Genomic DNA, 57671 nt, shown 5'->3' with positions numbered 1-57671 from the left:
CGCCTTCTTTATTAAATCCTTTGTTTTTTGAGCGGTATGACCGATATATTCGCCAACGAGATCACTCCGGTCAGCCTCAATAAAATGTCCTTTTTCTAATACTTCCATTTCTTGAAACAAAGTAGCAACCATTCGAGCAATCGTCGTCTTCCCCGTACCAGGGTTACCTTTAAAGATCATGTGTAACACTTGACCATTTGACTTCAAGCCTAAATCTTTTCTTTTTTGAGCAATGAGTACTTGAGCATAGATCTCTTTCACACGAACTTTCAATTCCTGCATCCCTATAATCGGGTTAAAGTATTGGTCAATTTTACGGAAAGGCGCCATATGCTTCCCTTTGGCAGAAGGAGAATTTACGGCATCAGCCTTCCCTTTTGCTTCGTTTAATACAATGTTAATCGTTCCTGGGCGCGCCGCTTTTGCTTGTGGATACACATCGATCCCTCCTCATTTCCAAGTATCATACGCGAAAACAAAAGAATCTGTGACATCCGCCTATAAAGAAAAACAGAAGCGCCCGTATTTCCCCATGAAAAAACGAGCGCGAATCCCGCGCTCGTCACCACTCTCTATTCTTTATCAAGAGCAATATTTTTCGCAGGTGCGAAAGTTGAAATTGCATGCTTGAAAATTAGTTGTTGTTTACCGTCTGTTTCAAATAGAACAGTAAAATTATCAAAGGCCTTTACTACGCCCCGCAACTGAAAGCCATTTAGTAAAAAGACCGTTATTTGCATACGTTCTTTTCTTAATTGATTTAAATAATTGTCTTGAATGTTTACGGACTGAGCCATGAATCTTCCTCCTCTTTTCTATCTATATTATTATCATTCTAGCTTTTTTCCAGCATTCCTGCTAAATCATGTAATATTTTTTCGAATTTATTCTCATAGTTCTCTGGATGAATAGTGTACCAATGAACATTCAGCTTATTCTTGAAATATGTGTATTGTCGCTTAGCGTAACGTCTAGAATTACGTTTTAACAGTTCAACAGCACGATCGAGCTCATATTCCCCCTTAAAGTAAGGAATGAATTCTTTATAGCCAATCGCACTCATCGATTGATACCCTTCCAGCCCCCGTTCATATAAGCTTCGGACTTCACTTACTAAACCGTCTTCGATCATTTGATCAACGCGGCTATTAATCCTTATATAAAGCAGCTCCCTATCCATTTCAAGCCCAATAAAAATAGGCTGAAAAGGAGAAACGGAACTTTGCAGAGATTGATACTCACTCATCGTTTGTCCTGTAGATTCATATACTTCAAGGGCCCTTAGCACCCGCCGTTCATTATTCGGATGAATCTTTTCTGCTTGAACAGGGTCAATACGCACCAACCGATCATACATCGCTTGAATCCCCTGCTCCCTCGCTTGCTGTTCAAGACCCTTCATAATCCGTTCGTCTTTTTCCTCTGATGAAAAATTGTAATCAAATAGTGTCGCTTGTATGTACAACCCCGTGCCTCCCACTAAAACAGGTACCTTCCCGCGCTCATAAATAGCGACAATAAGTGATTGCACTTTTTTTTGAAACTCAGCCACAGAAAATGATTGACCAGCATCCTTTACATCAATCATATGGTGAACAACGCCTTCCATCTCGTTCGTCGTCACTTTCGCCGTCCCGATATTCATGTCGCGATAAATCTGCATCGAATCTCCACTGATAACTTCCCCGTTGAAGCGTTTAGCAGTTTCGACACCAAGTTTTGACTTACCAACCGCTGTAGGGCCGACAATACTAATCACCTTAGGTTTCAAAAAATCACCCTCCTTTCTTACATCAATTATTATACACGAATCGCTCTAGGTTCCTATATAATTCAACTAAATAACGGAATCCGTTACCTATATTAACGCATTCCTTTAGCGCAAATAAAGGATTCCGTTACTTAACCTATCGACTTTCGTTAGTTTTGTGGTATAATAAGTGAAGGAGGTGTCTGACGTGGTTTATCAACGTATTCGGTCATTAAGAAAAGAGAGACGTTTAACTCAAACGATGTTAGCAGAAAAGGTAGGCGTTTCCGCACAAGTTGTATCGAATTGGGAACGTCATTACACCTCACCAGACCTTGATGATCTTTCGAAAATTGCTTATGCATTGAATACAACTGCTGATTACCTATTAGGGCTAAGTGATGAAAAGGAAGATGAAATGAGGGAAATCAAACTATTTTTGCAGAATAAAGGCTATGAGAAGCCGGTTATTTTTGATAAAGAGGCATGGCTCAATGTGCAGCCTGAAGAAATAAATCAAATCGAGAACTACTTTCGTTTTCTACTACAGCAAAAGCATCCATCATAATTTCCTTGAAATGTATTATGTAAACCATTCGGTGTTAAAAGAAGCTGAACTTCCCGACGAAGGGACTTCAGCTTCTTTTTATCGTTTACGATTAAACACTTTGGGTTCCGGAAGTGACAGCCATTATTATACTATCAAACATTATTGTACCTTTAATTTGCATTAGATTCTCGACATGGAACTCCCATTTCAACTAGAACTGGGAGTCCTTTATCAATGCCTTTTTATTTTTTTACCCCTGTTTGAGTAAGAACAGGTTCTACCTCAACAGTAATATTGATAGAGGGATAACTTTCCTCCCATTGCTTGTAACGAAATTCCCTTTGCCTACTCCTCACTTGCTCCCCAAGTCCAATTGGGTCAATATTTTCCTCCTGAAATCGTTTAACCAATTCGTTAGCTTTTTGTTCTAGTTTCTCTTTTAATTGCTCGGTTACCTGATCCATGTTATTAGCCAAATTATTGCCCGTGTATTCTTTTATTACCCCTTCAAAAACTACCGAAATTTTAATATCCTCCCCTGACTTATCTACTTCATATTTTCTAGAAGAGGATACATTTTGAATAGCAGCATTGAACTCGTCTGTCTTAAGCATATACTCCCCTTCTCCTACATCCTCCGTTAACATTTTAAAAATTAGGCCCTCTTTTAAGGAGATTCTATAGACATATTTATCCTCCTTAAAAAATGCAATTCCACTAACTTTCGCTTTATCATTTTTTAGTTTCAACATAGGTAAGTAAGCGTCACTTGTCTGATTTAAATAATGAAAGCCAAATTCTTTTAAATTCGTTGTCGGAAGATTTCCCATGTGATCAAGCAAATCTGTTATAAAAACTCCGGACTCTTTCTTTCTCTCTTTTATAATCTTCATAAATTCTAAAGTAGAACCTTCTACGATAGCTAACTGGAGTTTAGCTCCTATATTCGGCTCACGTGACAGATAATCCGTATATTTAGCAAGCCCTCTACGTGCAAGTTCTTCATTGAATAATACAACTTCCAATTTCCCATTAAATAATTCTCCAGAAGCCTCTGTATTTAATTGGGCAAGGTTTTCATAAATCATAGACGCCGTTCCCGTATAGAGGAAATTATTGACCTTCCCTCTTTAGAGTATTTAGATGAGAGAACGGTACCACGGATTTGCTCGTCTTCCATTGCATCATAGCCTGCAGCGGTAACGAGCTGAATCTGGTCAACAATTTTTTTAGGCATCGTATAATTTACTAGTAATCCGATTGAAATGAGCAGCAAAAATACGACACTTTTATTTAGTCGCATGTTTTTTCACCTTTTCCATAATAAAATAGGACAAAACCAAAATCGGAACATAGACGTATAATATGCCGATCCCCACATAGGAAATCCCGAGGAAAAGCTCATTATCTGTTCCCAAGTGTCTAGTAATAAACAGAAGACAAAAATAACGAGAAGGAAAAAGATCGATATACGCTCTTGAGAGATGGTGGTAATCCTTTTTACAATTCTGCTTCCACCCCAAAGGTATAAGGAAATATTCGGTAAAATTATATAAAACCAAGTAGCAATTCCAATGTATTCGAATCGATCCATAAAAGGAAGTTCAATGATTTTCCATAACATAAGGGTTGGCCAAATTAATTCCTTTAATTGCTCATGTGTAAAATATGCAAACGTTACTAGACTAACAACCGTGTATACTGCCGTGGAGAATACATTTCCAAGATGGGCCCATACTTGTGACTTTCGTGCTTCACTTATAAATGGATAATAGACCAATAATACTCCCGTACCCAATAAATTAAAAACTGCTATAGGCGCCGAAGAGATTAGTTCCATTAAGGAATGATCAAATATTGGTAAAATTTTTGTCGCATGCGAGTAAGGTAAAGGAAAAAATAAAGTGAATATAAGAAAAGAAGGAATAGCTACACCAAAGAAACACACTCCGACGATTGTACGAAAGCCTCCGGAGATAATGTAATAAACGAGTGGGAGAATAGCCAGTAACAAACCCCAAATATTAACAAAAGGGAACATCCACACTTGAATGACCTCAATAAAGATACGCAGAATCAAAGCTGCTAAAAATATTAAATAGAGGGAAAACACCATACTTAACAAACTGCCTATCCACTTTCCATACACTTTACAATTGATAGCTACAAGGTCAGTCTTTTCCTTATTCATTATTTGATACATCATCCAGATGACAATATTCATGGTAATTCCCGCCAGAATGATGGACATCCATGCATCGTGACCGGCATATTTAGCAATTTCACTCTGAAAACTAAGAACCCCCACTCCGAGCTGAGCGGATACAACTATGAAGAAAACCATGAAGGGGGAGACCTGGTCTTGTTTTTTAATCATGAATTGCCTCCTCGTTGAACTCATCGCTTTGAGTTTTCTTCCTCAAAACGTGTAGGCTGATTAGTCCTGACTTCAAGCGGCCGCTTCTTCTGATAACGGAAGGGGAGCCTGATAAATGCATCTTTTAAATCTTTGAATCGGAAAGGAAAAACAGGTTCTAAAAAAGGTCTTCCCAAAGAAGTTAACCGCAATAAATGGACCATTACATAGCACATACAGATCGTTATTCCTACTAAACCCCACACGTGAGCAAATAGTAAAAAAGGAAAACGCATGAGGCGAATCGTATTACTCATTTTGTAAACAGGTGTAGTAAATGAACCCAATGCTCCAAGTGCTACAATGATTAAGAGCACGTTACTGGTTAATCCTGCTTCAACAGAAGCTGTTCCAATAACAATACCTCCAACGATACCGATCGTCTGCCCAACTTTTGTGGGCAGTCTTGCCCCGGCCTCACGTAATAATTCAATCGTTAGCTCTAAAATAAGTGCTTCTAAAATCGGCGGAAATGGGACCTGAGCTCGTGAACTGATTAAGGTTGCCAAAAGTGACTCTGGAATGATATCAAAATGATGCGTTAAAATAGCGACATAAAAAGGAGTAACTAAAATAGAAAAGGTGACGGCAAATAGGCGAATCATCCTGAAGATCGATGCAACTATCCAATTTAAAAAGTAATCCTCAAAAGCCGAAAAGAATTCAACCAGGGTGGTTGGCCCAATCAGAACATGTGGAGAACCATCGACCAAAATGGCTACTTTTCCTTCTGTCAGCACAGAAGCAATACGATCAGGTCTCTCTGTATCAAGTAACTGAGGGAAAGGTGAATTCGTATCATCGGAAATCAATTGTTGAATAAATGAGCTATCAACGATTTGATCAATATCTATATCTTTAATGCGTTGTATCACAGTTTTTACATTTTCGGCGTCCGCAAAGTCTTCAATGTATGCCACAGCAACGGTTGTCTTTGTTACACTGCCTACATTCATCTCTTTTATCATTAAATGAGAAACCGGGATTCTCTTTCGTATTAAATTTAGATTGGTTTCAATGTCTTCAATAAAAGCTTCTTTGGGGCCGACTACGCTAAACTCCACTTCTGGAATTGATACTTGGCGCTTCTCATTTAGTGGTGTCGCAACTAATAGACATTCTGTAGATTCTTCCATGAAGATGGCGATTTTCCCATTTAATAGTTCTTGTTCAATCTCTTTTTTATCCTCCGTTATTTGAATCTGGTTTGAAGGAAGAATGGAACTCAATTCCTCAAGATCAGTAAAGGTAGCCTGTTTCATATAGGACATAACCAATTCCTGAAAAACTTTTTTATCGATGATAGAGTTAAAATATCCTATGTAAAAAGAAGCCTCTTCCTTATTCACCTGACTGCTTTTAAAATCATCATTTTGTTTGAGCTGCTCAAGGAAGTTATTCAGTTCTTCGTTCTGTTGGTTTTCGCGATTTCCCATGGGTTACATCCTTTAAGTTCTATTTTTCAATAGGTGTTGAGCCCGCTTAGTATGGTTATAGAAGGAACTAATTATGTAGTAACGAAGTTTAAAATATATAACATCCACCTCGCTACTGTGCAATCTTCTTAAATAATTGAGCTAGCTTTGTGATGTTCAAACCGTTCTAATAAACCTGAAAATCCCAAATAGTCACATACAAAACAAGCGCCAACCCCTAATAAATCAAGGATTGGCGCTTTAAGTTTCTTACATCACTCGTTTAAATACACTACTTCACGAACGTACATTTTCTTTCATATTACTGACAAAACCAATAAATCACCTTTCAATACCTATGGCAATTTCGCACATTTTCATAACCTTTTAGGCAATTCGTGATCAATTATGTGGTCACCCTCTTTTTTGTGGTCAGATGGTTGACCCATGTTTTAAAAGGCTGTTGAACATCACAGGGTTACCTAAAGTGATCTATGAAGGAAACCTTATAATCAAGGATGGATAAACTGAAATGAAAAAAATCCAACATGATGAAACCAGCACGAATTCTGTGACTTTCATAAATCCACGAAAAATAATCTTATTTTGTTTCGAATAACGCTTTGTTATATGCCTAAAAACTAATATTGGTGTCATTCATATGCGTCGTCTACGGTAGTTTTTTTATCCACTTTTTTTACTCTTTATGAACCGCATAACTCCTAAATTACTTTTTTAAGCAAAGTGATCATGATAGTCTCTTTTGATGTCTATTTCCCAATTCGTGATCATTTATATGATCATGTGACCAATCTAATAATTTATGTCACCTAATTCCCCCCACTTACGATAACAGAGTAGGGGTTTTTTGTAGTTGACGCAAAAGGGTGATTAAAGCTTCAAAAGAGCATCCGCATGATTGTGGTATGATTTAAAATATGAAAACAACGTTTGATCACAACACCATGTGATCACCGGCCTCTGTCATATCAAGGTTTATGGGGGGCAACTTACATCATGCCGCCCATTCCCTGAAGTTAATAAATACTTAATGATAAGAGTTAAAAACTCTATATAGTAGGATACCCAACGTGACGGTACTAGTTTGTGGTTAATTAAGTTATCAAAATTCATGAACAACATCCAGTCAATATCAAGTCATAAATAGTGGATTTTTAATCAACATTAACTTAAGCGAATTCCACTAAAACATATAGGCCTGTCTTTAGAGATGATACTAATAGATTGGAGGTATTTAATGACCCTTGCAGTATCAAATTACTGTTCTTTTAATACTTCCTTCAACCCCGATTCTTTATTAAGCTCTACGCCAAATCCCGGTGTATCGTCTACCTTCAATTTACCATTTTCCGGTATAGGTTCATCTTTTATTAATGGATAAAACTGAGGTGCTAGGTGATCTGCCTCAGGGCTCATAACAAGTATTCAGTAAAGGGGCTGTTTATTTTGGTAGTTACATAATGATGCTGTAAACTCCACTTCCATGAGGTATGACTAGCTTTCCAAAGCTTTCTGCTAGATTCCCTATTTTAATGAGTTCTGTCAATCCCCCACACCAGCCAACGTCTGGTTGAATAATATCCAAATCACACATCTCCAACAAAGTTTAAATCCATATCGGGTCGCCTCGTGCTCTCCACCCGTTACCATGATATTATATGGCAGAATGGGCTAGGAGATATGAAGGAGAGATAATAGAAAGTGATCAGCCTAATGAACAAATCCCAGACTTTGAAGCTAGTAATTGGAAGGTATTTTCATAGGGATATAAAGATGATGTATAGGGTTTATGGGGATTTATGGGTGATAGAAGCAGATCAAATTAACCCTATCCCAAGCGCTTTACTGAGGAAGGCCGCCCGTCCTGATTTAGCAAAAGAAATGGGTTTTATAGGAGGGAAAATGCCTTTGAAATATAGTCCAGCTGATGGGGAAGAAGGATTAAGGAAAAATATAGAGCAAGTAAAAAAATGCGTAACCTTGTAGGGGAAGATCATTGGTTGATGTGGGATTGTTGGATGTCTTTAGACCTTCCCTATGCTCAAAAGTTAATGCAAAAATCGGATGAATTAGGCTTCAAATGGATAGAAGAATGTTTTAATCCAGATGATTACTGGCCTTATCGGGATTTAAAGAAACGAGCTGGAAGGGTTATGATTATAACTGATGAGTGATCTCTTTAGAAGCACTGGTCACTTCTTTTTGACTTGATTGATATAGGCTGCAGCCTACACTTATAGCAACTGCTCCATTATCCAGCCATTCGTGTACATTAGCTACACTTACCCCGCCGGAAGGCATAAGATTTGCTTGAGGAAGCGGTCCTTTCATTGCCTTTAGGCCGCCTGGTGTGATGATATTTCCAGGAAATAACTTAACGATATCTGCGCCAGCCTCCATAGCCGCAATGACTTCTTTAGCGGTTTGGCAGCCAGGTATATAAACAATCTGATATCGGTTGCACAGTTTGGCTACCTCAGGAACGAAGTTTGGACCTACAATAAATTGGGCTCCTGCTTCAATCGCCATTCGCGCTGTAACTTCGTCAAGGACGGTACCAGCTCCAATGATCCAGCTTTTGTCTTTTTGCTGGGAGAGCCTTTCAATTACTTACGTAGCTCCAGGAACGGTATAGGTAAGCTCCATAATCGTTATGCCGCCTGAATAGGACCCTTCTGTTATCATTTCAGCCTCTTCCTGTGTATCTCCTCGAATTACCGCAATCAATTTTTCCTGATGAATCATCTGTAAAGTATGCAGTTTATTCATTCGTCACATTCCTTTCTATCGGTCGATGACTTTTTTCTCCTACACTTCCTGAACTTCTTCATAATAAGGAAGCCCTTCGCTATCACCTTTAACTCCGACGACCATGGAACCGATCTTATTTCCAAAATGCAGCACCTTCTTTAATGGCCACCCTTGAAGAATCCCGTAGAGCACTCCTGCGTTAAACCCATCGCCCGCTCCAACGGTATCTACAACTTTAGCTGCAGGTACAGGTTCTGCCGTTGCTTCTTCAAAAGGATCATAACCGATGGAACCAAGCTCTCCACGTTTTAATGCAACGAAGGGGATACCTAAGGCACGTGTCCGGGCGATTATTTTTTCCGGCTCCTTTTCTCCCAGAAGAATATCCACTTCGGCCAGCAGCGGGGCAAGCGTTTCTCGTGCCTTTGTTTTATTCCATAATTTCAATCGAATATTAGGATCAAACGAAACCTTCACACCATTTTTCTTGGCGAGCCGGACGGCTTCTTTTAACACCGGAATGTTACTGTCATCAATTGCAGGGAAAATTCCTGTAATATGTAAAATGTCAGCCTGTTTAATGTAGGTTTCATCTAAGTCTTCCGGTATCATCGACAAGGTAGGCGAGTTCTCCCTGTAATAAAAGGTGCGCACACTGCCGTCCTCCATCATTTCCTTAAAGCCGAGGGAAGTGGGTGTCCCATCTTGAAGCTGGACTTATGACGTATCCACGCCTTCACCTCTGGCAAAATTTCTGATCGATCGCCCGAATTCATCACGACCCAGTCTGCTGATCCACCCCATCTTGAGTCTCAGCCTTGAGCCTCCAATCAAAACATTTAACCTGCACCTCCCACCTTTTTTTCGAACTGATGAGCGAATCTCATCGGCCCTTTCGTGAAAGGTTCAAAAACAGCCAGGGCATCCCCAATCGTAACGATATTCATTCAATTCCCTCCTTTGATAATACGGTTTCCTACGAAAATGTCGGTGGCCATGTTTATAAATAAGCCGTTTTCCACTACACCGGCAATTTGATTAATTTGAGCATGCAGCTTTGCGGGATCAGAAATGCTTGTGAAGTGACAATCCACAATATAATTGCCATTATCTGATAAAAAGATTTCGTTTTGCTGCGTTCGTAATTGGACACGGCAGCCCAGGGACTCTAGGACAGCCGCTGTCATCTGCCATCCAAAGGGAACAACTTCTACAGGAAGTGGAAAAGCCCCAAGCTGTGGTACAACCTTAGTTGAATCTGCAATGATTATGAGTCGACCAGCATAAGCATCGATAATTTTCTCCCGGACGAGCGATCCACCTCCGCCTTTTACCAGTTGACCTTCAGCTATTTCATCTGCACCGTCTATAGCGACATCGATACAGGTGTTTTCATTTATTGGTGTTAATGGAATACCAAGGGTACGCCCCAGCCGTTCGGTTTTCTTCGATGTTGGAACTCCTTGAATATTCATTCCTTCCTTTACACGTTTACCGAGTACCTCAAGCATGATTGTAACCGTACTTCCTGAGCCGAGACCCACTTACCGTCGTCGATTAACTGAACTGCCTGCTGCGCAGCAAGCGCCTTTTCTTCATCATTATTCACCCTCTCCCTCCTCTAAATGAAGTAAGCCTCTAAAAAGAGGCTTACAGCAATCCTATTTAATTCGTTCCATGTCGACATGGTCCATATCTGTAAATGTATAGTTCTCTCCGGCCATTGCCCAAATAAACGTATAATTGTTTGTCCCTACGCCTGAGTGAATCGACCAGGGAGGGGAGAGAACGGCCTGCTGGTTTTTCACTACGATTTTTCTAGTATTGTCTGGCTCTCCCATAAAATGAAACACTTTAGAATTCTCATCCATATCAAAATATAGATACGCTTCCATTCGACGATCGTGCACGTGAGGAGGCATTGTATTCCACATATTGTTTGGTGCAAGGAACGTCATACCAAGCATTAATTGGCAGCTTTTTATGCCGTCCTCATAAATATATTTGCAGATGTGGCGTTTGTTGGACTCGCTGTCTGATCCTAAATGTGTCTGAACGGTATCTTTTAAAGCCAGTTTCTGCACTGGTATTCTTTATGAGCCGTTGCAGATACTAAATAGAAAGAAGCCGGGGAAGCAGGGTCCGTACTTTCAAGCGTTACTTCCTCTTTTCCCTTCCCTATGTATAAACAATCCCGCTCCTGTAATTCGTAGGTTTCGTTATCCACAGTGACTCTTCCAGACACAGAAGAAATATTTACAACGCCTATCTCCCTTCTCTCAAGGAAAAAGTTTGTTTTTAATGTGTCTTGGTCTTCGAGGGTAAGCGGCTCCGCTACCGGAACAGCCCCTCCTATAATTAATCGGTCATAATGGGAGTAGACCATCGAGATCTCTCCTTGTTTAAATAGTCCTGTACAAGAAAATCCTGACGAATTCTTTCATTATCATAGTGATTAAAATCAGCTGGGTTCGCTGAGTACCTTATTTCCATTCTTTTCATACTTCCTATTATTTATCGACCTAAATATCCTCCATCAACGGCTAGTGTAAATCCGTGAATGTAATCCGAAGCAGGCGAAGCCAGGAAAACAGCGGCTCCGCGAAGGTCTTTAGGTTCTCCCCATCTCTTAGCAGGGATGCGGTTTAAAATTTCCTTATTCCTTGTTTCATCATCTATCAATGCTGTATTCATTTCTGTGGCCATATATCCAGGAGCAATGGCATTTACGTTAACACCTTGTTCCGCCCACTCATTGGCCAGAGATTTCGTAAATTGCATAACTGCTCCTTTACTCGCCGCATAAGCGGGAACTGTAAACCCTCCATGGAACGACAGCATGGAAGCCATATTGATAATTTTTCCGCTGCCTTGCTGAATCATCCTGCGTCCAAACTTCTGACAGAGCAGAAAGACAGCATTAGTATTAATGTTCATGACAAAGTCCCAGTCTTCTTTTGGAAAATCCACACTAGGGTGACGTTTCTGTACGCCTGCATTGTTAACGAGAATGTCCACTTTCCCAAATTCTTCAATAATTTGAGAAACCAAATCATCAAATTGTTCAGTGTGCTGAAGATCGAAATTAATCCCTTTAGCATTAACTCCATAACGATGAAGCTCTTTAACGACTTCAGGCTTTACGTTTCTTGCCACCACAACTACATCTGCTCCTGATTCCGCCAGACCCGCCGCTATATCCTTGCCTAGTCCTCGATTTCCTCCGGTAACGACAGCGACCTTTCCGGTTAAGTCAAATAGCTGATTCATTTTTAGAGCTCCCTTACTTAAATTTATACATTACTTTAACCGCATCCATATTGGAAGTTAGTAACTGAAACCCTCGTTCAGCTTCCTCAGGGCGAAGAACATTTGTGATGATTCTTTCAAACTCCGGATGTTTCGCCAGCAAATCTGCAGCTATTTGAAAATCTTTATCTGTGTAGACCCTGACAAATTGAATGGACAGCTCTTTAAACATCCCTTGCAGCAGATTTAATTCGGCCGGCTTTTTATAAGCAGCTATAATAATGATCCGGCCTCTTACCTTCACGATATCTGTTAATGCGTTTAGGACGGCAGGGTGACCGGCACAGTCAAATACAAAATCAGCACCAGCACCATTCGTTGCATTCAGCACTTCTGCTTTTATGTCATCCTTTTCCGCATGAATCGTTGTAAAGCCAAGCTCAGCTGCTTTTTGTAACCGATGCTCATTTGGTTCGACCACTGTCACATCAGCAGCACCGTAGCTTCGTAACGTCTGAGCGACACACAGGCCAATCGTACCAGCGCCAAAAATAACGATTCCATCTCCCGGTACATACCCACCTTGTCTTACAGCGTGAACGGCTACAGCTATGGGTTCGATCAATGCTCCTGCTGCGAGCGAGACACTATCAGGGAGGGCAACTACGTTTTCTTGAGGAACTGTGACGTAAGCTCCCATACCTCCGTCACAATCGATGCCGATCAGCTTTAAGTTTTTACATACGTGGCTTTGGCCGGTTGTACATGGAAGGCAGGTCCCGCATTTCAATAAAGGATTCACAGTAACACGAGTCCCTTGAGGAAGAACAGAATGCCCTTCAACGATCGTTCCGGAAAATTCATGCCCTAAGACTAAAGGGGCTTCGGCACGAGGATGAGCTCCTGCATAAATGTTAAGATCACTTCCACAGATTCCTACGTGAGACGTTTTAATCAGCACCTCTCCCCCGGCAGCTTGCGGTGAATTCTTTTCTCGATAAGCGACCTGTTGAGGTCCTTCATATACAATTGTTTCCATCCTTTTTCCTCCTTTTTATCTGGATATTAAGTTGAACGCCTCCGGCAGCAGCAAGGAAACAGAAGGTACGTACACGACAATTAGTAATACGACGACGGCCATCGCAAAAAACGGCAGCAATGGTCTTACAATCCCTTCAATCGGCAGTCCTGCTACTCTTGATCCTACGAAAATAACAGGTCCTACAGGAGGTGTTATCGTTCCAATGCTTAAGTTAAATACCATAATGATTCCAAAATGCACCGGGTCCATTCCAAAACTTTGAGCGATCGGAAGGAAGATCGGTGTGAAAATGAGAATTGCCGGGGTCGGGTCCATAAACGTTCCAATAAGAAGTAATACGAGATTCATGATTAATAGAATAATAATCATATTTCCTGTAAGTGACAGCAGCGTGTCAGCTATTAGACCCGGGATGTTTGTAAAGGACATCACCCATGACATAATCGAAGAAACACCAATTAAAAACAGCACAATGGAAGTTGTCCTCGTTGCATCAAGCAAAATGGCAGGCAGGTCTTTCCATTTAATCGTACGGTAGATAAAGGAAAGCAACAGTGCGTACACTACAGCAATTGCTGAAGCCTCCGTCGCAGTGAAAACTCCGCCAATAATACCGCCGATGACAATCACTACAAGGAGTAAGCTTGGCACTGCATCAATAAATACAAACAGCTTCTGTTTGAATGTAAGATTGATCTGGCTTTTATACCCTCTCTTCTTAGCGATCACAAGAGCAACCAATATACAGCCCAGTCCCCATAAAATGCCTGGAAGGTACCCTGCCACGAATAAAGCGGCTATGGAAGTTCCGCCGCTGACGAGGGAATAAACAATCATGATGTTGCTCGGCGGAATAAGCATTCCCGTTGGTGCCGATCCTATATTTACTGCGGCACTAAATTCCCTTTTGTACCCTTCCTTTTCCTGCATCGGAGACATCGTACTTCCGACCGCGGCGGCAGCTGCCACAGCTGATCCGCTTAAAGAACCAAACAGCATGTTCGCAAATGTATTCGTATGAGCAAGAGAACCAGGCATCCGGCCGCTCAGGACCTTGGCACAGTTGACTAATCTCGCAGCAATTCCCCCGTTGTTCATAATGCCTCCAGCTAGTACAAAAAAAGGAATGGCTAACAATGTAAACGAGTTCATTCCTGTGAACATCCGCTGAGCCGAAGTTAATAATCCATCATCAAAATCAACGATGGTGAAAATAGCCAGCACCGAAGCAATACCCACGCTGACACTTATCGGTACGCCGATAATTAAAAACAAAGTAACACCTATGCCTAGAATCAATGCAACTAGTATGGCAGCATCCATATCTATTTCCCCCTCCTGTAACGAGTAACTATAGTTGCTCTATTGGTTTTCCTTTCTTTAAAACCAAATAAATATTATAGATGCAGTAAAACATCATAAACGCCCCGCTTACAGGTAATCCGGCATATAAATACCCTACCGGAATCGACAGAGAAGCCGACATTTGATTCCAGGCAATCTCAGTAGCCAGGTAGCCCCGAGTATGAGAGCCAGCAGTACAAATACAATACTTACAATCTCTATGAACACTTCGACCCCCATTTTGATCCTGTTAGGCAGCTTATCTTTAATGAAATGTATCGCCATGTGCCCGTTTTCTCCGAATACAAAAGCCGCACCGAACAGGACAAGCCATACAAAGCAATACTTCGCCAACTCCTCAGAAATTACACTGGGATGGTTTAAGACAAACCTTGTAAATACCTGCCAGGTAACCAGGGTGACAAGGAAAGCGAACAGTCCTACACAGACTGTTCCTAACACCTTGTCTAACGTTCTTTTAATGAATTCCATCTTTTTTCACCACTCCAATTTATTCTGCAGCTTCACGTACTTTTTCATATAAATCCTTCGTTGTATCCGTCGTCAACTTCTCTTCAATCAGTGGTTCAACTTCTTTCTGGAACACACTAATATCAACATCATTAAACTCAGCACCAGCTTCTATGGCTTCTTCCTCTGCAGCCGCTACTTCTTCCTCAAACATATCACTATTCATTTCAATTGCTGCTTGGAACTCTTCCATAAATATGTCCTGGTGTTCTTCTGACATGTCATTAAATAAATCGGAGTTGATTATTAAGTAATCAGGTACCATTAAATGCTGGGTTTTACTGTAATAAGGCGCCACTTCTACGTGTTTTAAATCATTGTAAATCAACTCGTTGTTCTCTCCGCCATCGAGTACTCCCGATTGAATGGCTGTGTAAACTTCTCCCTGTCCCATTGGGGTTCCGACACCGCCCATGCGTTCAAGCATTTGAACGTTTGTATCGCTCTCCATTACGCGGATTTTCATGCCGCTTAAATCCTCAGGAGTGTTGATTGGCTGTTCTTTGTTATAAACATTTCTAACACCGCCGTGGAATGCGCCGACCACACGAAGTCCATCGTCTTCAACCGACGTGTACAGATCACTTGTAATATCTTCGTTGTTTAAAACATCCATTTGATGCTCTTTTGAATCATAGACATATGGAAGGTTAAACACGACGAAATCTTCATTAATGCTTTCCATCAGGCTTCCCGCAACAATTGACATTGCAATTGTGCCGGACTGAGTCAGCTCTAACGTTTCTCGTTGAGCCCCCAATGTTTCATTCGGGGAAACTTCTACTTCATATGCTCCATCCGTTCGTTCATAAAATTTCTCACCAAATGCTTCCATAGCTTGAAACTGCGGATGCTCTTCCGGCTGATTGAATGCAACTTTTAATTTCTCCGTTTTTTGAGATTCCCCTGAGGTTCCTTCAGTCCCGCCGCACCCTGAAATAATCAAAGCCATGCAGAAAACGCTTACAAACAACGTTGAAATTTTTTTCATTTTACACGCTCCTCTTTGATATGAATTTGGTTGACTGGATAATGTACTTGTTCCCCTTTAAGAAAGCGACTCGCTTCCTCAGCTACCTTACGCTTCAACTCAAGTGCGGCCTGCTCTGAGTACCATGCCATATGAGGGGTACAAACGAAATTTCTATGTTTAAATAAAGAATGATCAGCCGGCAGAGGTTCTATAGAAGCAACATCTACTCCCGCTCCTGCAATCCATTTCTCCTGCAAGGCTTTATCTAAGGCAATTTCATTAATAATCCCTCCACGCGACACATTTAACAAATAAGCAGAAGGCTTCATCATTTTTAATTCTTGTTCATCAATCAGGTGATGCGCTTTGTCTAACGGGCAATGGATAGAAACTGCATCCGATTCTATTAACAAATCTTGAAGACTAACCATCTCCACTCCATCTACGCTTTCCTTTGAAAATTCATGGCTGAATTTAGGATCATAACCAATTACGCGGCATCCTAACGCCTTAACCTTGTTCGCAAAGGACGTTCCGATTCTGCCAAGCCCAATTATCCCAACGGTTTGATCGCTATGTCTGTAAATCGGTGCACTTTCTTGATAATCCCAGACACCTTCACGGACCTTATCGTTCATCAGCTCAATTTTTCTTGTAAAATTCAACAATAATGCTAATGCATGATCGGCCACTTCATTCATTCCGTAGTCAGGTACATTACAAACTTGCACGTTATAGCGTGAAGCAGCTTCTAAATCAACATTGTTAACACCTACTCCATAACGAACAACGAGGGACAAATCCGGAAGCTGACTTAGCACGGCTTCAGTAATTGGGGCGTACTGATTAATAAATACACGAGACCCTTTTCCCTGTTCAATCAGGTCTTCCTCTGTCTGACATTGCTTAAGCTCATAAGAGACAGATGCTTCATGAAATAAGCGAGCTTCTGTTTCCACGTCCGCATGATCACAATCTGTAATCAATACCTCAGGTTGATTCATCATTAACCTCCTCCTTCACATGCAATAAAAACCCAATTAAATGGCAACGCTTTCAGCTTTCATCATAAAACCACTTATTTAATCGGATTATCAACCCCCTTAAATAGCAATTATAAAATAAAACGGAATTTCGTTCCACAAAACTAATTCTAACAATTTTTTTGAATATTTCAACACAAAATTTGGATTTTATTTATTTTTTTACTAAATTAGGAAATCATAATAGAGTCAGGATTTGATTGAAAAGGAATTGACTAGCTTGCTCTTTGGCCTTAACATTAAATACAGAGACAGCGTTCCAATTTTATGATTTTAAAAGGAGTTGAAATGATTCCATGCAAACCCCCGAACCAAAAGCAAGCACACAATCTAATTCAGCTGTAGAAAGAGCTCTTACCATCTTGGAATTAATATCTGCTAAAGATTCACCTGTCAGCCTTGCGGAAGTATCACAGGAGCTTGGTATTGCTAAAAGCACCACCCATAGAATTATGGAAGCTCTTAAGATAAAAGGTTTTATTGAGCTTGTCGAAGGCACTGAAAAGTATCAAGTGGGATTAAAAGCAATAGAAGTGGGGATGTCGAGTCTTACGAAGTGGAACTTGGTAGACATCGTAACTCCTTACTTAAGGCAGCTCGCACTCGACTTAAATGAAACTGCGTTCTTAGCGGTATATGATAACGGAGATGTTGTTTACTTATACAAAGCGGAGGCCAACCAGTCCGTCAGAACTACTGCGGAACTTGGTACGAGGAAACCTATTCATTCTACAGGTTTAGGTAAGGCGATTGTATCCACCTTTCACATTGAGGAAGTAGACCGCGTCTTAACTAAAAAAGGGATGCCTAAGTTTACCGAGCGAACGATCACTGACCGTCAGGCTTATTTAGAAGAGTTGAGCCACGTCAGACAAAATGGTTATTCAATGGACGACGAAGAAGCCGAAGTCGGACTGACCTGCATCGCCGTTCCAATATTCAATTACACAGGCAAAGCTATTGCAGCCATAAGTGTAGCCGGTCCAACAGATCGTATGGTCAATAAAAAGGAGGAGGTAATTGACTCATTAAAAAGCGTGAACGGCCATATCTCCAACCGTTTGGGATTTGTTCCGGCTATGAGGATCAATGTGTAATTGATATAAAAAACACCTTTTGAAGTGGAATCTGCTTTCAGATGTCCATTCAAAAGGTGTTTTTTCGTGATTGAATTTCTAAGATGTTTACCGAGACTTTATGAGCATTATATCCCCTGTCAACACTTTAATTCATCCTCAACGTAGAACAGTCACTAAGTGAACTTATTGATCAGAAGTCTATGTCTTCTAATATAGTTTTTTCTTTACCTTCTTCAATAAACACAACATTATCTTTTTGCTTATTGGAAAACTTTTAAAATTTATTCCAACCCTCTAATGGACTACTAACTAAATCCTACTTTTAACAACTCCTCTACAACAACTGAGGAACGTGTTTGTCCGGTAGTAATTGTGTTTATTAAAGATTTTCTTTACTTGCGCTCGCATCCATCCAACTGAAAAATAACTCTTGTAAATTAATTATATTTCTCTCATAAAGTACCGATTTTGCTTCCCCCATGATTTAATCCCAATAAATTAGATATATCTTTTAAAGAAAGTGATTCACCCTAACCCCTGAGATCCCTAACTTCCTAGCAATTGCGCTATTTGAGAACCCCTCATTCTTCAACTGGTGAATTTTATGATAGTTCATTCTTCTTTCCACTCCTAAGCCCTCACTTTCAATTAACTAAGATAAGTATATTGAAAGTGTTTTAGAAAACTGTTAACTCTAGTTTAGCGTTTACATTTACTCTGTGGAGGCGTTGATAGCCGAATCTCATGGAGCTGAGTTGCACCAATCCTGGCTAAGAATATGCATCTTTATATCATCTCCAAATTAGTGTAACGGATTGTACCCCCCCTGCTCATATTTAAGAATAAAAGAAAAGCCTCTCAAGAGATTATAATCTCTTGAGAGGCTTGTAGGTTTAGTGGACGATTTTAAAAACCAGTCATAATCCAGTCAAATTGTTCTCAAACCCTATATTGAAAGGGGGTTGGGCGCTATCACATCATGCCGCCCATTCACTCGGCTATTTAATAGGACAATAATAAGTTCTACAAAACCTTGTTATATCAAGGTTTCCATCGCAAAGTTAATTTATAAACCACAATAAGTTTTAAAACTTTATGAACAGTATCCAGTCATAATCCAGTCACCAAAACGTCTAAATTTCAGACTAAAAGAAGTGGATCTCAATGAAACAGAGCTTGCCACTCAAATTGTTTTAGCTTCGACTGTTTCAGTATGATTACAGTGACGCTTATGATTTGCTTCTCCCAAGTTTTGCTCTGAATCAGATTTTTATCCATTTCTTAAGAGGCGAGTTATGCTCAACCAGTGAATTAACCACGAGGCTTGCGACTTTCTGAGCTCCGCGTTCATTCAAGTGAGTATCATCACGAGCTCCTTCAGGGAAGTTTACGGAATCTCCTGGTTTTAACCACATGAAGAGTTCCTTGGAAAGTTCGGGACCGAGCTCTAGAAGAAGAGATGTTGTTTTTACAGTCATGTCGAGAAGCATCACTGAGTGCTTATAAGCCAATTCTCTCATTGCATCAGGGAAATAGCCGTGGGTTTGTTCCAGGGTATGTTCATCCAGGTACTTTCGTCGCTGGATCGGAGTCAGTAGGACAGGTGTGGCCCCCTTAGAGCGTGTGGCTTCAATAAATGTGCATAAGTTTTCCTGATACGTAGTGTATGGATCCGTCCGCCGGTGTTCGTCCGGCTTGCTGTCATTATGTCCGAATTGGATAAAAAGATAGTCTCCTTCTGTTAAGGAGGCGTTTATTTCCTGCAGACGACCTTCAGTCAAGAAACTCTTCGAGCTTCTTCCATTTACAGCTTTATTCATAATGAACACTTCATCTGTGAAGTAAGAGAAAAGTTTCTGCCCCCAACCCATTTGAGGACGGGAAGAAGAGGGGTAATCCGCCATGGTTGAATCGCCTGCTAAAAAGATGGTTGGTTTTTTCATCTATAATTTCCTCCGAGTTTGACAAGATTCGGTAGTTTTTAATTCGGGTTCAAGATAGATGCTCTGGTCTACACTTTCTTCGTTAATTAAACGCATGACAACATCAGCCAATTTTTCTGTAATGGTGTAAAGAGAAACACCTGCAGTGGATAAAGAAATATTTCGAAGCTTTCTGTAGCTAGGATTTTGTCGTAACTGATGATGGATACATCGCCGGGGATGGACAGCCCCTTTTCGTGGAGTCCCCTCAGAATTCCTTTAGACAAGTCGTGGCTTCCTCTAATAATACCTGTAGTGGGGGTTTGTTCCTCATACACTTTTTCGCCGCTTCATAGCCATCGTACGACTCCAAATCCCTTTTTCCTGCACAGCTTCAAGAAAACAGTTCACTCTTTCTTCCTGAATGTTATTAAATTTTGTCATACCGCCAATATAGATAATTTCTTTATGAGCATGCATACTTATTAACCACCTCCACCGTTATGGGCCTTTAAACAGTCAATTTTCGGAACGGTGTTTTTCCATTCTCGTATGCTGTTAGCACTTTTTGTTTGAATGTAAACTAAAATTTTTTACGTAGAAAAACCCCTTTAGGTAAAACAATTTTTTATCTGTCTACCTAAAAGGGGAGTGTATCATAATGACAAGCTAATATATAAAGTTAATTTATTAATATTGGATATAAACAGCATGAGTTTGCAAAAATTCTTCCAGACCATGTTTCCCATCGGCTCCGCCAATACCCGATTTCTTCCAACCTGCATGGAATCCTTGGATAGCTTCAAAACTTTCACGGTTGACATAAGTCTCACCGAATTCCAATTCGTTGCTCGCTCTCATCATGTGATTGATGTCCTGTGTAAAAATGGCTGAAGTTAAACCATATTGACAATCATTCGCAAGCTCTATAGCTTCCTCTAACGTTGAGAACGTAGAAATCGGTAAAACAGGTCCGAATATTTCTTCTCGCATGATTTCCATACTGTTATCGACATTGACCAATACCGTCGGTTCAAAGTAATAACCTTTTGCATCGTCTCCTCGTTTTCCGCCTGTAAGAACTTTAGCTCCTCCTTCAACAGCACGAGCTACCATGTCTTCCACATTTTTCAACCCTTCTTCGCTAGAAAGCGGTCCCATGTCCACGCCTTTATTTTCTAACGGGTTACCAAAAGTCACTTCAGACATCGCTTTTGTAATTTTTGTTATGAGCTCATCTGCTACATCTTCATGGACGTAAACACGTTCTGTACAGTTACATACTTGTCCAGTATTTATCACACGTGAGTCTACGACCGATTTAACTGCTAAATCAATATTTGCATCGTCCATGACAATCGATGGTGCTTTTCCGCCCAATTCCAACGAGACTTTCGTGATATTTTGAGATGCTTTTTCCATAACTTTCATTCCAGCATCTGTACTTCCGGTCAGACTGATCATACTGATTTTAGGGTTTTTGGATAGTTCTTCGCCCACTATGCTGCCTGCTCCTGTGACGATATTGATAATCCCTTTAGGCAACCCTACTTTGTCAAGGATCTTCGCGAATTCCAAGGCATTATTAGGAGAAATACTGCTCGGCTTAAGTACTATCGTATTTCCGGTTAATAGAGCCGGAGCTGCTTTTCTTGCTATGAGGAAGAACGGGAAGTTCCACGGTAAAATCCCGGCCACTACTCCGATTGGCTGTTTGTAAATTAAGATGTTTTCGTTTTCCCGGTCACTCGGAACGATTTCCCCTTCATACTTGCGAGCCCACCCAGCAATGTATTCAAAATAATCAGCCGTCACACTCACTTCTACCTTCGCCAGTTCAAATGTTTTACCCATCTCTTCTGAAATGACAGTAGCTAACTCGTCTACATCGTTGCGAATCTCCTGACAAATCGCAAATAGATATTTAGCTCTCTCCGAGGATGACTTTTTTCTCCATTCTTTTTGCGCTTTTTCAGAAGACACGATGGCTTTTTGCGTATCTTCCAGGGTTGCTTTTGGCACGGTAGAAATGACGCTTTCAGTTGCAGGATTCGTAACTTCAATCGTTTCTTGATTACTCGAATCAACAAGTTCGCCATCAATATACATTTGATACTCTTTTGTTAACGCTTTCACTTCTTTCATGTTATCCTCCACCCTTTATATTGAATTGGAATTTCTTTTATTATCATAAAATTACAAAAGTAATAAGTCAACAAAAAACAAACAATTAACCTTTATTTATTTTTGTTTTTGTTGACTTATAGGGTATGTGAATTTAATATGTAGGTATCTCTCAAAGAATCTAAGAGGCAATGAGACTAATAATAATGAGGTGAAAATATGTTCAGAAAAGCATTTATGATGAAAGTTTATCCCGACCAACAACAAGAATATGAAAAGAGACATAAAGAAATCTGGCCAGAAATGGTAGAGGAACTTCGTAAGCACGGCGTGAAAAGTTACTCTATTTTTTTAAACACCAAGACGAGCGAACTGTATGGTTACATTGAGATTGAGGATGAGGAACTTTGGAGTGAAATGGCGGAGACAGCAATTAATCAAAAGTGGTGGGAGTATATGAGCCCCGTAATGGAAACGCATCCGGATCACCGCCCGGTGTCATTTGATTTACAAGAGGTATTTCACCTGGAGTGAAAACAAAAAAGAGTGTATGACCTGTGCTAGAAGTTCGCTCATTCTCTATGAAAATAACTAACCAGCGATCTACAGATCTAAAAAGGATAATGAAGTTTATTTATCAATTGCAACAAAAAGGCAAAAAATGACCTTTTTTTACTTTTGTTTTTGTTGATTTCAAAGACTTACCAAGGTTATCATGGAGATAGATATTACAGGTTGTGGTAAAAGAAAGTGTTTAATGCAAAATTTCACAAGGCACCTCTTCATATTTTTTTAAATAGGGTCCCTTTTCAGCCGAATCCAGTAAGTTCTTGTCCATATACAGATGCTTTTTCAAGAGAAGCCGGTGGAAAGAAAAAATTACAGGCTATCAAAAATAAATAAGGGCTTTAGTTAGCAGAAAGGATTTACAAGATGAGTGTAATGAATAAAGTAAAAATGAATCAGGCTATTTTAGACGCACCTTTTATACAAGATATGATGAACAATACGTATGACATGTGGAATCGTGGATGGGATGAGCTGAATGGTGGAAATATCAGCTGCTTATTGGAGGAAGGGGAAGTCTCCAACTACTTAAATGTGAACCATGTATTACGAACTATTGACTTAGCTTTCCCGGTGCCTGAACTTGCCGGTAAATACTTTATCGTGACAGGATCTGGTAAATATTTCCGGAATGTTAGGGAAAACCCGGAAGAATGCCTCGGAATTATCCGTGTTCGTGCCGATGGGGAAGGTATAGAATTGTTATGGGGACTACGTGACGGAGCTTCCCCTACAAGTGAATTGGCATCACATTTCATGAGCCATATCACCCGTTTGAAACAAGACCCTTCCCATAAGGTCATCATGCATTCCCACACCACACATTTAATCGCCATGACCTTCAATCATGAGCTGGATGAAGTCCTTTTTACAAGAACACTCTGGAAAATGTGCACGGAATGCCTCGTGGTCTTTCCTGAAGGGGTCGGGATTCTGAAGTGGATGGTGCCAGGCACTGATGAAATCGGAAAGAAAACGGCTGAGAAAATGAAGGACTTCCGGCTTGTAGTCTGGCCGCATCACGGGATTTTTGGTGCAGGTAAATCTTTATCAGAGGCATTCGGACTGCTCGAAACTGTTGAAAAAGCTGCTCACATCTATATGCTAACAAATGCGCACAAAGACGGCATCAGACAAATGATTACAGATCAGGAGTTAAGAGATCTTGCAAAAAGATTTTCAGTAAACCCACCTGAAAAGTACTTCACCGAGTAACAAAAAGACTTTCTATCTATCAAATATGATATCCTTAAAATCAAACAGGCAATTTCCCTCGATCTATAGAAAGTTGGTGTATAAATGCTAATAGCTGAAAGACAGCAAAGAATAGTTGAACTTGTAAATGAACGGGAAAGTGTAAGGGTTTCGGAATTGAGTAAGATTTTCTCCGTTACAGAAGAAACCATTCGACGGGATTTAGAAAAACTTGAAAAGAATAAAAAACTGGCGAGAAGCCACGGGGGAGCCGTAAGCCTTCAACCTTCTGATTCATCAGAAACCCCTTATACCAAGCGTGAAATCATAAATGTTAAAGAAAAAAAGCAGATAGCTCTGGAAGCTGTAAAGCATGTTAACTCCGGGGACAAAATCATCTTAGACGCCAGCACAACAGCCTGGTACATGGCTAAAGCTTTACCTGATGAACCGCTTACCGTCCTTACCAATTCCATTAAAGTGGCTCTGGAATTAAGCGATAAGAAAGAGATTACAGTCATTTCAACTGGTGGAACATTACTGTCTAAATCGCTCTCTTATGTTGGTCCTTTAGCTGAAGCTTCTTTAAAAACATATTTTGTAGACAAAACTTTCATTTCATGTAAAGGACTTCATACAGAGCGTGGGATGAGTGAATCGGATGAACATCAGGCCATCATAAAAAGAACGATGGTGAATTGTGCAGAACGGACGTATGTTTTAGTCGATTACAGCAAATTTGGTGTTCAGGATTTCTCCCGGATCGATCAATTAGATGTCATTCACCGGGTAATTACCGATCACAATGCATCCCCTTCCGACCTGCAACAACTGGAAGATAAAGGTATAGAAGTCACAGTAGTCGATACGGTTTCTCAACAGGAAGTCATTTGAGGGAAAAGGGATAGAATTTCCACCCGAAATCTATCTCTTTTCTCTTTTATCAAAAAACATCCACCACTAAGACGCTTTAGTGGTGGATGTTTTATATAGAGTAGCAATACGCACTCGTTTTTCAGGATCGCTTGGACAGAACTTCTTCCTCATACTGCCGGACATCATTCAACCATGTTTCTTTGACAGGAACATCCATTTCCTCACAATAATAGTCCCAGATGGCACCAAACGGATATGTCTTGAACTCCTCCATCAAGGCTAAACGATCCGTGAAATTCCCCGTTTCCTGCAGCTCCTTCAAATGGTCATTTGGAAGCAGCAGACCGTATAATAAAGCTTTAATCATATTCCGTGTACCAATCGTCCAGGCTGCGACTCTATTAATACTTGCATCAAAAAAGTCCAGCCCTATACGAACTTGATCCAACGCATCATTCCGGACAATTTCCATTCCGATTTCTTTCAGTTCATCATCCAGGGCGACCACGTGATCACTATCCCATCTTACAGGTCTTGAAACATGCAGAGCCACCTGATCGCTGTATAATAGCATAGCCGAGATTTTATTTGATACGACTTCTGTAGGATGATAGTGTCCTGTATCCAATAAGCATAATTTGTCGTTCTTCAATGCGTATCCCATATAAAATTCATGAGAACCTACCACGTAGGCTTCCGATCCGATGCCGAACAGCTTACTTTCTACAGCATCCACATTGTATTGTTCATCGATCTCATCGGCAAAAATCTTATCCAATGATTCTTTCAATCGTTTCCTTGGCGTCAGGCGGTCACTCGGAATATCTTTGTATCCATCAGGGATCCATATATTCGTCACGGAAGGTGTTCCTAACTCTTTTCCAAAGTATTCTCCGATTTTACGACTGGCGATACAGTGACGAATCCAAAAGTCTCGGATAGATGGATCCGGATGTGCCAACGTTAATCCGTCGTCCGCTTTAGGATGAGAGAACAGGGTGGGATTGAAATCCAGACCAAGTTTATTATCTTTTGCCCAATTGACCCAGTTTTCAAAGTGTTCAGGCTTCAGTTCATCCCGCTCAACCACTTCTCCTTTTGTTTCTCCATAGATCGCATGAAGATTGATCCGATGTTTCCCCGGAATCAGGGATAGCGCCATCTCCAAATCGCTTCTGAGTTCGTCTGGAGTCGACGCTTTACCAGGATAATTTCCGGTCACATCAATTCCTCCCGAAAGCTCCTGCTGGTTCACTTCAAACCCTCCTACATCATCTCCCTGCCAGCAGTGAATCGAGATCGGTACGTTCTTTAATTTTTCCATAGCTCCCTCTACATCGACGCCCCATTTTTCATATTCTTCTTTTGCCCATTCAAAATTTGCTTTTATGGTCATTTACGTTCCTCCTCTTTTTTATACAGAAACTTTTACGTATTGCTTAATAGGAAAAGATAGTCTAATAAAGCTCCTGGCCTGATCTATGTTGTCCAATTCCTCAAGGGAGAGTAATTGTGAAACGATATTTCCGATTGCCGTAGCCTCTACCGGTCCGGCTAAAACCTCTTTCCCCGTGGAATCTGCAATAAGCTGATTCAGCATTTCATTCTGGCATCCACCACCAATTATATTAATCGTGGAGAACTCTTTTTCGAAAATCTCCTCAATTTGCCGGATCGCTTGTTTATACCGATCTGCTAAACTGTCAAACACACATTTAGCGACTTCTCCAGGCGTTGAAGGGGGCACCTGATCTGTTTCTGCACAGTACTTCTGAATTTCTTCCACCATATTTTCGGGCTTTAAAAAGCGTTGATCGTCCACCTCTACTTTAGATGTAAAATGCCTGGCCTCCTGGGCTAAGTGTACAAAGTCCGCGAAAGAATAGTGATCATGGTAATTCCGCTTGACTTCCTGGATGATCCAAAGCCCCATAATGTTCTTTAAGAAGCGAAAACGATAATCAATTCCCCCTTCGTTCGTGAAATTGTAATCCATTGCCTCTGAGACACAAATCGGGAATCGATTTTCAACTCCAATGAGAGACCACGTTCCTGAGCTGAGATAAATCGTTTCATTGACAGACGGGACAGACAGGACAGCTGATCCGGTATCATGCGTAGCTGGTAAAATAACCTCCATATCAAAACCGAATTCGTCAGCCAACTCTTTTCTCAAAGGGCCAAGCTTTGTTTTAGGAGGCTTTATTTCGTGAAACATGGAAGGATTAATGCCTAACCGTTCTATCATTTGCTCATCCCACTTTTTAGTAAAGGCATTCACTAACTGGGTGGATGTTGCATTCGTATATTCATTGGCTTTCACACCCGTTAGTAAAAAGTTTAAATAATCCGGAATCATGAGAAAGGATTTTGCCTTTTCCAATATTTCCGGGTGATTTTTTTTTAGGTAATAAAGCTGATAAATCGTATTGAACTTTTGAAACTGGATGCCGGTTTCGAAATACAATGTTTCCTTACTCACGATTTGAAGGACTTCCTCCATCATCCCATCCGTCCTTTGATCACGATAGGAGACAGCGTCCGTCAACAATTCATCATTTTCATCCAACAGGACAAAATCAACCGCCCACGTATCAATTCCGATACTTACGGGCTCTATTTCAGCAGTACGACACTTCTTTATCCCGGCCTTGATTTCATAAAAAATCTTCTGTATATCCCAACAGAAAAACTCTCTGTTTTTGCTTATCTTATTTTCAAAACGATGGATTTCCTGAAGGGTTAACCTGTCCTCTTCCACCCTGCCCGCCATTAACCTGCCGCTGGAAGCTCCTATATCCACGGCAATACTATATTTACTCACATTATCACCTCTCATTGTAAGCGCTAACTACTCTTATCATAAGGGGTTTTTCCTTTTTTTTTAATAACGTCATTCGTTTATTTATTGTCCTTATTTGCAAAAGAAAAGTAAGTGGTATTTATTGAGCAGCCAGACTATAATTCGGAATATCCTCACTTTTCTATCCTTATTTGGCACAAAAAAAGAAGCGAGGCACATGTTCATCGCCACACTTCTAGAATTCTTCAAATTGGTCACGGTACTGTTTCGGAGTTACTCCATATTTCTTTTTGAAAATCCGGTAAAAGTAACTGATGTTGTCATACCCTACCTGTTCCACGATGGAAGAAATCGACAGATGATTGTTTTTCAATAAATCCATCGCTACACTTAATCGTTTCTCCTGTAATAAGTCTTTAAAGTTTTTATTTGTGATTTTTTTTATGTTTTTGCTGAGCCAATAATGAGTTTGATTTAGTTCTTCTGCCAGTTCATATAAATTGGCTGTACGATAATGCTCTTCAATATATTTCAAGGCTTTCATGATCATTTGGTGTTCAAGGTTCCCGTCGTTAAGTTTTTTCAGTTTATCAGAATGTTTGACAAGCTCAATCATGAGTAAACCCATATACAGTTTGATCGAAGACTGAGACAAGAGGCTCGGCTTCATAATTTCCCTGATAACGCGTTTGACGAGCTCCTGGATGTACTCCACTTCAGAAACAGCAAAATAAAGGAACTGCCCATTCTGCGTATGTTCAAATAGGCTGTTTATCAGGAAATCATTCATCGTGTTCTCGGTATTATCGGTCGTCAAATAGGTGAAAATATATTCAAAGAACCTGGGACGGATGATGAAGTTGATAATGATATCTTCTCGCTCACAGGCTTTTATTTCATGCTCAATAAACTGATTCAGCAGAATCAATTCCCCTTGTTTCAGCCGAATCGGGGTCTCCCCAACGGTTTGCTCGAGTTTGCCACTGTAAACATAATTCATCTCGATATAGTCATGCTTATGCTTCGGAAAATCCGCATATCTTGCATGTTTCCTAATCATGATCATTTTATCTGAATCCATCAATTTCTCACTTTGAATGATAAAATCACCCCTATTTGTATAGAGGTCTTTTTTCACTTGATTGCTTTGCTGCAACAGTGATTTTTCTTCATCTGTTTCCTGAAGCAGTTGTTGTAGGATATCCGCTGACAATTTTCGTTCACCCTCTCCCTTATGGTAATCGACACGAGAGGTATATGAATATTCCCACTCAATCTCGCTGCGTAAAAGAAGGATTATGATCTCGCTTCTTTTACTGCTTCGGTATAGGATGTAGCAATTTGTTCAATTTCAGCAAAATTTTCTTCTGCAATTAAAGTATTATTGATAAGGTTTCCACCTGCCCCAATAGCAACTGCTCCAGCCCTAATAAAGTCTGCCGCATTATCTAGATCAACGCCACCTGTCGTCATGATTGGTATTTGGGGTAACGGTCCTTTCATGTTCTTAATGAACGAATCTCCTACGGATGAGGCCGGAAAAACTTTCACCATGTCGACTCCCATCTCATAAGCCGTAATGGCCTCCGTCGGCGTCATGACTCCCGGAACAGATAATTTCCCATATCGAAGTGTCGTTTTTACAACGTCTTCGTTCAACACCGGGCTTACGATGAATTCAGCTCCACTATCGATCGCCTGCTTTGCCGTTTCCCTATCCAGGACAGTTCCTGCTCCAATGATCGCTTGACCTTTGAAGGCAGTTGTCAATTTTCGGATGGCGGCAAGTCCATTCGGATCATCGACGGTTACTTCAAGGGCATTTACACCGCCTTTAATCAGGCTTTCACATAACTGTTCAACAGCATGTTCCGGTACTTTACGAATAACAGCCACGACACCACTTTCTACTAAACGATTGAATAGAGTAATTTTATTGATCACCGCACACACTTCCTAACGAGAAATTATTTGCTGAGATTGATCAGGATTAACTTGCCTCCAAAAAGGATAGCCTTCCATATCTCCTTCCACAGATAAAGCATAAGCTCCGATTCGGTTGCCGAACTTGACAGCTTTCGCAAAGTCCCATCCACGTAATAGCCCTGAGATGAAACCTGCTGCGAAACCGTCTCCAGCTCCAGCCGTATCCACTACTTCGTCTACTTGGAACCCTGAAACATATGCCCTCTCACTTTCTGTGGCAAAATACGCTCCTTCACTTCCAAGCTTGACTACGACAACTTTAGCTCCCTGATTTAAGAAAACTTCGGCGATTTCTTCAGGGTCACTGAATCCCGTCAGAAGTTTTCCTTCTTCTATGCCTGGTAATACAATATCCACCTGACTTGCAATTTCCATAAGTACTTGTCTGGCCTTTTCTTCAGACCACAATTTCAAACGTATATTCGGGTCGAAAATAATGGTCTTCTTATGTTTTTTTGCCAGCTTGATCGCTTCATCTACTGTTGCTTTACAGCTTTCACTTAAAGCTGGAGTGATGCCAGTCAAATGAAGGTATTTGGCCGATTGAAGATAGTTTTCGTCCAAATCATCAGGAGAAAGCAAACTCGCTGCTGAATGATGCCGGTAATAGTAAATGTTTGGATCCTGATTGGTCATTCTTTCTTTAAAAAATACAGCCGTAGGAGCATGATCATCGAAAACGACGCTAGAAGTGTCCACCCCTTCCCCACGGATGACATTCCGTGTATACAGCCCGAATTCATCCTGACCGAGTTTGCTAATCCAGCCCGTCTGGTGACCGAGCCTTGTCAGTGCAATAGCTACATTCGTCTCCGCCCCGCCCACTGTTCTCCTATAAGAATCTACATATCTGAGCGGACCTGTCGAACCCGGCTTGAATAGAACCATACTTTCACCAAGAGTTATAACATCCATGATTTCTCTCCTGTTCATCATTTTGATCTTCCAATGGTCAGATTAAAAAATTCCCATCAGAAGCGGGAGAGTACCTCCCACTTCTGATGGTTCCCTGATTACCTTTATTTCAGCTCTTCCATCTTCACATGATCCATATCTGTAAACGTATAGTTTTCTCCTGCCATCGCCCAGATGAAGGTGTAATTATTAGTTCCGACACCGGAGTGGATGGACCATGGCGGAGACAATACCACTTGCTCATTTTTAACTACAAGGTGTCGGGTATCGTCCGGCTTACCCATGAAATGGAAAACTCGGGACTCCTCATCCATATCAAAGTAGAGGTAAGCTTCCATACGACGATCATGGACGTGTGGTGGCATGGTATTCCACATGTTGTTTGGAGCAAGCAAAGTCATACCCATCATCAGTTGACAGCTTTGTATACCATCTCCGTGGATATATTTATAGATCGTACGATTGTTAGATTCCGCGTCAGATCCTAATTTCGTAGGAGTGGCATCTTCAATCGGAAGTTTTTTTGTCGGATATTCTTTATGAGCAGTTGCAGAGGCTAAGTAGAAACGGGCAGGCTTAGAAGCATCGACACTATCCAACTGCACGTCTTCATTTCCGCGACCGACATACAAGCAGTCACGTTTGTTCAGTTCATATGTTTCCCCATCAACGATGACTTTCCCTTTCCCTTCAGAGATGTTGATGATACCGATTTCTCTTCGTTCCAGGAAGAATTCAGTTTTCAGAGTTTCCTGATCTTCTAGTTTCAGAGGTTTCACTGTCGGGACAGCACCACCAGTAATGACTCGATCATAGTGAGAATACACCATATTGACTTCACCTTCTACAAACAGGGACTCTACCAGGAACTCACTTCTTAATCTTTCACCATCATACTGTTTTACATCTGTCGGGTTGGTTGCATACCTTACTTCCATTTCCATTCTCCTCTCATTTTTTGAATCTTTCTATAAATCTATTAAGAGCTCATCCATCCACCATCAACGCAAAGGATGTGGCCATTCAAGTAGTTCGCCGCATCAGACGCGAGGAAAATAGCTGCTCCCTGCAAATCTTCCGGCGTTCCCCACCGCCCCTGAGGAATCCTTGCTTCAATAGAGGATTTACGCTCTTGATTTTCACGAATCGGCGCTGTATTATCTGTCGCAAAATACCCAGGGGCGATAGCGTTTACATTTAAGCCTTTACTTGCCCATTCATTAGCTAAGGATTTAGTAATCCCAGCCACAGCATGTTTACTGGCGGTATAACCAGGGACGGTCAAGCCCCCTGAAAAGATAGCATGGAAGCGATGTTAATGATTTTTCCAGATCCACGCTCCAGCATATGTTTTCCGATTTCACGTGATAGATAGAAAACGGAGTGTTGGTTAATGTTGATGACATTCTCCCAATCCTCATCAGAATGCTCCGTTACAGGATTACGCCGGATGATTCCAGCATTGTTGACTAAAATATCCACATTTCCAGTCAATAAGGTAGCCTCTGAAGCCAGCTGTTTGGCTGCTTCAGGATCCGTAAGATCTGCCGTTAATTCATAATATTTCAATCCTGAACCCTCAACAAGATCCTTCGTGTCCGACGTACCATTTCCAGAGCTTACACCAATAATGTCTGCGCCAGCCTTTGCAAGACCGACCGCAATCCCCTGTCCCAGCCCTCTGCTGGAACCAGTCACTAATGCAACTTTTCCTTTTAAAGAAAAAAGCGATTCTATCAAATGATTTACCTCCCTGAATTGAAAGTTCTATTTTGTTTGTAAATGTTCGTTACAGTTTGTATATTACCATTTAGTTCCGGGAAATTCAACCTTTTACACCATTAATCTACCTTTTTTTCCTTGCAACCCTCACATTAACACCTTTATTCTCTATCTCTTTTATGGAGGAGTGGTCTAATTGATCATCCGTTATAAGTTCACTTACATTTGTTATCTCAGCAAATTGCACCAAAGCTATTTTTTCGAATTTTGTAGAATCTGCTACGAGGGTAATATGATCAGCGCAATCTATGATCTTCCTTTTCCAATCAGCGTGCAGGCTATTAAGTACAGTTAAACCATGCTCAATAGAAAAGCCTGTCGTTCCAAAGAAGAGACGATTCACCCTCAGCCTTTTCAATGCTTCTGTAGCCTGATCTCCGAGCAATGAAGAAGAATGAGGAATTCGGGTACCTCCTAGCACAACGAGTTGAACATTTTCTTTATCATTAAGAATGTACGCAATTTTGATATCGTTGGTAATAACGGTTACCGGGAAGTCACCGAGCCTTTCCGAAATCGCACTCGTCGTACTGCCGCCATCCATTAGAATCGTTTCATGCGGTTCAATCATCCTTACGGCTTCCCTTGCGATGTTATCCTTAATTTCTGTCTTGCTGGATTGCCTCTCACTGACAGGTAAGATTTCACCTTCCTTGTTCTCCAACACAGCACCACCATGAATCCTCTTCAATAATCCCTTTTCCTCCAAAGCTTCTAAATCGATTCGAACGGTTTTTTCCGTTACACCAAGCAATTGGCTTAACTGAGAGACTTTGACCGCTTTGTCCGTTTCTAATTTATTCAAAATGATTTCATATCGTTCAATAGATAACATCATTTCATCCTCCTTATTCCTTCACACTCCCTTATTGTAATATATAAACGAACAAAAAGGAACATATACAAACATACACATTCTTAAAGGTAAAGGGCGCCTCCTACACAATAATAGACAACCACTCTTACTGTATGGTCAATACAAAGACCGCCCACAGTCATCTGTAAGACGGCCTACAGATTTTTTATCTTCCTTTGTCCCCCTTATCCCCCTTCCTATCCCACTGATCGGTTAAAAGTTGAACATAATGGTTCAAGTTTCTTTTAGCCTGAATAGAGATATGTTTTTGCTTCGTTTCATCGTTTAGGCGTTCCTCATACTTATTCATAAATTTGAGCGCCTGCTTTTCCGATCCTTTTTCAAAATGGTGACTGACCTGTTTTAAAGTGTTTGTTAACTGCTGGAATAAAGGACCCTTCAGTTCTCCGCTTTCCTCATATTCACTCATCCTGTTTTGTAACACCGACAAGACACTGGAAGTTGAGAAATCAGGAACAGGAACGCTATCCCAGTTCATATCCGATCCGAAATAGAAGCTGGTGTAGGCAGGCTGATTATAAGCTGAGTTTTGTCTTGCGATTCCCACGCGATATTGCGGGTCGTGCATCAATGTATATAATTTGTGATCCGTCACCTCTGTACTAAGGTACATCCGAATGGCAGTACTGTCTTCTGTTCTCAACAGCAACTCTTCTCTCCAATCACCGAATATATCGGCTACAAGAGCCGGATTCCCTTTTGTACCATTGTTGGTCAACGTCTCTTTAGCTGTCAGCAGCTTTCCTTCTTTCCAGTCCTCAATGGAAGGCGTATCGTTCGATGCACCTGTAACGATTTGTGTCGTCATATCCGGAGACCACTTGATATTCATGTTTGTACCCGGTGTTTCCGTACTGATTTGTTCACCATCTGCCGTCCATACTCCAACCGCCCATGTTTCCAAGCCTCTCCGCTCAGGGTCAATGTCTCCAATCATTCCGCGGCCGGTATCTTTCCCTGTATAGCCGCCATAAATTGCTTCACCTGTCCCGGAGTCCCGTAAAACATATCCATATGGGGCTTTGGCGCCATTTTCATGAACAGAAAATATCTCTAATCCCGGTCTATCCGGGTCGATATCCGTTACGTGCATCGCATCTCCATGTCCCAGTTTAGCGTCGGTCCCCGGTGCTGCACTTTGGGCCGGTAATATATCCTTTGAACTGTACAACAACGTACCATCATGATCGATTGTAGCTCCTCCATAGACTACTTCCTGCTTGCCATCACCATCCACATCCGCCACACTGAATGAGTGGAATCCCTGATTAGTGAGTGAGGCGAATTCATCATCCGTCCCGATTGATCATGGGGCCGGTCATTGAAAGGATTACTCATTGGAGTCCAACCACTATCCACCGACCAGTGTTCCTCAATACGCTTACCATCCCAGCTGTAAGACACAAGGGAAGCTCTCGTGTAGTAACCACGCCCGAAGATGGCGTAGGGTTGTTTCCCGTCGAGGTAACCGACTCCGGCGAGAAAACGGTCGACCCGGTTACCGGGCTCTATTCTCGACATCGCATAGTCTCCCCACATAAGACCATCATCATGGCGTCCCGGTTTGTAATGGACCGTATCCATTTCATCACCCGTCACCCCGTTGAATACGGTCAAATATTCAGGCCCTTCCAATATGAAGCCTTCAAATTCCCTTAATTGGTTACGGCTGCTTCTACTTGGAGCATACTCATCCATGAAGTAATCCGTCAGACTTTCCGCATCTTCTCTTGATAACGGATATCTGTACTGTTTCTCGATTCCGAATGCTTCCTCAAGCGTCTCTGGCCAATGACCACTTTTCACTTCCTCGTGCTTATGCCAGTTCATGAACATTTCTACAACGTGCTCATAATAATCATCACTGCTCATCCGGTAATCGTCCTTATGACTGTAGCCATTTTTCCTGTCTTCTTCAGGCATCGTGATGAATTTCTCTGATGTTACATTCCCCGCATCATCGTACTGAATGATCTTTGTACCTGGAGCCGTTTTCAGCATCAATTCTGATTTTCCGTTTCCGTCAAAATCATAGACTAAGAACTGCGTATAATGCGCCCCCGACCTGATATTCACTCCTAAGTCAAGGCGGTAAAGGAGGGTTCCGTCAAGTTCATAGGCATCGATGTAGGTATTTCCGGTATATCCTACCTGAGAGACGTCTTTTGAGTTTGATGGATCCCATTTCACAAAGTATTCATACTGTCCGTCGCCATCCACATCCCCTACGCTCATGTCGTTTGCGGAATATGTATAAGTTTCTCCATCAGGTGTCGTCCCATCTTCCGGTTTCACAAGAGGAAGGTCATAATACTGATTTTCCCATGGAGAAATGGATGAACTTTCGTCGACTTCCTTCCCGTCCCTTACAGCGGCTACATAATATTCAGATTGATCCTTTCCGTCCTTGTCCAAATAGTTCGTACTGTCTTCAACTGTGGCAATCTTACTTCCGTTACGATAGACTTGAAAAGATGTACCCGTCAGACCTTTGTCAGAAGAACCGGTCACTTCGTCAGCCAACAACCTCCAGCTCAGGAATATCCCTTCGGAAGTAGATGCCACAACCAGTCCCCGGTCGAGATATTCCAACTGCACACCTCCACCATTTCCAGTTCCCTCGTGTTTTTCCCAATCAGAGGCGGAAACATTGACCGTACTCGTCATCAGAAGAGGGGCGAGCAAAGCGATCATACATACCTTTTTAACAAGAGAAGATTTTTTCAAATACATGTTTCATCACCTTTTTTGTAATATTTGAAAACGTTCAAACGAATATTCTTTGGTTAGGACAAATAGCCTGAAAATATAAAAGAAAATTCTGTGAATTAAAGAGTCTCTATGAAAAGCACACCATGATTGCTCACGCGGTGTGCTTAAGTGTTATAATCCCAGCAGATTCGGTAAGAACAAACTGATTTGCGGAATATATGTGACTAGCATAAGTAAAACGAAAATCGCTGCATAGAATGGTAGGAGTGGCTTCAGTACTTGTTCAATTTTCACTTTCCCTACACTCGATCCTACAAAGAGCCCAGTTCCAACCGGAGGTGTGATGGTACCGACACACAAGTTGAGAATGAAGAAGATCCCAAAATGAACAGGGTCTATACCAATACCTGTAGCAATCGGCATAAAAATCGGGGTGAAAATCAGAATCGCCGGCGCTACGTCCATGACCGTACCGATTAATAGCAGGAGAAGGTTCATGACTAGTAAAATAATGATTGGATTATCAGAAATGCTTAACACCAGGCTGCTCAGTGCTGCCGGAATACCTGTGAAAGCCATAGCAAATGACATTAAGGAAGAAGCAGCAATCAGAAGCATAATTACTCCTGTCATTTCAACAGCCTGAGCCATTACATGTGGCAGCTGTGCAAACGTGATCGTCTTATAAAAGAAGAAAGCTAAAATAAAGGAGTACACGACAGCAATAGCTGATGCTTCAACTGCTGTAAAGACACCTGTCAGTATTCCGCCGATAATAATAAAAATCAATAGGATACTTGGAATAGCTTCCCAAACGATTTTTTTCACGTTCAAATTGGTTTTCTCAGTCACAACCGGATATTTTCTTTTCTTGGCAATGATATAAGAAACAATCATAATCGCGAGAGCCCAGAGGATACCGATTATATATCCGCCCATGAATAGAGCTGCGATCGAAGTCCCTCCACTAATAAGGGAGAAAATGATGAAACCGGTACTTGGAGGGATGACCATTCCAGCCGGCGCTGAAGCAATATTGACAGCTGCTGCAAATTTCCGATCGTACCCCTCTTTTTCCTGGAGCGGGACCATAACCCCACCGATCGCTGTGGAGGCAGCGATCGCAGAGCTGGAAATCGAACCGAACAGACTGTTTCCGATAACGTTCGTATGGGAAAGAGAACCCGGGACCCTGCCCGCCAACAGCTTAGAAAAGTCCACCAACTTAGCGGCAATCCCGCCGTTATTCATAATAATTCCAGATAAAATGAAGAATGGAACCGCTATCAAGGAAAAACTGTCTATACTGGCTACCATCTTTTGAGCTGAGGAGAAAACCGCTATATCGATGGGTAGAATCAGTAAGATGGTAGCTAAAGACGCAACGGCAATACTAATTGCTATCGGTATACCTACCGCCAGAAGAACTGCAAAAACAAGGACCAAAATTAAGCTAGCCTGTAAGATCATAGAACTTCACCTACTTTTTCGTATTCCACGCTACCCCTATTTTCCATATCCGTAGTTTTATCTTTTTTCAATAACTGAATCATATTGATGATACTGTAGAACGTAATCAACAAACCTGATACCGGCAAGGACAGGTACACGTATCCCATCGGTATCCCTAAGGAAGGGGACAGCTGGGACATCGTAATCGAAATAGCTTTCACTCCACCATAGGTCATTATGCCCAACGAAAAGAGTAAAAAGATGATTTGTATAAAAAGCTCTAACCCTACTTTGTTCTTTCCTTTGAACCGATCACTGATCATCGTAAAGGCGATGTGGCTTCTTTTTCCCACCACGTACGAGGCAGCTAACATAGAAAGCCAGATCAGACTGAATCGTATAAACTCCTCCGTGATTGTACTCGGGTTACTCAGAACATAACGGGCAATGACTTGCCATGTTGTAACCGCTACCATAATAAGAAACAAAGTAGCCGTTACACCCAAGAGTATTTTGTCAACGTACTTTTTCACTGTTTCCATTTGATTCCCCCCCTACTTATTGGCCGCTCATTTCTTGTATCGCTTCATACAGATCTGTGAACTTTTCATTATTTTTGAATTCGTCGTGAAGAGGCTGGACGGCTTCTTTAAAAGGTGCGTTATCCACTTCATTAAATTCTACGCCGTGCTCTTCTATCGCCATCTGCTTCTCTTTTTCCACGGCCGCTTTCCATACTTTCTTCTCGTATTCTGTTGATTCTTCCGCCGCTTCATGAACCGCTTCCCTTTGTTCAGGTGTCAATTTATTCAACGTGGCTTCATTCATTACCACAATATCAGGAACTCTAGTATGCTGATCATAAGAATAATACTTCGCCACTTCTCCATGGCCAGCTGTCACTAAGACGAATTCATTATTTTCTGCCCCGTCAATAATCCCTTGCTGTAAAGAGGTGTATACTTCTCCACCGCCCATAGGTGTCGGGGAACCGCCGAGCAGCTCGATCATTTTAATCGCTGTCTCACTCTGCATCACTCTGATCTTCTTCCCTTTAATATCTTCCGGGGATTCCACAGGGCCATCTTTCATATAGAAACTTCTCTGACCCGAATCATAGTATGTCAAACCGACAAAACCAAGATCGGATGTCGATTGATAAATCGGATCCATGATTTCTTCATTTTCCATGACATTATAGAAATGTTCTTCTCCATCAAATAAATATGGGATGGCAAAAATCGAATAGCGGTCAGAAAAACTTTCCAGCGCAGATCCACTGACCTTGGTGATGTCGACCGCCCCTGTCTGGGTCAACTCAATCAACTCCCGTTCCCCGCCCAATTGGGAGTCCGGGTAATATTTGACGATGACTTCACCATCTGTTTTCTCTTCAAGCAACCGACCAAATTCTTCCATCGCCTCTTTGACAGGCGGTGCATTACTGGCATAAGCAAAACGTAGAACGACCTGATCACCCGCTTTCGCATTCAAGCTGCAACCCGTGATCATTGTAAGGATACATGCACCTACTAACAACAAGATGACATTCCTCTTCATGCTCTTTCCTCCCCTGTAAGTTTTAAAGTTTACACGGACCACCATCATGACCCGTGTAGGAGTTGTGAATCTAATCAAATGTACGTGTGCAGATATTCCGTCAGACACAAAACAGCCAGAGACTGCCCGTACGGCATCGTCGTCGTCTTAATTTCCTTGTAGAACTCCAAGGAGTCCCCCATGCCCGTTCCGACTGAAACTTTTTGAACGGCTCCGTCTTCATTGATTTCGTTTACAACACCCTGAATCGCCTGACGGGCGACTTCTGCGTATTTTTCATCAATGTAACGTTTTCGTACAGCCTTCAATATTCCATACGCAAATCCAGCCGTGGCGGATGCTTCCAAATAGGAATCCGGATCATCAATCAGTGTATGCCATAAACCGCTTTCATGTTGGAGTTCAGCTAACGTTTCAACCTGACGATTCAAAGTCTCAAGAAGAAACTCCCGGAAAAAATCCCCTTCTTTCAAGTCCAGCATTTCAATGATTTCAGGTATAGCGATGGTAATCCAACAGTTCCCCCTGCCCCACAAAGCATTGGCAAAATTGTGGTTACCTTCAAATGTCCAGCCGTGATACCATAACCCTGTCTTTGTATCGCATAAGTATTTCGTGTGAATCAAAAACTGCCTTTTCGCTTCTTCAATGTATTCGGGCTTGTTCAACAGTTGACCGATCTTGGCCAATGGCAACACCGTCATCATCAGCGTGTCATCCCACAACTGTTCGGTATTCGGCGGACCATAGGTCATATGCTGCAAACCGTTCTCTTTGGTACGGGGCATATCGTACATGACCCAATCCGCCCACTTTTCCAAATAAGGGACATAGGTTTGATCCCGTGTGTCCTCATACATATAGGCTAAGGTAAGAAACGGAGCCATCGTATTGACATTTTTCGGTGGGACCCCTTCTTTAAACCTTGCTTCAAACCATTCGTTCACCGTTGTTAAAGCCCTTTCATTTTTCGTCAGCTTATATAAATTGTAAATCCCATACAAACCAACACCCTGAGGCCAATTCCAGACATGCCAGCTTTTGTCATCTACCACAAGCCCATCAAAGTTTAAGAGAAATTCACCTGTGTCATCTTTTATCTGAGCCAGGTTCTCTATAAGAGTATCAATATGTTCTAGTACGTTTTCCTTCTTCAGTTTCACTTCACTCTGTATCATCTTTACCTCCAGGATTCAGTGTTTTTATATTCTGTTTTTGACTACGCTTTCATTATAAAGAAAATTCAAAAAATAATCAACATAAATAAAAACTTTTTGTGGTAAATTCAAAAAAAAACAACTACAATTTTTTGTTTTGTTGGTTTTATGCCTGCTTGTATTTTTTTGTTAAGTAGTCAATGCTATCGTTGATATAAGGTTCTTTCGTCTCTTCCATCAAAATGTTGACGAACGGTTTCTTTTTCTTCATATATTTAAACACCGAATTATAATTTAATAGACCTTTCCCCACTGGGACGACCTGGAGTGTACCGTCTTCGATTTGGAAATCTTTCGCATGCATAATCGCGATTCGATCCCCAAATAGTTCGAACGCTTCTTTAATGATCGCTTCCTGGCGCTCGTAGTTTTCGACGGTCAAATAGTTGACAGGGTCATAGATAACTTGAAGATTATGAGAATCCACACAATCCAATAGCCTCTTCATGACGGCCGGAGAATAGATCGGGTGATTGACTCCACCTTCGATGCCGACAATTACCCCGAATTTTTCGGCTTCTGAAACAAGCTCACGCACACTTTGTACGACGTCTAAAAAAGGCTGTTCATGAAAATTCTCTTCTGTATATACGATTTCCGGATGGACATTACCCGTTTCCGTCCCTACAATGCTGCATCCGAAATCACGGGCATAGCGAATATGCTCCTTGAATCGGTCCAGTGCTTTTCTTCTTTCGGCATAATCAGGGTGAATCATGTTGATGTAACAGCCAAGAACGGCAATTTGAACATTCCTGTTAGAAAAAGTTCTGCCGACGTAATGAGCAAATCCCGGACTCAAACTGCCTGTTTCCGTACTTTCCTCCCCAATAGATTTTGCCAAGGCTAACTGAACGGATGTTAACCCTTTTCCGGAAACCATTTCGACTAATTGTTCCAAAGGTAAACGTTCAAGGTCATGTGCTCGAATACCTAAATTAACCATATGCAGTCCCTCCATGTATTGATTTATTTATACTAAATGCCTGTCTTTTTTATTTGGACAGGCGCTTTCTATCATTGCAAGGGCGGCTTAATTATGACCATAGCCCTTACACTTATCCCTTTGTAATGTAAAATACGGATTTCTTTAGAAAGCTTGGTGGTAATTATAGGTACATATTTCGGATAAATATATAACCCTACTTATTTTTTTATTATCCTTATTTGCCTAATTATATAAATTCCAAAGATCCTCTTGAAAATTCCTCCTCTTTTTGAGCATAATAGATATACTTCTATAAAACTCCGACTGTGACCGGACAGACCGATCAACATAGCTAAACCATATTCGTTTGAAATCCACTGGGTATGTTTACAAAGTCAAAAAAAGAGAGGTTGATTAGAATGGATGAGAAGAAAATGAATGCCGGACTGAATGTGGCAAAAGGATTGGAAACAGGGTCAAAAGAAAGCAGAAAAGTTCTGAATATCGTTCATACCGCCAACAAGTTTGATTCGAGTATTGTGTTACATACTCCCCACAAAGTCATTGACGTCAAAAGCTTTTTAGGATTAAGTGTGTCGTTATCTGATAAGGACTATTATAAGCTGGAAGTTCATGGATCAGATAAGGAAAAAGCAGAAAAAGCTATGGTCAGTGTTTTTAAAGAAAATGGCCTCAAGGTCCATATCATATAAGAAAAAGCCTCTCAAGAGTATGTATCCTCTTGAGAGGCTTTTAAATTTTAAGCGATTTTTAAAACCAGTCAAAATCCAGTCAAACTTTTCTCAAACCCTATGTTAATAGGGGTTTGGGCGCTATCACATCATGCCGCCCATTCACTCGCTTAGTTAAAAAGACTATAATAGACCATGTAGAACCTGTTATAACAAGGTTTTCCTTAGCAACTAAATTGATTAAACACAATAAGTTTTAATACTTTATGAACAGTATCCAGTCATAGTCCAGTCAAAACATTTCCTGGATTTCAAACTAAATGAAATGACCTTTAACTTTTGGGCTCTAATTACTTAAGGATGACTATCCTTATTTGTAAAATTATTATTTAGAATACAAATAAAAATTTTTTATGACCAACACACTTCGTCGACCTCATAATCTTCCGAGGAATCCACCTCCCCAGTTATACAAGAAAAACATCCCTGATAAGCAACTGCACTGCCCACAGCCCAAATTACCTGACCGCAATTGATGCAGATTGCCCCATTTTTCTTATCATTAACTGCCTGTTTAAGACTTTCCCTTAACTTGTTTGGTTCTTCGCCAGGATTATTCTTACAATGCCTATTTACATACGAGTCTATAGAAATCGATATCATAAATGATTTCCTTTCTTATACCTTTTTTGTTATTTTATCGTAATTCTCTCATTCACAAAAACGGTGATACTCACTATATGGATGTTTTTTTATTAATTCCTTTGTTCAATTTAGTTAAAGAAAATTTTTAAATTCAATATAAATGAAGGCACACTATTCATGCAAAGCTCCCCTATAAATAAAGGCTTGGTTTCAAGATAATATAAAGTAAACAAATCAAAAAATACCTTCTTAGCGACCAGAAACCATAAAACCAAACTTCTATATAAACAAAGCCCTAGACGTAGTTGCTAACGTCTGGAGCTTTATCTTTTAATGGTTATTCCATCACTTTACCATTCATCCGTTCAACCCATTGATGGAGAAGGTTATTATACCGGATCAAACTTTTGTGGATTTTAATGGCCACTTCTTCATTATAGGTATGGACGGTCAAATTACGATCATTTACCATTTCCAATGCTAGAACGGCCTCTTCATCCTCCAACAAGTTGACCTCCCTGCAACTGCGAATGACGCTCTTCGGAGAGCCGGCATCCACCCCTTCTATGTCATATAAATATTGCTTAGCCGCTTTCCAACTAGCCTCGAAAGAGAATTCAAATCGTTGAATCGCTGCATCTCGTTCCACATCATTCGGACTTTTAAGGTTAGCTAGCTTTTCAAAGGCAGCCAAGGCTTTTTCTGCTGCTTCTAATCGTTGGCGTAATCTTCCCATAAAATTCCCTCCTTTTTCACTTGTTGGACTAGAGCTTCTTTGGCATCATGTAAATCCACCACATCTACCTTGTAAGGAATGGTAGAATCTTCAATTTGCTCGATCAGTTTATTCCATTTAAAAGGAGAGATCGGGGAGGGGGATTCGATAGCAATGTCGATATCCGAACTATGTTTTTCTTCCTCTCGGGCCCAAGAACCAAATAAGTAAACACGCACTTTTTCCTTGCCGAGTTGTTCATTCAAAATCGATTTTAGTTGTTCTAAAATTTGCTCCCGTAAATTTGCAGGACATCCCATTAATATCCCTTCCTCTTTTTTGTTCCATTATAGCATATGCACATCTTCTCTTTGTTGGATTTTCCTTCTCCACTTCCCCCATTCAGAAATCCGATCGCTACCAGGGCCATTATTAACTACACCAAAATCTAAATATGGCTTGCATTATATTGTAGATAAGGCTCAATAATGGAAGATTGGTTTTCAGTAACATAATTTTACATTTTTCACAAAAAATACCTGGTAGTTAAATTCAGAAGTGCTATGAATTATGAATTTCATTCTTAAATTTTAAATATTCGTTCAGACCCATAATTTTGTCTATGGGGTACCGCCAGCAAAACGCGGAAAACGTACGCTAAGCAAAACTCGACACAAAAAAGTCCGGCTTCCCTTACGTTAAGGGGGTAGTACCAACATTTTAACGTAATACTCACGCTAAGACAGTTTTCACATAAAAAAGACCGGAATTCTGTACGCTAACGAATTCCGGTCTTTTAAAATTTTCTATGTATTTACGTAGTTATCAGAATGTCTGATGCGACCACATAGGGAATGATGAAAAGCGTTCTATATTTCGACAGTCCTATTTTCCTCTTTTTATATTATTCAAATGTACCTTATATATGCCCACATGGCAATAACTGAATTGTCTTCCCCGATAATGTCCTCTACTTGTCATTTCAAATAATTTGCAGGAATATTACAAAATTATGTCGAAGTAATAATTAACATCAAATAAATGGAATAGGAGGTATTTTGTACAAAGACATCTATCAAAATACTAAATGGAGGGTATGTTATGAAAAAGTTTTATTTAGTTGTTGCACTGCTTTTAAGTGTCGTATTTTCTCTATTTTCTCCTACAAGCGAAGCTGAAGCTGCAGCGTGTAGAAATCTAGATATAAGCCTTTATTCTCAAAATACTGCAAATGGAGAAGTAATTTTAAGAATAGAAGGTACCCCTGGTAATGAAATTCAACTTGCAATAGGGAAACCATATGATGGAGGTACAATTCATGTAGAGTATTTTTATATGCCTAGTAGTGGGGTTGTTTATAAAGGATTTGACCTTGGTAGTGATGGATATTATCGAGCTTATACTTTTCAGTATCATCCATGCACAGATAACGACGCAGTTTATTTCTCGATGTAATAAAATGAGCATATATATTTAAAGATCGCCTTAATCTGTTCAGTTGATTAGGGCGATCTTTTTACGAGACTTATTTTCCTGATCTTTCCGCATTACTATTGTCTGTTACGTTAATTTTAAATAATTCAGGTTCATACTTAGTGTCCTTTATAACCTCCATGGCTATTTGTTTCATCTCATTCTTTATTTTTTCAGTAGCTTCTTTATCTACCGAATTTATTTCTATTTCAACTTTTTTATTGGGTGAAATCTCATATTCCATCCCAAATGAGTAACCTTCTTTATATAATTTATATCCCACTTCTTGCAAAACTTCATCTTGTATATCTTTGTTATATTCTATATCAGACTCGACAAACCCATTATTGTTTTGTGCACTTACTTTTTTATTTAACCCGGCGCCTGTAGTAAAGGTGAACATGATTAAGAACGATGAACTTATCGCCAAAATTCCAACAATAATTTTTTTCATTTAATTTCCTCACTTTCTTAGGGTAGTTGTTACATATTATGTCCCATTATATAGATAAGAATTCAAAAAGTCATTCCATCATTTTACAACTTTTTGTCACATTACTCACGCTAAGCTATTTATTTACAAAAAGAGGGCTGGAATAGCGTAGATATCGAATTTAAAATGTTGGAGGGACCCCGTTAAGAAAATTTGGCTATTTTCACTTCATATTTAAAGGATGCAGCAATTCGACGGTGGTGCTGTTTTTAGATTCAAAACGATATTCTCCAAGAAAATTGATATGCTCCCACCCTAATGGTGAAATATGATTCAAAAGCTCCTCTTTCATTTCCCCCTTCTGTCTTAAAACTGTAACAGCTTTCTCCAAATAAACAGTATTCCATACACAAATAGCATTTATAATGATGTTCAGTGCGCTGGCACGTTGGAGCTGATCTTGAAGAGCCTTTTCCCTCAACTCACCATGTTTTCCAAAGAAAATGGCACGTGCCAATGCATTCATAGCTTCTCCTTTATTAAGCCCCTTTTGGATCCTCCGTCGCATAGAAGCATCTGCAATATAATCCATCAAGAAAATGGTTTTTTCTATTCTACCCATTTCACGTAATGCCTTGGCAACTTTATTTTGTCGGGCGTAAGATCCCAATTTCCCCATAATAAGGGCACCAGATACTTTTCCAGTTTGAATAGAATGAGCTAGACGTAATACATCATCATAATTATCATGAATAACTTTTCGATCAACTTTACCTCTTATAAGGGTTTGAAGCTTAGGGAAATCGCTAGGTGGGTTCATAGAGAAAAGTTTTGAATCAGATATATCACGTAGCCTTGGGGCAAAACGAAAACCCAACAAATGGGTTAATCCGAAAATTTGATCCGTATAGCCAGCTGTATCCGTATAATGCTCTTCAATGTTTAAATCAGATTCATGATGAAGTAATCCATCTATGACATGTACTGCGTCTCGGGCGTTGGTATTAATCACTTTATTATAAAAGGTAGAAAATTGGTCACTTGTAAAGCGATAAATGGTTGCGCCTTTCCCTGTACCATAATGAGGATTAGCTTCAGCATGTAAAGATGAAACACCTACTTGTACACGCATACCATCGGAAGATGATGTCGTTCCAGTTCCCCAGTAAGAAGAGAGCGCTCGTTTGTGATGGAAATTAACTAACTGTGCTTGAGCACGATTCATCGCATCCTCATACATCCTCCATTGAGAAGTGTTGGCCATTTGTCGATAAGAAATATCCGGGGTTGATTCTGCCATTTTAGTTAAGCCGATGTTCGTTCCCATAGCCATTATGGTAGCTAATAAAATTCTCTTCTCCTCTTTGTCTGGTATTCGTCCTGTTGAAGCATGAATGAATTGCTCATCAAAATTTGTCCAATTGCTTACTTCCATGAGTAGATCAGGGAGTTTAATCCGAGGGAGCATAGCATAAAGGGATAAGCTAAATTCTCTCGCCTCTTCTGGGACATCCTTTTCCAACCGTTTTATATGTAGTCTTCCTTTATCTAGATTAATCCCATCCAATTCTTTGTTGTTTTTGGACAACCATTCGAGACGTTGGTTCAATGAAGTTTCTCTTTCAGTTAAATAGTTACCAGCAGAGATAGGTACAGCCAGTTTAATTCCTTTGGTGCAATCGGTATGCCATTCTTGTTTTGTCACAAAATAATCTTCAATATCCTTGTGTTGCCTGCTGCCAACCACTGAAATATCACCGGAACGGATATGGTTCTTTAATTCCGTTAATGCAGCCATTTCATAATAATGGCGGTTAATAGCACCATCCTCATCATAGACGTGCTTTTCCCAACGTTTTGGAACAAAATCGACTGGTGACCCTTCCGGTATTTTCCGTTTTCCTGTTTCATTCATGTCGTTTATGGTGTCAAGGGCTTTTATTATTGGTTTCGCAGCAGTAGTTGAACGAAACTCAATGGATTTAAGTAGCGTCGGTGTATATTTTCGCAGATAAAAAAACCTTTGTTCTAACAAATCTAGGTAATCATAATTCGGTGGACGTGAAAGTTCTTTAGCTTCCTCAACTGATTGGATCACTTTTTCCCATGACATGATAGATTCAATCGTTTCAAAAGGATCAAGATTTTCATTTTTCGCTTTTATTAAAGCTGTACCTAGATTGGTAAAGTGTATTAACTTCTCATTCACAGTTTTCCCATTTTGTTTCTGAATTTCTTCTTGTGCTTTTCGACCTTTATTTTGAAGAGATACAATTTGTTTATCATGTATATCAATGGCTTGATCAATGAGATCTTGACTTAAGTCCAGTATATAAGTAACTAGAACACTGTATCTTTTGTTAGATAGGAACCGTCTGAAAGCATAAGGTTCATACCTGGCACCTAACCGGGATAATTGGCGAAAACGGTTGGGAGGAATGTCATGGGTATTGACCTTTAAATCAAGCTTTCGAATATATTCTAATCGTTCAATGACTTTTAAAAATGTGTCCGGTGAGGATGTACCAGGATATTCTTTCAACCAAGCTAGTGGCGTTTTTCCGTTATCCATAGTGGGCTCTAGAAGAGAATCCAACTGTTGTTCTTGTTTCGGTGATAGTCCATCATTAATTGAATTAAAGATCCATTGTTCTGCTCGATTACGCGCCTCCCATACAACCCTCTCTATGGTCGTCATACCAGGTAAAATGATTTTTCTTTTACGTAATTCCTCAATGGATTGCCTAATCAACAGGACACTATTTCCATTTTCAATTGCCCGATGAAATAGGTAACGTGAAAGATAACGATATTCGCTAAGCGAAAAGTTTTTGTATCCATATTCCTGTCTAATTTCTTCCAGGTGTTCACGCCTTGTAGGTCCGCGTTGAGCGTATAAGGCGAATGATTCAGGATCAATATCTAGCTGTTTCGCTATATAGGATAAAATTAACGGGGAGACTTCCTTTATGTCTGATAAAGACCATCCCGGATAACGAAGTAAACATAATTGAACAGCAAAGCCCAATCGATTGTGTTTCCTACGATGACGATTAATGACCTCTAGATCATAGTTAGAAAATGTATAATAGGTAGCCAGATCCCATTCTGTAATCTTGGACGGATGCAAGAATTCTTCTCGTTGTTCAGGAGTAAGCAATTCTTTTCCTCTCATTCATTTTCACCTTCCTATAATAATTCCATTTTACTTTTTAATTTCGCTTGATCTGGATTGGTATATAAGAGTGTCGTATGAACATTTGAATGCCCGGCTTGGTTGGCCACCTCATGAATACTAAGACCTTTTTCAATCCCATTTGAACAAAAGAAATGGCGTAATTGATGAGGTGTTACCGAATCACTAAAATTCTTAAATATGCGGTTCACGACTGTTCGATCTAGCCGGACCCGTTTTTTGCTGAGGAAGAGATAAGGCGAATGCTCCGAATTTGTATATTTATCTCTTACTTTTAAGTATTCTCTTAGAGATAGAATAACCTTACTATTAAAAAGCACGATCCTTTGCTTCTCTCCTTTTCCATTTCGGATAATACATTCACCAGTTTGTAAATTAAAATCATCTAATTTAACAGCAAGGGCCTCTGAAATACGGAGACCAGTGTAAGCAATAAGGACGACTATAGCATAATTTCGCTTGTTACTACTTTCCAATACATTTTGTAGAAACTGTTTTACTTCTGTTTCTGTCACCTTCGTAGGTGATGCGTAAGAAGTTTGAACTTTTAACATGTCCGATTTGTCTACGACAAATTCATCTTGTTTATTTGTTTCAATCAAAAAAGCGTTGAATTTAGAGAGACTACTAATCTTACGATTAATCGTTTTTGCATTTTGCATTTTGACATTTTTTAAAAAGCTAATGTATTCCAATACATTTTCACGGTACAAGGCTGGACATTCTTTACCATACGAATTGTGAAACCACTGGAAGTATTGCTTCATATCTTGTTTATACCCTTTGACGGTGATTTCACTTTTTGTTTGTTGATGGAGATAAGAAGTGAAATCGTTAAGCAAATCCATATGTATAACCCTCCATAAATTGTGTTGCGTTAAAATTCTAGTGTTTTGATATAAATTGTGTTGCATAACTAGGTTTATTATAAGGTTTGTAAACTGCTAATGCAACACAAATGATATTATGTTGCATTAAAGCTAAAAGAAATTAACGTACTGTAAAGTCTTTAAATTAGGGACTTTTAATAATTAGCGTACAAAATTCTTGTTTGGTGGTGGTACCCCTTATTGCTGTAATACCTATATTTTTTCTACAGAGGGAAGGTTATGGTTGACACGAGAGCAAACTGTCCCTGATTAATCCTTTTCGCACAACTCTATGGGGAAAGAGGAATCGGGATACTTGTCAAATCTGCATCCAGTTTGTCAAGTCCCAAAAAATAAAAGCCTAATTTCTCAGCATAAAGCGAGAAATTAGGCTTTTCAAAATTTCAACAGGTCACTTTGATTTCACTTTTTCGAAACCTAGGTGGGTTTTGATCCTTCAGATCCTTCTATTTTCTTTACAATAATTCAATTGATTTAATTGATTATTTGTGCATATACATCAAATCAAAGGATGAAAATTTGAATATACTGAGGTGATTATTTTGGAAAATAATAAATTGTCGGGATACTTACGATTGCTCGCTTATTTATTAGGGTTTATAGGTTCTGTAATAGGGATTTACATTTGTTGGACAAAACATTTAATTGTAACAGGAGGACCTATAGAAATAACTCCAAGTAGTAAAGATCTAATATCCTCACAAATTAGAACACTTTACTTTTTCATTGAAAGAATTAATGTAACAATACTTTTATTTATACCTGCATGTATTGGGATATTAGGAACAATATTAAAGAATCCAATCTTTCTTTATATGGCCTTTTTAATGAGTATCCCTGTAGATGGAGTTATTTCAGTAAAAGCTTCTTCAATGCTTTCTGTTCAATATCCAATGTTTTTATATCTTTTCTCTGCATTATTATTTACTTTTATAAAAAAGTTACCACGTAACCCTGCAAGGACCTCGCCATCTTTACGAAACTAAACTAAGGATCTTACCCTATCACTCTATCGATAAAATTATTGACAGAGGAAATGGTTAGATATGAACATTAAATCGGCGAATTTGCGTAAATTTGGGAATCGGAGTTAAAAGCTGCTTCCCAAAAATTACTCTTATGTGAACTTGCTGAATATTAATGATGCTACATTCTTTAAATATGAAATGAAACTAGCCGACTTTCCTAAACGTACGGGAAGTCGGCCTTTTTTATGTCGAATTTTGCTTAGCGTACGTTTTCCGCGTTTTGCTGGCGGTACCCCTCTATTAAAATAACTTCATTTGCTGCCCTCTACTATTTTCTTCATCGTTGCCTTGAATCTTATAATCCATCGACTTATATCCCTGCATCCGCTTTTCATACATGGTCTTCAACTCGGGAACCTGATAATCAACATAATCATACACTTTTACAACATTCTTATCCGTATGAACACGATGCAACCTACCCACATATTGCTGGAGCGTTCCTTTCCAGGCGATGGGCATGGCAAGGAACAGAGTGTCCAGTCTAGCATTGTCAAATCCTTCTCCGATATACTTCCCGGTGGCAATAATAAGCCGCTCTTCATTATCTGAAAGATTTTCTATAAGCTTTAAGCGGTCTTTTTCTTCTTGATTACTCAGTTTGCCTGTTAATACGATTATATTCTTAGCAAATCCTTCAAAGAGCTTCTCCAATTCATTCACATGTTCAATCCGCTCTGTCAGATTCGCATTATTCTCAAGTTCTTTTAATACATCACTGAATATCATCTTATTCCGTTGTTCATTAATAGCCAAATTTGCATAAACCTTCTGAATGTTGCCGTCGTTATTTTTGAAATTCGTAAACCTGGGAATAAGTACATGGTCAAACGGATGGAGTTTTGACTGACTTTTGGCGGTAATCTTATAACAGATTTCCCCACACTGCATAGCAACTATCTCGTGTAGACCTTCTTTTCTAGTTGGTGTTGCAGTAAGTCCGTGAACGTAAGTAGCCTCTATTCCCCTTAATACTTTTTCAAAGCTTACCGCTGAAATATGGTGGCATTCATCGACAATTACCTGACCATAGCCTTTGACTTTTTCGCGCGCATCTTCTGATCTGCTCAATGTCTGAATCATAGCAATATCCACTTTACCTGTTGGTTTCTTTTTACCTCCACCGATTTGACCAACCTTGCTTCCATCGAAATTAATAAAGGTCTGCAAACTGTCTTTCCACTGGGTAAGCAGTTGCTTGGTGTGTACAATGATTAACGTGTTGATATTTCTCTCTGCAATTAGCGCTGCCGCCACTACAGTTTTACCAAAAAACCAGTTGCCGCTGATAGGACACCACAACTACTGATCTTCATAGCGTAGACAGCTTCATTTTGTTTTGGCAGAAGACTCCCACGAAATTGAATATTGTGACTGCTACCTTTGTTGGTTTGATCATCGATGTAGAAATTGATTTTGTTCCTAAATAAAATAGCTTTTATATCTGCCAGACAGCCGCGCGGAATAACCACAGAGTCCTCCACTTCATAACTACAGTCAATTTTCCTGGGGATCCTGTGCGTAGAGAGCCTTTTAGATTGTGCTTTAAAAAATTCAGGATTATTGATGACGGCTAGATTTATTAACTCGTTCAAAATATTTGCTGGAAGCTTATTTTTGGGAATATGTATGCCGTTTTTTCTTATGATGGTTATTTCAGAAAGTATATTCACATCATATGATATTGGTTTACTTTTTACAGTGTAACGGCTGGAACCATTGTGATCATTGTACTTTACCAGAATTGATTCAACTGTTTTTTTACTGATTTTTTTTACAGACTCCAGATACGACCATTGATCAATAAATGGTTCAAATTTTTCATTAACAAAGACACTATAGCCCTTTTTCCTGGGGGATTGCTGTAAAGGTAGTGCAATTAGGTTTCCAAATCCGCCTTTTGGCATTGTATCCTGATTGGGAAAGAACCGATCAAAAGAATCAACACCTGTCTCGTAACGCTTTTCCAGGGTCCGGTTCATAAGAAGATTTCCTAATCTACGAGCAGTTTTCGCCGCTATTTTATCACTGAAAAAAATCCAGACATGGCACCCCTCTCCGGATCTGGAGATTTCCATGCTTGCTGGTACGTACGCCTACATCGTTACAAACACCAATGAACGTAAGAGCGTCCTTTTGCCAGTCTTCTTTATCAAAATCAACTGCCAAAAACCAGCACGTTTCATCTTTTAATAAAGGAGAGATGCCAATAGTTTTATTGCCACGCAAGTGATTCTCAATGACATTGTCCGTTAGTGGCAACAACTCACGCTCTTTATATTTTTTATTGGGTTTATATTTACGTGCCGGCGCGTAGTTTGACTCCCCATTGAGCCCCCATTGCACCGCATATACGTCTGTCCGTCCTTTAAACAGACTTCTGAAGATAGTGATGCGCTTCTGTAAGATTTCAGTTCTCGCAGTGTGTTGACCATGTTTGACTTGATACTTTGAGACAGGAATTTGATGCTTTGTCAGCAATTCTTTCAATTTATGATTTTCATCTTTTAGCCGGGTGATTTTCTTTAATGCACTTTGCAATTTTTGCTCCAAATCGTTCATAAATTTACACCCTCATCATGCAGTTTGGTCTAAGTCTAAGTTTATAAATATAATGAGTCGTGCCTAACAAATCGTATAACATCATCATTTTTCTTATGAAACCTATTTTTATTGTAAAATGATGTCGATCTGTCTATTAGAAGTATGTGCAGTTTTTTCATGTATTAACAATCTTTGGATAACTTCGACAGCGCTCCATTATTAAGTATGTGAGTAGCATAACTATGTCTTAATTGATGAGGATGTTTTATATCTAATGCAAGCATCCTATACCTCGGCTCGTATTTAAGAATAAAAAAAGCCTCCCAAAAGTTTATGAACTCTTGAGAGGCCTGTATATTCAGTAAATGATTTTAAAAACCAGTCAAAATCCAGTCGAATTATTCTCAAACCCTATGATGAAGGGGTTTTGAGCGCTATCACATCATGCCGCCCATTTTCTGAGCAGAATAAATACTTAGGGATAAGAGTAAAAAAAACCTAAATAGCAGGTATTCAACCAGCCTTTTTAATATTCAGACGAAATAAGATTTCAATACTTATGAACAATATCCAGTCATAATCCAGTCATAAATGAGTGGACCTTAGAAGGAATGAGACCCTGTAGGATGAACGTCTAATCCAATGTCCCCCTCCAACGTTAATACTCATCAAAGTCACCTGCAAATTCAGTACCTTCATAACTTTACACCCATCAAATTAAAGGTTATATATTCAAGATGATCTGGGAAGATAAAGATCATAACAGAAAGAGATCAACATATAATGAATTGTTATTTAGAAGAAAGGGTGATGATTTTGAATAAAGTGGTTTGTTTTAAAGGCACTCCTTATAACGTGGTAACCGAGGTCGATCCTTATTATTTTTGTCTTCGACTCAATCAACGGTTAAAGCCGAATTAAAAATTTGGCATTTTCCGAGTAAAGATACCTAATGTGAAATGTACAAAAAATAAAAACATGCTCTTATTTAATGCAATGGACGAACTTCTTTATAATAAAAATCACTTTGGACGGGAATTTTCAATAAACCTTTACATAAAATATATCAAAACTTAAAAAATCACATTTACAATAAAAGTATAAAGGAAGGAGGAAGAATAAAATGTACAAATATTTAATTAACGTAACATTCAAGGGAAAAAATTATCAAACCAATGTAATAGCTAACAAAAACAAATCAGAAAAAGAAGTGTATCAAATTGCAAAAGAACAAGTCTTGAAACAATGGGCAAATTAAACAACAACATTGGTTAATAATTACAACGATTATTAGAGGGAGGTTTTACTCCTTTTACCATATACATATAGATCTAAATCTTCCACCTCAATCATTTTCCAAAAGACTACAATTTGAGATTTTTCTCCTTTCTTTAGCTTCTTTGATTTGCTTAAATGTGGCATATTCCCCTCCACCCAACAGCATGAGAAGAGCTAGATAACACCAGAAAAGAAGAAGTATCTTCTGCATTATTTTGAAACATACTCACTAGGTATATTTTTTACATAAGGAGATAAATGCCCATGGTTCCGACAGAGCCCATGAGCATTTATTTGAACACACCCACTCCCCTAAAGTTAGAAACGTGTGTTCAATATATAAATTTTTACTTATTGTAACTTAATCCATGGCCGTAAGGATACATATCTTCAATCGTAACCGGAAGTTTCCCCCCCGACTGAGCACCGAAGATCACATCCACGGAAGCTTTTAATGCAGGTAAAACCGTTGGATTATCACTTCCCCACTTATCGATCGCATAAGAAGCAAGATAACCATCTACTTTTGGATATTCGGCAACATCATAAGGCAAACCGAGACTGACGGCAACAACTGGTTTACCAGTGTCCTGAAGCTCCTTGACAAGTTGCGCTTGTTCATCGGGCAGTCCGCTTTTTGAGTATGTTGCAACGATGATTTTGTCCGCATTCTCAGCTAATGCAGCTGCTTCTTGAACCTCCTCCTCCTTTGGGGTATGGGATGACGCCTGCCAAGAAGTGACGTTGGCCTCACTTATGTTTTGCACCGCACTAGCAACAAAATCCACCTCGGTTACACCTGCTACAAAAATATTCTGTTCAGTATGTTTATCGAAGGGTAAAACATTATCGTTTTTAACAAGAGTAATGGACTGTCGTGCTACTTCTGCAGCTTTTTCCTGAAAGTCAGGTTGGGCCGCAATTTCTTTTGCTTTTTCTGGATCCACAAAGCGATTTTCAAATAAGTCGTGTTTCAATTTTTGCATCAGTACGCGCTCAACTGATTCATTGATTCGTTTTTTAGATAGTTCACCAGATTCTACCGCTTGATAGAGTGATTCGAAGGTTTCTACTTGTTCTTCATGAGAACCAGTAGCCATTATAATATCCGCACCGGCTTTTAAAGCCATGACTGCGGCGTGCCCTGACCCCCATCTTTCATCAATAGCATCCATGCTCATTGCGTCTGTAATAATGATCCCTGCAAAATTCATCTCTTCCCGAAGTAATCCGGTTAACACCTTTTCAGACAATGTTGCCGGCAATTTTGGATCGATGGCTTCAATAATCACATGGGCGGTCATAATGGAGTCAACCCCTGCACCTATTGCTGCTTTAAATGGTGCAAGGTGAACTTCTTTAAGGGTTTCACGGTCGTATGTAACTGTTGGCAAGCCGAAATGTGAATCGACCTCCGTATTACCGTGGCCCGGGAAATGTTTAGCAGAAGTAATAACATCTTCTGATTGATACCCTTTGATCATCGCACTTGTCATACTAGAAACGAGGTCGCTTTTTTCGCCGAAGGAACGCACACCTATAACGGGATTATTGGGATTCGTATTGACATCCGCCAGAGGGGAAAAGTTCCAACTAAAGCCCATGGCTCTGGCTTCTTTAGCAGTAATCCTCGCTACAGTTTCTGCGACCTTTGTGCTACGCGTTGCCCCAATCCCCATTTGATGGGGAAATGTCGTCGTCCCTTGAACCACATTATGTGTCGTGCCATATTCTAGGTCAGCAGAGATAATAAGTGGAATTCCAAGACGTGTTTTGCTTGCCCATTCTTGCAATTGATTGTTGTATTTGGACATAAATTCAGGGTCTTTTTTGTTCGCAATAATAACAGAGCCCGCATAATAATCCTGAATGATCTCACGTGTTTCATCATCTGGCATTTCATCAATAGCGTGTTGAGGGTGTGTAACGGGCATAACCAGCTGGCCGATTTTTTCTTTCACGGTCATATGGGCAATGATTCTTCTGGCCATTCCCTTGTTTGCCTTGTCCGATGGGGGATTTGGATATTTAAAATGTTCCTCTGATGATTGTGATTTAGCAAGCACCAAATTTGGTGAAGATACTGCTAGCAAGAAAACCATAAAACAACATACCTTTGTGACTAACTTCTTCAAATGACCACTCCTTAAACAGAATTTTCAAAAATTATTGTGCAAAGTAAGTCTATCAATTATACATATAGTTGTCTATACCATATAACAATATAATCCCCCTATGAAGCAATTTAGTTGAACAAGATAAATAATGGATTAAGGAATTTATCTGTGAATTTCAGTGATAAATGGCGCATTAATTTGAGAGCTATTTGTCGTAAGGAGCTGAACCCTAGGTGAAATTGCTATATAAAAACCACACGAATTTTTTCGTATGGTTTTAAAAGATTTTTTATCAATTAGACGTTCAACATAGGGTTTCTCGAGAAAAAAGTAAGCAATCCAATTGCGCTCCTTTTATAGAAAAAACTTAACGCTAAAAAAGGAACTGTAATTTTATCGATCTTTATACCTACGAAGTGCCTTATTTTCTAATTCTTTAACGAATTAATCCTTGCCGTCCACATAAGCTTCAATATCTGTAAGATATTGTTCAGCAAGGCTCTCTTTTAGGCCTCCATACCGCTAAGCGTCTTCGGGATATGTTTGAAGATAGTCTCTTACAGCTAAATGGCGATTAATATCCTCCTTGTTATCCACCTAAAATAAGTGTACTTGATGTGATCTGTTATCTCCTCCTTTTCTAAAATACCGTTTTGTAATCAACGATGCTAAAACCCCTAATGACAACGGTTTCAAATTCCCTGATAATAACGGATAATCATTTTTATATAACTTAGAGTTTTGGAGTGTAGAAATGATGGTCAAGATTGGGTTTTTTTTATGATTCGAGAGTTATTCCTCGTACACAAACAGTTGCAGCAAAAAAGCAAAAAATCTTTTTGATAAGGACAAAGGTTTAGTTAACAATTCTTAGATAATTTTAGAAATCTAAGAATCTCCTTCAGATGAAAAGAAGCCCTTCAAGAGAAGCTTTCCCAATAAATAATATTTAAGGATCTGGTTAAGTTTTAATAATATTAACACTAAATCTTCGCTTTTTCTCTGATGTGATTCCGAGCAATCACAGCGTACTCCAGCGGATTAGCTATTGCCGGATCCTGTTCAGCCTCAACAAGCATCCATCCCTTATAATCCATCTGGGCTAACGTTTCGAATATCGGTCCAAAGTCTATATCTCCATTTCCCGGAACCGTGAACATCCCTTCCCTTACACCGTCTAGAAAGGCTGTTTTATTCTGATGGACCTCGGCCGCTACATCATCTCTCACATCCTTTAAATGGACGTGTTTGATCCTGTAAGAATGCGACTTTAATACATCCAGAGGATCTTCACCAGATAAATAAAGGTGTCCGGTGTCAAAAAGAAGCGATACCTTGTCCTCATCGGTGATATTCATCAGCTTATCAATTTCCTCTATTGTCTGCACGCCTGTACCCATATGATGATGAAAGACAATATCCATCCCTTTTTCGCGGGCAAGCTCGCCTAGAGTGTTCAATCCTTCTGCTAATAGTTCCCATTCCTGTTCATTGAAATGAGGCTTATCTTCAAATAAGGGAACATCTTCTTTTTGGATGCTGTGGCCCTGTTCAGATACAACAATAACTTTTGCGCCCATT

56 protein-coding genes and 5 pseudogenes (2 of these 61 cut by a window edge) are annotated in these 57671 nt (G+C 40.0%); 11 read left to right on the top strand and 50 right to left on the bottom strand.

Features of this window, described 5'->3' with window-relative positions:
* The 3 genes from MUO14_RS23895 to miaA all read right to left on the bottom strand — a co-directional run.
* A protein-coding gene (locus MUO14_RS23895; RefSeq protein WP_244752975.1) for an AAA family ATPase crosses the window boundary here: on the bottom strand, nt 1-438 show its 5' portion. Its footprint begins 504 nt before the window's first position; the window shows 438 of its 942 coding nt (coding positions 1-438); it begins with the start codon at nt 436-438; the stop codon falls past the left edge of the window.
* Nucleotides 439-572: 134 nt separating this feature from the next.
* Nucleotides 573-797, bottom strand: coding sequence for an RNA chaperone Hfq (gene hfq / locus MUO14_RS23890; protein ID WP_244752974.1), 225 nt, complete (start codon nt 795-797; stop codon nt 573-575).
* Between the two features lie 38 nt (nt 798-835).
* Complete coding sequence (gene miaA, locus MUO14_RS23885; protein ID WP_244752973.1) at nt 836-1771, bottom strand: tRNA (adenosine(37)-N6)-dimethylallyltransferase MiaA; 936 nt, start codon at nt 1769-1771, stop codon at nt 836-838.
* 187 nt (nt 1772-1958) lie between these two features.
* Between miaA and MUO14_RS23880 the strand changes: the two genes are divergently transcribed.
* Entirely contained in the window at nt 1959-2318 is a 360-nt protein-coding gene (locus tag MUO14_RS23880) for a helix-turn-helix domain-containing protein (RefSeq protein WP_244752972.1), read from the top strand.
* Nucleotides 2319-2542: 224 nt separating this feature from the next.
* On the opposite strand, the gene MUO14_RS23875 is transcribed toward MUO14_RS23880, so the two are convergent.
* The 6 genes from MUO14_RS23875 to MUO14_RS23850 form a co-directional block, all read right to left on the bottom strand.
* Complete coding sequence (locus tag MUO14_RS23875; protein WP_244752971.1) at nt 2543-3388, bottom strand: Ger(x)C family spore germination protein; 846 nt, start codon at nt 3386-3388, stop codon at nt 2543-2545.
* Entirely contained in the window at nt 3385-3603 is a 219-nt protein-coding gene (locus tag MUO14_RS23870) for a hypothetical protein (protein WP_244752970.1), read from the bottom strand. Before MUO14_RS23870 ends, MUO14_RS23875 begins: the two co-directional genes overlap by 4 nt.
* Nucleotides 3604-3609: 6 nt before the next feature.
* Entirely contained in the window at nt 3610-4677 is a 1068-nt protein-coding gene (locus MUO14_RS23865; RefSeq protein ID WP_244752969.1) for a GerAB/ArcD/ProY family transporter, read from the bottom strand.
* A gap of 20 nt (nt 4678-4697) precedes the next feature.
* Nucleotides 4698-6152, bottom strand: a complete 1455-nt coding sequence (locus MUO14_RS23860; RefSeq protein WP_244752968.1) for a spore germination protein — start codon at nt 6150-6152, stop codon at nt 4698-4700.
* 1257 nt (nt 6153-7409) lie between these two features.
* Nucleotides 7410-7568 (bottom strand): hypothetical protein, encoded by a 159-nt coding sequence (locus MUO14_RS23855; RefSeq protein ID WP_244752967.1) that lies wholly within the window; start codon nt 7566-7568, stop codon nt 7410-7412.
* Between the two features lie 37 nt (nt 7569-7605).
* Nucleotides 7606-7737 (bottom strand): enolase C-terminal domain-like protein, encoded by a 132-nt coding sequence (locus tag MUO14_RS23850; RefSeq protein ID WP_244752966.1) that lies wholly within the window; start codon nt 7735-7737, stop codon nt 7606-7608.
* Between the two features lie 188 nt (nt 7738-7925).
* On the opposite strand from MUO14_RS23850, the gene MUO14_RS23845 reads away from it, so the two are divergent.
* Nucleotides 7926-8138: a hypothetical protein gene (locus MUO14_RS23845; RefSeq protein ID WP_244752965.1), complete on the top strand. Its 213-nt coding sequence runs from the start codon at nt 7926-7928 to the stop codon at nt 8136-8138.
* Nucleotides 8123-8326, top strand: coding sequence for an enolase C-terminal domain-like protein (locus tag MUO14_RS23840; protein ID WP_244752964.1), 204 nt, complete (start codon nt 8123-8125; stop codon nt 8324-8326). The genes MUO14_RS23845 and MUO14_RS23840 overlap by 16 nt, the downstream gene beginning before the upstream one ends.
* Here the strand turns inward: MUO14_RS23840 and MUO14_RS23835 are convergent.
* The 12 genes and pseudogenes from MUO14_RS23835 to MUO14_RS23785 form a co-directional block, all read right to left on the bottom strand.
* The gene (locus MUO14_RS23835; RefSeq protein ID WP_255822218.1) at nt 8310-8759 is read right to left on the bottom strand and encodes a beta/alpha barrel domain-containing protein; all 450 of its coding nucleotides are present in this window, start codon (nt 8757-8759) and stop codon (nt 8310-8312) included. The genes MUO14_RS23840 and MUO14_RS23835 overlap by 17 nt on opposite strands.
* Before the next feature lie 3 nt (nt 8760-8762).
* Entirely contained in the window at nt 8763-8921 is a 159-nt protein-coding gene (locus tag MUO14_RS23830) for a beta/alpha barrel domain-containing protein (protein ID WP_244752963.1), read from the bottom strand.
* Nucleotides 8922-8960: 39 nt separating this feature from the next.
* Nucleotides 8961-9737, bottom strand: a pseudogene (locus MUO14_RS23825) (sugar kinase).
* 113 nt (nt 9738-9850) lie between these two features.
* Nucleotides 9851-10414 carry a ribose 5-phosphate isomerase A gene (gene rpiA, locus MUO14_RS23820; protein WP_318035997.1) on the bottom strand — a complete coding sequence of 188 codons (564 nt, stop codon included), beginning with the start codon at nt 10412-10414 and terminating at the stop codon, nt 9851-9853.
* Nucleotides 10415-10564: 150 nt separating this feature from the next.
* Nucleotides 10565-11396: pseudogene (gene kduI / locus MUO14_RS23815) on the bottom strand (5-dehydro-4-deoxy-D-glucuronate isomerase).
* Between the two features lie 21 nt (nt 11397-11417).
* The gene (kduD, locus tag MUO14_RS23810) at nt 11418-12173 is read right to left on the bottom strand and encodes a 2-dehydro-3-deoxy-D-gluconate 5-dehydrogenase KduD (protein ID WP_244752962.1); all 756 of its coding nucleotides are present in this window, start codon (nt 12171-12173) and stop codon (nt 11418-11420) included.
* A gap of 13 nt (nt 12174-12186) precedes the next feature.
* Complete coding sequence (locus tag MUO14_RS23805) at nt 12187-13191, bottom strand: zinc-dependent alcohol dehydrogenase (protein WP_244752961.1); 1005 nt, start codon at nt 13189-13191, stop codon at nt 12187-12189.
* Between the two features lie 15 nt (nt 13192-13206).
* Nucleotides 13207-14517 carry a TRAP transporter large permease gene (locus tag MUO14_RS23800; protein ID WP_244752960.1) on the bottom strand — a complete coding sequence of 437 codons (1311 nt, stop codon included), beginning with the start codon at nt 14515-14517 and terminating at the stop codon, nt 13207-13209.
* Between the two features lie 28 nt (nt 14518-14545).
* Nucleotides 14546-14680, bottom strand: a complete 135-nt coding sequence (locus MUO14_RS24960; protein WP_396265779.1) for a hypothetical protein — start codon at nt 14678-14680, stop codon at nt 14546-14548.
* Nucleotides 14653-15030, bottom strand: a complete 378-nt coding sequence (locus tag MUO14_RS23795; RefSeq protein WP_244752959.1) for a TRAP transporter small permease — start codon at nt 15028-15030, stop codon at nt 14653-14655. The genes MUO14_RS24960 and MUO14_RS23795 overlap by 28 nt, the downstream gene beginning before the upstream one ends.
* A gap of 19 nt (nt 15031-15049) precedes the next feature.
* Nucleotides 15050-16060, bottom strand: coding sequence for a TRAP transporter substrate-binding protein (locus MUO14_RS23790; protein ID WP_244752958.1), 1011 nt, complete (start codon nt 16058-16060; stop codon nt 15050-15052).
* Entirely contained in the window at nt 16057-17049 is a 993-nt protein-coding gene (locus MUO14_RS23785; protein WP_244752957.1) for a C-terminal binding protein, read from the bottom strand. Before MUO14_RS23785 ends, MUO14_RS23790 begins: the two co-directional genes overlap by 4 nt.
* A gap of 332 nt (nt 17050-17381) precedes the next feature.
* Between MUO14_RS23785 and MUO14_RS23780 the strand changes: the two genes are divergently transcribed.
* On the top strand, nt 17382-18182 hold the full coding sequence (locus MUO14_RS23780) for an IclR family transcriptional regulator (RefSeq protein ID WP_244752956.1): 801 nt from the start codon (nt 17382-17384) through the stop codon (nt 18180-18182).
* A gap of 1244 nt (nt 18183-19426) precedes the next feature.
* Here MUO14_RS23780 and MUO14_RS23775 read toward each other — a convergent pair.
* From MUO14_RS23775 to aldA, 4 genes are all read right to left on the bottom strand, one after another.
* Nucleotides 19427-20107 carry a rhamnogalacturonan acetylesterase gene (locus MUO14_RS23775; RefSeq protein ID WP_244752955.1) on the bottom strand — a complete coding sequence of 227 codons (681 nt, stop codon included), beginning with the start codon at nt 20105-20107 and terminating at the stop codon, nt 19427-19429.
* A gap of 86 nt (nt 20108-20193) precedes the next feature.
* Nucleotides 20194-20424, bottom strand: coding sequence for a substrate-binding domain-containing protein (locus MUO14_RS24955; protein WP_396265778.1), 231 nt, complete (start codon nt 20422-20424; stop codon nt 20194-20196).
* Nucleotides 20417-20566 (bottom strand): hypothetical protein, encoded by a 150-nt coding sequence (locus MUO14_RS23770; protein WP_244752954.1) that lies wholly within the window; start codon nt 20564-20566, stop codon nt 20417-20419. The genes MUO14_RS24955 and MUO14_RS23770 overlap by 8 nt, the downstream gene beginning before the upstream one ends.
* Before the next feature lie 210 nt (nt 20567-20776).
* The gene (aldA, locus tag MUO14_RS23765; RefSeq protein WP_244752953.1) at nt 20777-22231 is read right to left on the bottom strand and encodes an aldehyde dehydrogenase; all 1455 of its coding nucleotides are present in this window, start codon (nt 22229-22231) and stop codon (nt 20777-20779) included.
* A gap of 198 nt (nt 22232-22429) precedes the next feature.
* Between aldA and rhaM the strand changes: the two genes are divergently transcribed.
* From rhaM to MUO14_RS23750, 3 genes are all read left to right on the top strand, one after another.
* Complete coding sequence (gene rhaM, locus MUO14_RS23760) at nt 22430-22744, top strand: L-rhamnose mutarotase (RefSeq protein ID WP_244752952.1); 315 nt, start codon at nt 22430-22432, stop codon at nt 22742-22744.
* Nucleotides 22745-23152: 408 nt separating this feature from the next.
* Nucleotides 23153-23992 carry a rhamnulose-1-phosphate aldolase gene (rhaD, locus tag MUO14_RS23755; protein ID WP_396265864.1) on the top strand — a complete coding sequence of 280 codons (840 nt, stop codon included), beginning with the start codon at nt 23153-23155 and terminating at the stop codon, nt 23990-23992.
* 84 nt (nt 23993-24076) lie between these two features.
* The gene (locus MUO14_RS23750; RefSeq protein ID WP_244752950.1) at nt 24077-24865 is read left to right on the top strand and encodes a DeoR/GlpR family DNA-binding transcription regulator; all 789 of its coding nucleotides are present in this window, start codon (nt 24077-24079) and stop codon (nt 24863-24865) included.
* A gap of 121 nt (nt 24866-24986) precedes the next feature.
* Here MUO14_RS23750 and rhaA read toward each other — a convergent pair whose 3' ends face one another.
* From rhaA to MUO14_RS23680, 14 genes and pseudogenes are all read right to left on the bottom strand, one after another.
* Entirely contained in the window at nt 24987-26243 is a 1257-nt protein-coding gene (gene rhaA, locus MUO14_RS23745; RefSeq protein ID WP_244752949.1) for an L-rhamnose isomerase, read from the bottom strand.
* An 18-nt stretch (nt 26244-26261) separates the two neighbouring features.
* Nucleotides 26262-27671 (bottom strand): rhamnulokinase, encoded by a 1410-nt coding sequence (rhaB, locus tag MUO14_RS23740; RefSeq protein ID WP_244752948.1) that lies wholly within the window; start codon nt 27669-27671, stop codon nt 26262-26264.
* Between the two features lie 214 nt (nt 27672-27885).
* Nucleotides 27886-28863 (bottom strand): AraC family transcriptional regulator, encoded by a 978-nt coding sequence (locus MUO14_RS23735; RefSeq protein ID WP_244752947.1) that lies wholly within the window; start codon nt 28861-28863, stop codon nt 27886-27888.
* A gap of 83 nt (nt 28864-28946) precedes the next feature.
* Nucleotides 28947-29594, bottom strand: coding sequence for a bifunctional 4-hydroxy-2-oxoglutarate aldolase/2-dehydro-3-deoxy-phosphogluconate aldolase (locus tag MUO14_RS23730; protein ID WP_244752946.1), 648 nt, complete (start codon nt 29592-29594; stop codon nt 28947-28949).
* 12 nt (nt 29595-29606) lie between these two features.
* Complete coding sequence (locus MUO14_RS23725; protein ID WP_244752945.1) at nt 29607-30551, bottom strand: sugar kinase; 945 nt, start codon at nt 30549-30551, stop codon at nt 29607-29609.
* A 104-nt stretch (nt 30552-30655) separates the two neighbouring features.
* Nucleotides 30656-31489 (bottom strand): 5-dehydro-4-deoxy-D-glucuronate isomerase, encoded by an 834-nt coding sequence (kduI, locus tag MUO14_RS23720; protein WP_244752944.1) that lies wholly within the window; start codon nt 31487-31489, stop codon nt 30656-30658.
* Between the two features lie 41 nt (nt 31490-31530).
* Nucleotides 31531-32288: pseudogene (kduD, locus tag MUO14_RS23715) on the bottom strand (2-dehydro-3-deoxy-D-gluconate 5-dehydrogenase KduD).
* A gap of 109 nt (nt 32289-32397) precedes the next feature.
* A complete protein-coding gene (locus MUO14_RS23710; RefSeq protein ID WP_244752943.1) occupies nt 32398-33171 on the bottom strand; it encodes a DeoR/GlpR family DNA-binding transcription regulator in 774 nt (257 codons plus the stop codon).
* Nucleotides 33172-33355: 184 nt separating this feature from the next.
* Nucleotides 33356-35943 (bottom strand): annotated as a pseudogene (locus tag MUO14_RS23705) (rhamnogalacturonan lyase).
* 150 nt (nt 35944-36093) lie between these two features.
* Nucleotides 36094-37392, bottom strand: a complete 1299-nt coding sequence (locus MUO14_RS23700) for a TRAP transporter large permease (protein WP_244752942.1) — start codon at nt 37390-37392, stop codon at nt 36094-36096.
* The gene (locus MUO14_RS23695; protein ID WP_244752941.1) at nt 37389-37916 is read right to left on the bottom strand and encodes a TRAP transporter small permease; all 528 of its coding nucleotides are present in this window, start codon (nt 37914-37916) and stop codon (nt 37389-37391) included. The genes MUO14_RS23700 and MUO14_RS23695 overlap by 4 nt, the downstream gene beginning before the upstream one ends.
* A 16-nt stretch (nt 37917-37932) precedes the next feature.
* On the bottom strand, nt 37933-38934 hold the full coding sequence (locus MUO14_RS23690; RefSeq protein ID WP_244752940.1) for a TRAP transporter substrate-binding protein: 1002 nt from the start codon (nt 38932-38934) through the stop codon (nt 37933-37935).
* Nucleotides 38935-39008: 74 nt separating this feature from the next.
* Nucleotides 39009-40112, bottom strand: a complete 1104-nt coding sequence (gene bglB, locus MUO14_RS23685; protein WP_244752939.1) for a beta-galactosidase BglB — start codon at nt 40110-40112, stop codon at nt 39009-39011.
* A gap of 145 nt (nt 40113-40257) precedes the next feature.
* Nucleotides 40258-41097 carry a sugar phosphate isomerase/epimerase family protein gene (locus MUO14_RS23680; protein ID WP_244752938.1) on the bottom strand — a complete coding sequence of 280 codons (840 nt, stop codon included), beginning with the start codon at nt 41095-41097 and terminating at the stop codon, nt 40258-40260.
* A 401-nt stretch (nt 41098-41498) separates the two neighbouring features.
* Here MUO14_RS23680 and MUO14_RS23675 point away from each other — a divergent pair, with 401 nt between their 5' ends.
* Complete coding sequence (locus tag MUO14_RS23675) at nt 41499-41792, top strand: HPr family phosphocarrier protein (protein WP_244752937.1); 294 nt, start codon at nt 41499-41501, stop codon at nt 41790-41792.
* 961 nt (nt 41793-42753) lie between these two features.
* On the opposite strand, the gene MUO14_RS23670 is transcribed toward MUO14_RS23675, so the two are convergent.
* Complete coding sequence (locus MUO14_RS23670; protein ID WP_244752936.1) at nt 42754-43152, bottom strand: HI0074 family nucleotidyltransferase substrate-binding subunit; 399 nt, start codon at nt 43150-43152, stop codon at nt 42754-42756.
* Complete coding sequence (locus MUO14_RS23665; protein WP_244752935.1) at nt 43128-43451, bottom strand: nucleotidyltransferase family protein; 324 nt, start codon at nt 43449-43451, stop codon at nt 43128-43130. The genes MUO14_RS23670 and MUO14_RS23665 overlap by 25 nt, the downstream gene beginning before the upstream one ends.
* Before the next feature lie 781 nt (nt 43452-44232).
* Between MUO14_RS23665 and MUO14_RS23660 the strand changes: the two genes are divergently transcribed.
* Nucleotides 44233-44586, top strand: coding sequence for a hypothetical protein (locus MUO14_RS23660; protein WP_244752934.1), 354 nt, complete (start codon nt 44233-44235; stop codon nt 44584-44586).
* 70 nt (nt 44587-44656) lie between these two features.
* Here MUO14_RS23660 and MUO14_RS23655 read toward each other — a convergent pair whose 3' ends face one another.
* The 3 genes from MUO14_RS23655 to MUO14_RS23645 form a co-directional block, all read right to left on the bottom strand.
* A complete protein-coding gene (locus MUO14_RS23655) occupies nt 44657-45058 on the bottom strand; it encodes a hypothetical protein (protein WP_244752933.1) in 402 nt (133 codons plus the stop codon).
* 202 nt (nt 45059-45260) lie between these two features.
* The gene (locus tag MUO14_RS23650; RefSeq protein WP_079529250.1) at nt 45261-48212 is read right to left on the bottom strand and encodes a Tn3 family transposase; all 2952 of its coding nucleotides are present in this window, start codon (nt 48210-48212) and stop codon (nt 45261-45263) included.
* Nucleotides 48213-48226: 14 nt separating this feature from the next.
* A complete protein-coding gene (locus tag MUO14_RS23645) occupies nt 48227-49081 on the bottom strand; it encodes a tyrosine-type recombinase/integrase (RefSeq protein ID WP_079529249.1) in 855 nt (284 codons plus the stop codon).
* A 584-nt stretch (nt 49082-49665) separates the two neighbouring features.
* Between MUO14_RS23645 and MUO14_RS23640 the strand changes: the two genes are divergently transcribed.
* Nucleotides 49666-50109 carry a hypothetical protein gene (locus tag MUO14_RS23640; protein ID WP_244752932.1) on the top strand — a complete coding sequence of 148 codons (444 nt, stop codon included), beginning with the start codon at nt 49666-49668 and terminating at the stop codon, nt 50107-50109.
* Nucleotides 50110-50391: 282 nt separating this feature from the next.
* Here the strand turns inward: MUO14_RS23640 and MUO14_RS23635 are convergent, their stop codons facing one another.
* The 4 genes and pseudogenes from MUO14_RS23635 to MUO14_RS24950 all read right to left on the bottom strand — a co-directional run.
* Nucleotides 50392-51453, bottom strand: coding sequence for a DEAD/DEAH box helicase (locus tag MUO14_RS23635; RefSeq protein ID WP_244752931.1), 1062 nt, complete (start codon nt 51451-51453; stop codon nt 50392-50394).
* Nucleotides 51408-52229, bottom strand: coding sequence for a TOTE conflict system archaeo-eukaryotic primase domain-containing protein (locus tag MUO14_RS23630; protein ID WP_244752930.1), 822 nt, complete (start codon nt 52227-52229; stop codon nt 51408-51410). Before MUO14_RS23630 ends, MUO14_RS23635 begins: the two co-directional genes overlap by 46 nt.
* Nucleotides 52177-52713 carry a TOTE conflict system archaeo-eukaryotic primase domain-containing protein gene (locus tag MUO14_RS23625; RefSeq protein WP_244752929.1) on the bottom strand — a complete coding sequence of 179 codons (537 nt, stop codon included), beginning with the start codon at nt 52711-52713 and terminating at the stop codon, nt 52177-52179. The genes MUO14_RS23630 and MUO14_RS23625 overlap by 53 nt, the downstream gene beginning before the upstream one ends.
* Before the next feature lie 108 nt (nt 52714-52821).
* Nucleotides 52822-52958, bottom strand: a pseudogene (locus tag MUO14_RS24950) (tyrosine-type recombinase/integrase); the annotation flags it as partial.
* An 860-nt stretch (nt 52959-53818) separates the two neighbouring features.
* Between MUO14_RS24950 and MUO14_RS23620 the strand changes: the two are divergent.
* Nucleotides 53819-53953: a BA3454 family stress response protein gene (locus tag MUO14_RS23620; RefSeq protein ID WP_244752928.1), complete on the top strand. Its 135-nt coding sequence runs from the start codon at nt 53819-53821 to the stop codon at nt 53951-53953.
* A gap of 367 nt (nt 53954-54320) precedes the next feature.
* Here the strand turns inward: MUO14_RS23620 and MUO14_RS23615 are convergent, their stop codons facing one another.
* Complete coding sequence (locus MUO14_RS23615) at nt 54321-56108, bottom strand: glycoside hydrolase family 3 protein (RefSeq protein WP_244752927.1); 1788 nt, start codon at nt 56106-56108, stop codon at nt 54321-54323.
* A gap of 965 nt (nt 56109-57073) precedes the next feature.
* Nucleotides 57074-57671 carry the 3' portion of a myo-inosose-2 dehydratase gene (gene iolE / locus MUO14_RS23610; RefSeq protein WP_244752926.1) on the bottom strand. The gene runs 296 nt beyond the window's last position, so 598 of the gene's 894 nt are visible here — the last part of the coding sequence; its start codon lies beyond the right edge, outside the window — the gene reads right to left on this strand; the stop codon is at nt 57074-57076.

This window comes from Halobacillus shinanisalinarum, from assembly GCF_022919835.1.
Taxonomy (GTDB): Bacteria; Bacillota; Bacilli; order Bacillales; family Halobacillaceae; genus Halobacillus_A; species Halobacillus_A shinanisalinarum.
Note: the sequence above shows the minus strand (reverse complement) of the source record. Positions and strands in the feature narration are given on the sequence as shown.

Excerpts from the sequence above, each read along its gene's own strand:
- MUO14_RS23865 (WP_244752969.1), bottom strand. The coding sequence starts at position 4,677 with ATGATTAAAAAACAAGACCAGGTCTCCCCCTTCATGGTTTTCTTCATA.
- MUO14_RS23625 (WP_244752929.1), bottom strand. The coding sequence starts at position 52,713 with ATGAACGATTTGGAGCAAAAATTGCAAAGTGCATTAAAGAAAATCACC.
- MUO14_RS23785 (WP_244752957.1), bottom strand. The coding sequence starts at position 17,049 with ATGATGAATCAACCTGAGGTATTGATTACAGATTGTGATCATGCGGAC.
- MUO14_RS23775 (WP_244752955.1), bottom strand. The coding sequence starts at position 20,107 with ATGAAAAAACCAACCATCTTTTTAGCAGGCGATTCAACCATGGCGGAT.
- rhaD (WP_396265864.1), top strand. The coding sequence starts at position 23,153 with ATGAATAAAGTAAAAATGAATCAGGCTATTTTAGACGCACCTTTTATA.
- MUO14_RS23805 (WP_244752961.1), bottom strand. The coding sequence starts at position 13,191 with ATGGAAACAATTGTATATGAAGGACCTCAACAGGTCGCTTATCGAGAA.
- MUO14_RS23690 (WP_244752940.1), bottom strand. The coding sequence starts at position 38,934 with ATGAAGAGGAATGTCATCTTGTTGTTAGTAGGTGCATGTATCCTTACA.
- rhaM (WP_244752952.1), top strand. The coding sequence starts at position 22,430 with ATGTTCAGAAAAGCATTTATGATGAAAGTTTATCCCGACCAACAACAA.
- MUO14_RS23630 (WP_244752930.1), bottom strand. The coding sequence starts at position 52,229 with ATGGAAATCTCCAGATCCGGAGAGGGGTGCCATGTCTGGATTTTTTTC.
- MUO14_RS23845 (WP_244752965.1), top strand. The coding sequence starts at position 7,926 with ATGATGTATAGGGTTTATGGGGATTTATGGGTGATAGAAGCAGATCAA.
- MUO14_RS24960 (WP_396265779.1), bottom strand. The coding sequence starts at position 14,680 with ATGTCGGCTTCTCTGTCGATTCCGGTAGGGTATTTATATGCCGGATTA.
- rhaA (WP_244752949.1), bottom strand. The coding sequence starts at position 26,243 with ATGACCATAAAAGCAAATTTTGAATGGGCAAAAGAAGAATATGAAAAA.
- MUO14_RS23655 (WP_244752933.1), bottom strand. The coding sequence starts at position 45,058 with ATGAAAAAAATTATTGTTGGAATTTTGGCGATAAGTTCATCGTTCTTA.
- MUO14_RS23670 (WP_244752936.1), bottom strand. The coding sequence starts at position 43,152 with ATGGGAAGATTACGCCAACGATTAGAAGCAGCAGAAAAAGCCTTGGCT.
- bglB (WP_244752939.1), bottom strand. The coding sequence starts at position 40,112 with ATGATACAGAGTGAAGTGAAACTGAAGAAGGAAAACGTACTAGAACAT.
- MUO14_RS23645 (WP_079529249.1), bottom strand. The coding sequence starts at position 49,081 with ATGGATTTGCTTAACGATTTCACTTCTTATCTCCATCAACAAACAAAA.
- MUO14_RS23695 (WP_244752941.1), bottom strand. The coding sequence starts at position 37,916 with ATGGAAACAGTGAAAAAGTACGTTGACAAAATACTCTTGGGTGTAACG.
- MUO14_RS23725 (WP_244752945.1), bottom strand. The coding sequence starts at position 30,551 with ATGGATGTTATAACTCTTGGTGAAAGTATGGTTCTATTCAAGCCGGGT.
- MUO14_RS23660 (WP_244752934.1), top strand. The coding sequence starts at position 44,233 with ATGAAAAAGTTTTATTTAGTTGTTGCACTGCTTTTAAGTGTCGTATTT.
- MUO14_RS23770 (WP_244752954.1), bottom strand. The coding sequence starts at position 20,566 with ATGCATGCTCATAAAGAAATTATCTATATTGGCGGTATGACAAAATTT.
- MUO14_RS23620 (WP_244752928.1), top strand. The coding sequence starts at position 53,819 with ATGTACAAATATTTAATTAACGTAACATTCAAGGGAAAAAATTATCAA.
- MUO14_RS23680 (WP_244752938.1), bottom strand. The coding sequence starts at position 41,097 with ATGGTTAATTTAGGTATTCGAGCACATGACCTTGAACGTTTACCTTTG.
- kduD (WP_244752962.1), bottom strand. The coding sequence starts at position 12,173 with ATGAATCAGCTATTTGACTTAACCGGAAAGGTCGCTGTCGTTACCGGA.
- kduI (WP_244752944.1), bottom strand. The coding sequence starts at position 31,489 with ATGGAAGTAAGGTATGCAACCAACCCGACAGATGTAAAACAGTATGAT.
- MUO14_RS23790 (WP_244752958.1), bottom strand. The coding sequence starts at position 16,060 with ATGAAAAAAATTTCAACGTTGTTTGTAAGCGTTTTCTGCATGGCTTTG.
- MUO14_RS23875 (WP_244752971.1), bottom strand. The coding sequence starts at position 3,388 with ATGATTTATGAAAACCTTGCCCAATTAAATACAGAGGCTTCTGGAGAA.
- MUO14_RS23710 (WP_244752943.1), bottom strand. The coding sequence starts at position 33,171 with ATGATGTTATCTATTGAACGATATGAAATCATTTTGAATAAATTAGAA.
- MUO14_RS23870 (WP_244752970.1), bottom strand. The coding sequence starts at position 3,603 with ATGCGACTAAATAAAAGTGTCGTATTTTTGCTGCTCATTTCAATCGGA.
- MUO14_RS23855 (WP_244752967.1), bottom strand. The coding sequence starts at position 7,568 with ATGAGCCCTGAGGCAGATCACCTAGCACCTCAGTTTTATCCATTAATA.
- MUO14_RS23840 (WP_244752964.1), top strand. The coding sequence starts at position 8,123 with ATGCGTAACCTTGTAGGGGAAGATCATTGGTTGATGTGGGATTGTTGG.
- rpiA (WP_318035997.1), bottom strand. The coding sequence starts at position 10,414 with ATGCTTGAGGTACTCGGTAAACGTGTAAAGGAAGGAATGAATATTCAA.
- MUO14_RS23830 (WP_244752963.1), bottom strand. The coding sequence starts at position 8,921 with ATGAATAAACTGCATACTTTACAGATGATTCATCAGGAAAAATTGATT.
- MUO14_RS23650 (WP_079529250.1), bottom strand. The coding sequence starts at position 48,212 with ATGAGAGGAAAAGAATTGCTTACTCCTGAACAACGAGAAGAATTCTTG.
- aldA (WP_244752953.1), bottom strand. The coding sequence starts at position 22,231 with ATGAAAGAAGTGAAAGCGTTAACAAAAGAGTATCAAATGTATATTGAT.
- MUO14_RS23675 (WP_244752937.1), top strand. The coding sequence starts at position 41,499 with ATGGATGAGAAGAAAATGAATGCCGGACTGAATGTGGCAAAAGGATTG.
- MUO14_RS23750 (WP_244752950.1), top strand. The coding sequence starts at position 24,077 with ATGCTAATAGCTGAAAGACAGCAAAGAATAGTTGAACTTGTAAATGAA.
- MUO14_RS23860 (WP_244752968.1), bottom strand. The coding sequence starts at position 6,152 with ATGGGAAATCGCGAAAACCAACAGAACGAAGAACTGAATAACTTCCTT.
- MUO14_RS23795 (WP_244752959.1), bottom strand. The coding sequence starts at position 15,030 with ATGGAATTCATTAAAAGAACGTTAGACAAGGTGTTAGGAACAGTCTGT.
- hfq (WP_244752974.1), bottom strand. The coding sequence starts at position 797 with ATGGCTCAGTCCGTAAACATTCAAGACAATTATTTAAATCAATTAAGA.
- MUO14_RS23700 (WP_244752942.1), bottom strand. The coding sequence starts at position 37,392 with ATGATCTTACAGGCTAGCTTAATTTTGGTCCTTGTTTTTGCAGTTCTT.
- MUO14_RS23780 (WP_244752956.1), top strand. The coding sequence starts at position 17,382 with ATGCAAACCCCCGAACCAAAAGCAAGCACACAATCTAATTCAGCTGTA.
- MUO14_RS23800 (WP_244752960.1), bottom strand. The coding sequence starts at position 14,517 with ATGGATGCTGCCATACTAGTTGCATTGATTCTAGGCATAGGTGTTACT.
- MUO14_RS23665 (WP_244752935.1), bottom strand. The coding sequence starts at position 43,451 with ATGGGATGTCCTGCAAATTTACGGGAGCAAATTTTAGAACAACTAAAA.